This is a genomic window from Rhizobium sp. 57MFTsu3.2 (assembly GCF_012932765.1).
Lineage (GTDB): Bacteria > Pseudomonadota > Alphaproteobacteria > Rhizobiales > Rhizobiaceae > Rhizobium > Rhizobium altiplani.
In genome coordinates, this window is the sequence record NZ_JDWI01000022.1 from 56,294 (window position 1) to 104,309 (window position 48,016).

Sequence of the window (48,016 nt, forward strand, 5' to 3'; positions counted from 1 at the left end):
GGGGTGTAGATGTCCTTGCGGTCGGACTGACGGTACGGGCCGTAGGGGCCACCGATGTCAGGACCTTCCTTCCATTCGAGGCCGCACCATTTCAGCGCGTCCAACACCTTGGTCTCGAATTCCGGGGTCGAGCGCGTCGCATCGGTGTCTTCGATGCGCAGAATGAACTCGCCGCCGTTCTTCTTGGCGAAAAGGTAGTTGAAGAGAGCGATGTAAGCAGTGCCGACATGCGGCTCGCCGGTCGGCGAGGGAGCAATGCGGACGCGGACGCCGGAAGCTGTCATTTTATGTGCCCGTCAAATGAATGCCGGACGGCTTGCCTGAGAAAGCGACGTTCGGCCGGAAAGAATGCAGGTAACTGGATCAGGAAACCGGCCGGAAAAGGGCACTGCCCCCGTTCATCCGCCGATTGCCCATTTGGCTGGCCTTAAGGCCATATTCGACCGCGCGCGTCAAGGAAAATGGGCGATCGCATCAATGGACAGGCCAGACGTAGAGCAGGACAGGTACGCTGACGAGGACGATGACGAATGACAGCGGCAGGCCGAGGCGGGGGTAATCGCTGAAACGATAGCCGCCGGGACCGAAGACCAGCGTGTTGCATTGGTGGCCGATCGGCGTCAGGAAATCGCAGCCAGCGCCGATGGCGACCCCCATCAAAAAGGCCTCCGGTCTATAGCCGAGCGTGTGGGCAAAGCTCGCCGCAATTGGCGCCATGACCAGAACCGTTGCCGCATTGTTGAGGAACGGCGTTACCGCCATGGCGGTGATGACGATCAGAGTCAGCGCGCCGAAGGGCGGCATCTGGGCGGCGAAGTGCCCCAGCCACCCGGCAATCAGATCGCTTCCGCCGGTCGTTCGCAATGTGTCGGAGACGGGGATCAGCGCGGCAAGCATGATGAGGATCGGGCCGTCCACCGCCTTGTAGACCTCGGCAAGGGGGATGGCCCGAAAAACGACCATCGCCAGCGCGGCGCAGAAGAAGGCGACCGAAACCGGAACCATTCCGGCCGCCGTCATCCCCATCGCTGTCGCAAGGATCAGCAGCGGTACGTAAGCTCTGCGCGGCGTGCCGAGCATGATTTCGCGCTGCGCCAATGGGAGACAGGAGAATTCCTGCAGGAAGCCCGGCAGGTTTCGACGGCTGCCTTGCAGCACAAGAACATCGCCGGCGCGCAGGGTGACTTCGCTCAACCGTTCGGTCAGCCTGTGCCCGTGCCGGCTGACCGCAAGCAGGTTGATGCGCCGGCGGTTCCAGAGCGAGAGCTGGCGCGCGGACCACCCGATCAGCATGGACTCGGAGGAGACCACTGCTTCGATCGAAGTCACGTCGCCCTCCGTCTTTGCTTCGGGGATCGGTTTGCCTGAAAGTTTGAGTTTGGCGTTGGAAACGACGCGATCCAGGGCTTCAGGACGCCCTTCCAGCAGAATCGTGTCGCCCGGCTTCAGGAGAACGTCGGGGAACGGCGCGAGGCGCGAATGCCCGCGCAGGATCGCGGTTGCGACCACTTCTCCATCGCCGAGCTGCAGGAGCTCGTTGAGCTTTTTGCCTTCGAAGCCGGAGCCTTCGACCACCGTTGCTTCGGAGAAATAGTTCTTCAAATCCAACGCTTCCTCAAGCGATGGGTTCTCGTTCTGCCGTTCGGGAACGAGCCAGTGGAAAAGGATCAAGAAGACGATGCCAACCAGAGCAAGCGTCGCGCCGACGGGTGTGAAGTCGAACATCGTGAAAGGCGTCCCGGTGATTTCGCCGCGAAGCCGCGAGACCACGATGTTTGGTGAGGTGCCGATCTGCGTCATCAACCCGCCGAGTAGCGCGGCAAAGCTCATCGGCATCAGGTAAAGCGACGGAGACCTCCCGCTTTTTCGGGCAAATTGGAAGGCGACTGGAATCATGATCGCAAGCGCGCCGATGTTCTTGATGAAGGCCGACAGAAGCGCGACGACAATGAGCAGCAGCGCGAGCTGCGCATGCAGCTTGGTCAGGTTCGGAAAGAAGCGCTTGATCGTTGTATCGACGATCCCCGAGCGCGCCACGCCGGCGCTGACGATGAGGGCGCTGCCGACGATGATCACGATGTCGTCGCTGAAGCCCGAAAATGCCCGGTTGAAAGGCACGATACCGACGCAGATGGCCAGCACGAGAGTGCAACAGGCAACCAGGTCATAGCGAAACCGATCCCAGATGAAGACTGCCATCATCAGGCCGATGAGCCCGAAGGCGAGGATCTGCTGCGTTGTCATGCGATTCCAGCAACTTGAGGTCGGCACCGGCGAGTGCCCGCCGTACCGATAACTGTAAGCTCCGCTGGACTAATCAATGCCGCGCCGCGGGCAAAGTTCCTAACGCCGCCCGTCGAGGATACGGATCGTTTCAGTGAGGATTTCGTCCGAGAGGGCAGGGTCATCGACGGCGCGCGCCATGACGAGGGCTCCGACGAGGCTTGAGAGATCTGCTATGGCCTTGCCGCGATCGACCGTTTGCCCCTGCTGCGCCTGGATCTGTTCGACCTGCTCGATGCGTGCGCGAACGTAGTCGGTGATCCCGCCGCGCTGCCCCTTGGGGAGGCGGGCGATTTCCGGGCCAAGAGCCGCAACCGTGCAGCCGCTGTCCGCCGCATCTCGATGTGCCCTCGATAGATAATTCTTCGCCAACGCACCGAGCGTGGCGTAGGCGGGTTCGGAACGTAGGCTTTCCAAAAGGGCGTGGCTGACGGCTTCCGCGGCAAGGTCGCCCTTCGATTTGAAGTGGCCGTAGAAACCACCATGCGTCAATCCGGCGCCCTTCATTACTTCGTCGACGCCGACAGCATGAATTCCTTTCTCTCGAAAGAGCCGACCGGCCGTGTCGATGATCCGTTGGCGGTTCTGGTTCGCCTGTTCCTTTGTTGGGCGCATTTGAGGCTCTCATCATTTGTTCTTGACAAATTATATGACGTCCGTCATTTAAATGCAAATGAATGACGATCGTCATTTAAAATTGACCAAGGAAGCAAGGAAGGCAATGACAATGCGCTATAGGATTTTCGGCCGAACCGGACTTCGTGTCTCCAGCCTGGCACTTGGCACAGGCAATTTCGGGACGGGCTGGGGTTACGGTTCCAGTCGCGAGGAGGCCAAGGTGGTCTTCGATGGCTACCGCAACGCCGGCGGCAACTTCATCGACACGGCCGACCAGTATCAATTCGGCCAGTCGGAAACGATGGTCGGCGAGTTCATCGCGAGCGACCGCGATGACATGGTCGTCGCGACGAAGTTCTCGCTCGGTGATCGTCACGCGGCCGGCCTCCAGCGTACAGGCAACAGCCGCAAGGCCATGGTTCAGTCGGTCGAGGCAAGCCTGAAGCGGCTCGGCACCGATCGGATCGATCTTCTTTGGGCGCACATGCCGGATGCCGTAACGCCGATCGACGAGATCATGCGAGGTTTCGATGATCTCGTCCGCTCGGGCAAGATCCTCTATGCCGGACTTTCCGACTTCCCGGCTTGGCGCGTGGCGACTGGTGCCACGCTTGCCGAGCTTCGTGGCTGGGCGCCACTGTCGGCTCTGCAGCTGGAGTACAGCCTCGTCGAGCGTACGTCCGAGCGCGAGCTGCTGCCGATGGCGGCGGCCTTTGGCCTTGGTACTGTCGGCTGGTCGCCGCTCGGCGGCGGGCTGCTGACCGGTAAGTACCGCAAGGGCGAAACTGGCCGCCAGCAGGGGCTCGGCGTCGTCATTCACTCCGAAAGCGATGCGCGCAAGACGGCAACGGTCGATACAGTTCTGGCAATCGCCGAGGAAACCGGCGTGCCGGCCGGCCAGATCGCCATCGCCTGGGTGCTGCACAAGGGCACGCTGCCGATCATCGGGCCGCGAACGGCTGAGCAGCTTGCCGACAACCTTGCCGCGCTGGACGTGAAGCTTAGTGAGGAGCAGGTTCGGCGCCTCGATGACGCGAGCGCGATATCGCTCGGCTTTCCCCACGATGTGGTCTCCCAGAGCCGCAACACGCTGGCCGGTGCAAAGGCCGACCTCATCGACTGGCCGACGATTGCGGTTCGCTAACTGTGATGCCGTGGCCACACTGGGTCGCTCCTTCCAGGACGGCGCGGTGCTTCGCAGTTGCTATTGTTGAAGCTCGGCAAGCGCCCTGCGAAGAGGTGTGTCGGAGATCTGGATCCAGCCCGAGAATGGAATATCCATATCCAGCACGATGAAGATCGATAGCGATATCAGGAGCGCGGAGATGGTGAACATCAGCACGACAATGATGTTTCTTGGCGCGCGATAGCCGAAGCTCGCAAAGATCAACGTCAGCCACGCCGTCAGCATGCTTATGAGCGGCCTTGGGATGACGCCTTCCGACTGTTCCACGATGACCCAGCGCTGCTCGACGATCCGTTGATATTGCTGGCGAGCGTCGTTCCACAACACCACATGGCCCGGGTCGGAAGGCACGATCAGTGCCAGACTGTCTCCGACGGCGTTGAGGGCAATCTCGCTTGTGCGGTCGCTTTTGACCAGCGGATCCGGCGCGGCGCGTGCCGGATTGGTGAGAGCCTTTTCGACGTAGTTCTCCAGACGCTTGCGAGTTTCCGTGGCCTCGAGGCCATAGGTCCGCAAGGTCCGGTCGAGAAGGATGATCTGGGTTGCGAACGCGTGAACGTTCTTGTCGATCTCGCCGAAAGTGTTCTTCGAGGAATTGATCATCAGGCCGAAGACCAGCGATGTCATGACGACGAAGATGTTGGCGACGAGCCGAACGACGGTGTTGGTCTCGTCCTGCCGGTGATGCACAGGCAGCTTTGAATAGGTCAGCATCGTTCCGATCGAGGCTGTCATGAGCAAAGCAAAGACAACGGCCGCCACCAGCGATTCCAGTGCCATCTTTCGTTGCGCCCTCCCGTGCTCTCGACGGCAAACTAGCTGTTTTAATTGATTTTGTCAGTGGACCGGATCTGCCCGCTGGACAAACGCTCCGTTGGGTATAGCTTCCGCGGCGGAATTCATGGTGGAGATAGCGATGACGGACCTTTTGAATATACCGGTGAAGCTGGCCGATGGTCGCGAGACAACGCTGAACGATCACCGCGGCCAGGTGATTTTGGTCGTCAATGTCGCCTCCAAATGCGGCCTCACCGTTCAATATGAAGGGCTTGAGAAGCTCTATGAGGACAAGCGAGAGCGCGGCTTCGTGATTGCCGCCTTTCCGGCAAACAATTTCAAGGGGCAGGAGCCGGGTACGGATGCCGAGATCGTCGAGTTCTGCACGCTGACCTATGACGTGAAGTTTCCGATCTTCTCGAAGATCTCCGTCAAGGGCGGGGACAAGCATCCGCTCTACCAGAACCTGACGGCGGCTGCCGGGACTGCCGTCGGCGAAGGTCCGATGCGGGAGCGGCTGCGCAGCAATGGCCTGGCGACCGACGATAAGAGTGAAATTCTCTGGAACTTCGAAAAGTTCCTGATCGGTCGCGATGGCAAGATCGTGGCGCGGTTTGCGCCTGACGTGACGGCAGATGACCAGCGACTGGTTTCGGCCATCGACAAGGAACTTTCAAAGACCGCCTAAGACCGGCTATTAAGCCGGAGCGACTGCTGCGCCGTTCAGAAACAGGTCGGCGCACATTTTCGCCCGGGCCGCGATCTCCTCAATCCCCGGCGCCGGCTGCTGGCGCAGCATGGCGGCGCGCTGGGGCTCCATGGCCATCATGCCGCGCAGCATGCCGCAGGCCGCATGCGGGTCTTCGAGAGCGATGACGCCGCGATCAACCTGCTTGCGCAGCCACCCCTCCATCAGCGCATTCGTTCGGACGATGGCTTTTTCGTAGAAGGAAGCGGAGATCTCGGGGAAGCGGTCGGACTCGCCGATCACAAGCCGCATCATCGTGATTGTGTCGTCCGAAAGCGTCAGCATGCCGTAAGCCATCAGCATCCGCTCCAGTCCCTGGCGAAGATCGGCCGCGGCAAGCGTAGTCGGGTCGAGAGCCAGCAAAAAGCGTCCAATGCGATCGGTGATCAGGTCGGAAAAGAGGTCGGCTTTCGTCGGAAACAGCCTGTAGAGCGTCTTCGTCGAGACGCCCGCTTCCTGCGCAATATCCGCGATGCACGCCGTTGCATATCCGTTCGCGTGAAACTGCTTGTTGGCAGCCTCGATGATGACGCTCCTGGTGTCCTCGTCGCACCGCGCCTGCGGTCTGCCGCGCGGCCTTCTCTCGATCTTGTGATTTTGGACCATCGGTATTTTCCAAATTCAAGTTGACATCCATTTTATAGAGCATATTTTGGAAAACGTCAATTTTCCATTTTGTGCATCAGAGGCTGCATCGCTTGCGACGGCGGCCATGATCCGGAGAAAACAATGACCGCCCAGAAGCTGCATGCTCTGAACAACAACGCCGATCCAACCGCCGTAGCGGTCGCAGAGGTGATCCCGGAAACGCTTGAAGCGAGCAAGCCGCCGCACGCGGAGGCGCCACGCGCTGCCGCTGACGTGCCGCAAGCCCGCAAACGAGCCGGCCGGTTGCTCCTGCTTGGCGCAGCCGCCCTCGCGATCGTGGCCGGGGGTGCCTACTACGGACACGATTACTGGACGGTCGGTCGCTTCCACGTGTCGACCGACGACGCCTATGTGAAGGCGGACAACAGTGCGATCGCGCCGAAGGTTTCCGGCTACATCGCCCGGGTACTCGTCAACGACAACGAGACCGTCAAGGCGGGTCAGCCGCTTGCGCGTATCGATGATCGCGACTTCCGAGCCGCGCTCGACCAGGCGAAGGCCGACGTTGCCGCCGCGGCGGCGACGCTGAATGCGAAGGAGGCGGCCCTCCAAATCCAGCAATCGACGATCGCCGCCGCCCGCGCCACGGTCGAGGTCGACAAGGCCAACGAGACGTTCGCCGAGCAGAACAACAAGCGCTATTCGAGCCTGGCCACCAACGGTTACGCCCCGGTCCAGACCGCGCAGCAGGCCGCCTCGCAGATCGCGGCAGCACAGGCGACCATCGTGCGCGACAGCGCCGCCCTCGATGCAGCCGTAAAGCAGGTCGATCTTCTGAATGCCGAGCTTGCCCAGGCAAAGGCTGCGCTCACCCGCAGCCAGGCGCTTGAGCGCCAGGCCGAACTCAATCTCTCCTATGCCACGATTGTGGCGCCGGTCGATGGCTCCGTTGGCAACCGTACACTGCGCGTTGGCCAGTACGTCCAGGCAGGCACGCAGCTGATGTCGGTCGTTCCCACCAGCGCGGCCTATATCGTTGCGAACTACAAGGAAACGCAGCTGACCGACGTGCATGCCGGCCAGCCTGTCGAGATCGAAGTCGATACGTTCCCGGGCCGCACTTATCACGGTCACGTCGACAGCATCGCACCGGCCAGCGGCCAGGAATTCGCGCTGCTGCCGCCGGACAACGCCACCGGAAACTTCACGAAGGTCGTCCAGCGTATCCCGGTCAAGATCGTGCTCGACGGCAATGGAGCGGCAGCCGGCGATCTTCGCCCCGGCATGTCGGTGCAGCCAAGCATCAACACCAAGGCCGCCGATGCGGCCGATGGGGCCTGACCGGAGAGGATGAGGGTGGTGCCATGTCTACCACAACTGCAACCGTTGCCCCCGTCTCCCAGCCGGGCGCCAGCGTAAAGGATTGGATTGCCGTACTTGCCGGGATGATCGGCGCGTTCATGGCAATCCTCAACATCCAGATCACCAACGCCTCGCTCCTCGATATCGAGGGCGGCATCGGCACCGGCGTTGACAACGGCGCCTGGATCTCGACGTCGTATCTGATCGGTGAGATCGTCGTCATTCCGCTGACGGCGTATTTCAGCAGCGTCTTTTCCTTCCGCCGCTACATTCTCGTCAATTCGGTTCTCTTCCCGATCTTTTCGATCGCCTGTGCCTTCGCCCACGATCTCGGCACGATGATCCTGCTGCGTGGCCTGCAGGGATTTGCCGGCGGTGTCCTCATCCCCATGGCGTTTACCATGGTGCTTACCAAGCTCCCCAAGTTTCAGCAGCCTCGCGGCCTCGCACTCTTTGCCCTGTCCGTCACCTTTGCCCCGGCCATTGGCCCGACGATCGGCGGTTATCTCACGGAGAACTACGGCTGGCAGACGATTTTCTTCATCAACGCGCTCCCGAGTGCCATCATGGCCGCTGCGCTTGCCCTGACGCTCGAGAAGCAGCCGATGCAGCTCCGCCTGCTGAAGGAAGGTGACTGGGCCGGCATTGTTACCATGGCGATCGGCCTTTCCGCCCTGCAGACGGTGCTCGAGGAGGGAAACAAGGAGGACTGGTTCTCCTCGCCTTTCATCGTCAAGCTCAGCATCGTGGCGTTCGTCTTCCTCGCTGCCTTCATCTGGATCGAGCTGACGGTTCAAAAGCCCCTGGTGAAGCTCAGTCTCCTGAAGCAGCGCAACTTCGGCATTGGCGTTGCCGTCAATGTGCTCGTCGGCGTCGCGCTGTTCGGGACCGTCTACATCCTGCCGCAGTATCTGGGACAGGTGCAGCGTTACAATGCCGAGCAGATCGGCAATGTCCTGGCCTGGACCGGCCTGCCGCAGCTGCTGCTCATTCCCCTCGTTCCGCTGCTGATGAAGCGCTTCGACGCCCGCTATATCGGTTTCCTCGGCATTTCGATCTTCGCGATCAGCTGCTTCATGAACATCACGCTGTCAGCGAACAACGCCGGTGATCAGTTCTGGATTCCGAACATCGTGCGGGCGATCGGCCAGGCCCTGGTCCTGACCCCGATCACCGCAATCACGACCGCTGGTATTGCTGCGTCGGATGCGGCGGCTGCCTCGGGCCTGACGAACATGCTGCGCAACCTCGGCGGCGCGGTCGGCACGGCGTCGCTTGGCACGATCCTGACCGAGCGCGAGCAGTTCCATTCGAATATCATCGGGCAGTCTGTAACGCTGGCTCGCGATGAGGTTCGTGATCGCCTCGCCCAAACCACCAACTACTTCCTGGCACACGGCGTCTCCGATCCGGCAGTCGCCAGCCAGAAAGCCATCGTCGCCTTGGGTCAGATCGTCAGACGTCAGGCTCTGATCCTTGGCTTTAGCGACACCTTCGCTGTGATCGGCGTCGTGCTGGCCATTGCCGCCTTCGCCCTGTTGCTCACGCGCAAGGCGCAGCCCGGTGGCGGCGCCGGCGCCCACTGAACAGCGCAATTGAACCGAATCAATGCATGACTGCGGCCGGACTCGATCCGGCCACAGTCATGTTCTGCGGTAGTGACGGCGGAATTCGCTTGGCGAACAGTGTTCGCGATCCTGAAACAGCCGCGAAAAGTAGAAGGCATCGTCAATACCGACGGCATACGCAATCGCCTCGATCGACCGATCCGATGTCGTCAGCAGCTGCTTGGCCCGATCGATACGAAGGCGCAGCTGGAAAGCCTTCGGCGACAGGCCGAGGGCAGCCTGGAAATGCCGCCGCAGCGTTGCCGGCGACATGCCGAATTCTTGTGCCAGCGAATGCATGTCCACCGGCTCGAAAGCCCGGCGCTGCAAGGTCTCGATGATCAACTCGATCTCGACGTTCGCCCCGTTGTCGCCGCCGGCGTTCGCATGGCGCGCGGATTGGACGGCGATGCGGTGAAGCGTCGCTGCCGCCGAAGCGAGGCTGAGCGGATCGCCTGCGGCAAAGTCCGAATGAAGCGCGCCGAAGAGGTGCTGCATCTCACGCAGGTTCTGTAGACGCACCACCGGTTCTGTCGGCGAGATCAGGCGCTGGCGGATCAGGTCTGCGATCAGCGTCCCCTCGAAGAGAGCCCATCTCTCCTCCCAGCTCGTTCCGTTCGTCGGGCCATAGGAATGTAATGTGCCGGCCGGCAACCAGAAGAGCGACGGCCCGTTGATCTCTTGAAGGCCCGCCTTCGCTGTCTGCAGCGTGCCATCCCCGGCCTCGACAAGGACGACCGCGTGCATTGGCAGGCGGCGGTTGGTGATACGCGCTCCGATGCGCTGCCGGCCAAACCCCGTGACGGCGAGCGCCATGCCTTCGGAAGAGGGCCAACGATAGAGAGCGATCGGCGCTTCAGTCATGAGCGAAAAGTCCAGTCGCTCTTTCCGTCCATGGCAAGTTTATCTCCAGTGTCTCACATATGCAGCGTCCATTTCGCTTTGGGAGTGATCGAAATGTCAAGTCTTGCCCTGGATCAGCGGCCAGCTCAACCACCGGCGATCGACTTGGTCGCCAACGGGAAAGTCCTTTCGACCGCAGCGAACCGGTTGGGCGAACTCAAGCCGACGGATCCGTCGATCGGCGTGGAGGCGATCCGCAGGCTTTATCACGAAAACGGCTATGTCTGGTTGAAGCGCTTTCTCGATCCCCAAGTGGCCAATGCGTTTCGCGGCTGGGTTTTTTCGCATCTGGCGCGCGGCGGGCTCGTCGCGCCAGGCACCGATCCGATGCTCGGGCTATCCGCCGGCACGGGTTTGGACAAAGGCCAGGTGGATCGCATTTTGATGTCGCTCGTCCGCTCGGTCGCCTTCGAGGGTTTTTGCGCGCAGCCGCGGCTTGCGCAGTTCATGGATGAGTTTCTTTCCGGCATCTCCTACCTGCACAAACGCAAGATCATGCGCTTTACCCAACCCGGTACGACGACAGCGACGCCGGCGCATTACGATCTGGTCTATCTACGTGGCGGCACCAACCGGCTGGTGACGGCCTGGATTCCGATCGGCGACACCCCAGTCGACATGGGTGGTCTCGTGTACCTCGAGGGCTCGCATGCCATTGGTGTGCGCATGGAGGAGGAGTTTTCCAGAAAGAGCCTCGACCTGTCTGCGGAAGAAAAGATCAGTGCCTTCAACCGCAACATGACCGAGGGCGGCTGGGTATCGAAGGACCTGCCCGACATGGCAGAGCGCTTCGATACGCGCTGGCTGGTCGCCGACTACGAGGCCGGCGATGTCGTGTTGCACAGCCCTTACATGATCCACGCCTCGACCACGAACCAAAGCGCCTCGAACAGGATCAGACTGTCGACGGATATCCGCTATCAAAACGTCGATGACGAGATCGATGCCCGATGGGGCAACCACTGGACCCTGGGGGACATGCTCTAGGGCACGGCCTCATTGCCGTGCCCATGGCGACTCAGTGGCCGCCCTGCTTTTTCCGCTGACGGGCATTGCGGGCGAACATGTTGAGCACCTCCACCAGCGCCGAGAAGGCCATCGCGGCGTAGATGTAGCCCTTCGGCACATGGTAGCCCATGCCCTCTGCGAACAGCGTCATGCCGATCATCATCAGGAAGGCCAGCGCCAGCATGACGATGCTCGGGTTCCTCTCGATGAAGTTCGCGAGCGGCTTTGCCGCGACCAGCATGACGGTTACGGCCACAACGACGGCGACGACCATGATGGGGACGTGTGGGGTCATGCCGACGGCGGTGATGATACTGTCGACCGAGAAGACGATATCCAGCAGCAGGATCTGGCCGATCGCTGCGGTAACGCCTCTTGTTGCTGATGAAACAATGAAATCCTCGTTGTGATCGGCCGGATCGACGTTGTGATGGATTTCCTTCGTCGCCTTCCACAACAGGAACAGACCGCCGACAAGCAGAATGATGTCCTTCCAGGAGAAGCCGTGACCGAACAGTTCGAAGACCGGCGTCGTCAGCGTAACGATCCAGGCAACCATGCCGAGGAGGGCAAGTCGCAGCACGAGGGCAAGGCCGATGCCGACCTTGCGTGCTCTCTCGCGATGCTCAGGTGGCAGCTTGTTGGTGAGAATCGAGATGAAGATGAGGTTGTCGATCCCGAGGACCACTTCCATCACCACCAGAGTGATGAGGGCCACCCAGGCGGCCGGGTCCTGAACGAGCATCATAATGTCTTGCATCGGCGTTTATCCCCTTGCGCCACACAAATTGACGCTCGCAATGTACGGACGCGGCCTGCCTTGGCAAGCGCGCAAGGGGATATACGAAAGCAAGGCGCGTTTTATTCCTTTATGGGAATCCAGATTTCCGTCAGGCCCATGCCGGTATAGGGGTCGAAGCGGTCGTCGTAACGCTCGAACATGTCGGGCATGTTGCCGAACTCCATGCCTGCGTTCGGCATCCAGCTCCCGAAAATCTGGTGCATCGTAGCGGGAATGCCGGAGACGTGGCCGCGATGAGCAAAGACCGCATACCGCTGACCGGGTATCTTCAACGTGGCAAAGCCGTCCGGCAGGTCGCTGCTGTCGTCGACAGCCACGGCCGCCATGTAGCGGAATTTCTCTGTCTCTCCCTCGATGTGCGTGCAGACGCCATAGGCGACATTGCCGACCTGGCCGGGAATGCTGCCGAAATGAACATTGAATTTTTGCCAGAGCGAGGGAATCGCGGCATTGCCGCCATAGGGATATGTCTCCTGCAAGCCGGCAAATAGCATCGGCGGCAAGGTTTCAAATCGTGGCGGCTCGAGTTCGGGAAGGCGGGCGGGATCCATTCTGATCGGCTCCAGTAGTGCGAGGTTGCGCGTGTGCCCCTGCTTGCGGACGGCCTCAGGTGTCAGGCCGAACTGGTCGCGAAAGGCGCGAGTGAATGCCTCGTGCGAGCCATAACCCGCGTCGAGGGCAACCTCGAGAATGCTCTCCGGCTGATCGACGAGCGTCCGTGCCGCGCCGCTCAGACGGCGGGCGCGGATATAGCCGCTGATCGAATGCCCGGTGACGAGTCCGAAGACGCGCGAGAGGTGGTAGCGCGAAAGGCCGGCAACGTCCGAAATCTCTTCCAGAGTAATGTCGTTGCCGAAATGACTTTCGATGAACCAGATCGCACGTCCGACGGCGCTCATTTCTTCTCCCTGGCTGCATTCCCTTCATAGCGAAGGGCAGCAGGCCGCGTTTGATCCCTGTTGCGGGATTCTGGCGCGGACGGAGAAAGAAATCAAAGGTGTGGGTTCAGGATCGCTTCTTGGTGCCGTACGCGGCGGTGAAGACGCGGATGGCGCCGTTGACCACGCGATCCATCTCCTCGCGCGGAGGAGGGGCGTCCATGTCGCCGAACAGCCGCAGCTTGAAGAAGCTTCCGCCGCAGAGCTCCAGGAACTGGCGGGCGGCAAGCTCTATGTCGTCGATCTCGAAACGGCCGGCCTCGACCTGGCTCGTCAGGAAGTCCTTCAGCACCGTCCGGATGTTCTCGGGGCCGGTGAAAAAGCGCTGACAGAGATGCGGCATGCGGTCGCGGACGCCGATGACCGTACGCATCGCATTGATGACCTTATCCTCGGTCAGATGGCTGACAAAGGTCATCCCGAAGTCGTGCAGCGCAACGTCGGGATCATTGGATTCCTTGAGAGTATTGCGCACGCTGGCGACGAACGCCGCGCGCTCGCTCTCCATCATCGCGGTGAAGAGCTCTTCCTTGTTGGCGAAGTAGACGTAGAGCGTTCCTTTTGAAACTCCCGCCTCGCGCGTTACATCGTTCATGCTCGCGGCATCGAAGCCAAGTTTCATGAAAACGCGGCGGGCGCCGTCGAGAATTTGTTTGCGCTTGGCAGGGTCTTCGCCCGCGGCCCATCGGCCGCCTGTCGAGGGAAACTCATCCACGCGCGTATCGGAAAGCTCTGTCATAGCTCCTTAACCATATCCGCATCAGCGAACTTTTCGTTAATAAAATCGAACCGGGTGGTTCGATACAGCTTGATATGAATGGAAAAAGGTTCTATGTCAACTGAACCGAACCGTTCAGTTCGATTAAATTCACTCAATTTGCCGGTAGTCGCCCATGTCGTCCAGTCCAAAAGCCAATGTTGCCCGCATCGTCAGCGAACCTGCTGAAACCGAGGGCAAGGCTCAGGAAGCAGCAGTCCCCACCGCGGAAGCACCGCGCGCGCCGCAGGCTCCTGCCGACACGCAGGCCGTTCCCGCTGAGAAGAAGAAAAAGCGCAGTCTTGCCCTGCCAATCATCGGCCTTGCGCTGCTCGCAGGCGCCGCATGGTACGGCTACGATTGGTGGACGACGGGCCGTTTCCTGGTCTCGACCGACGACGCTTACATCGAAGGCGATATCGCGACGATCTCGCCGAAGGTTACCGGCTATGTCGCCAAGGTGAACGTCGTTGCCAACCAGAATGTCAAGGCCGGCGACGTTCTGGCCTCGCTGGACGACGGCGACTACAAGCTCGCCCTCGATCAGGCGGTGGCTTCTCTCGATACCGAAACGCTCTCGCTGCAGCGTATTGACGCGCAGATTGCCGGTGGTCAGGCAAGCCTCGACCAGGCCAAGGCCCAGAAGACGGCTTTGGAAGCCACCGTTCGCGGTGCGCAGATCACACAGACCCGCGCCGCGGAACTGCAATCCAAGTCTGTCGGTACGACCGCTAACCTCGACGCCGCGAACATTGCTCTCGACCAGGCAAAGGCAAACCTGATTGGCGGTGATGCGGCGATCGCATCCGCGGAAGCAAATGTAACGCTGCTGCAGGCGCAGCGCCGCGAGGCCGAAGGCACGATCCGCCAGCTCGAGCTTGCGCGCGACAAGGCTGCCCGCGATCTCTCCTTCACGGTCCTGAAAGCGCCCTATGATGGCGTCGTCGGCAATCGCTCGGTGCAGGAGGGCGATCTGGTGTCGCCCGGCCAGCGTCTGATGGCGCTCGTCCCGGTTCGTCAGCTCTTTATCGACGCGAACTTCAAGGAAACGCAGATCCAACATCTGGTGCCGGGCTCCAAGGTCAACGTGCATGTCGATGCTTATGGCGACCATCCGATCGTCGGCACGGTTGAATCGATTTCGCCGGCTTCCGGCTCCGTCTTCTCGCTGCTGCCCCCGGAAAACGCCACGGGCAACTTCACGAAGATCATTCAGCGCGTGCCGGTTCGTATCTCGCTGCCGCAGGATGCTCTCGACAGCGGTCGCCTGCGCGCAGGCCTGAGCGTGGTTGTTGATGTCGACACGCGCACGGCGCCGGATGCGACCAAGTAAATCCTGACGAGGTAGGCCGATGGCCGCGAGCGCAACAGTTGGAACCGTTCCGGCCACTCCAGCGGCCACGGATCATATGGATCCACGCAAGCTCATCGCGTTCTTCGCGATGGTGCTCGGCATGTTCATGTCGATCCTCGATATCCAGATCGTGTCGGCATCGCTTGCCGAAATCCAGGCTGGCCTCAGCGCTGGTTCGGACGAGATCGGCTGGGTGCAGACCTCCTATCTGATCGCCGAAGTCATCATGATTCCGCTGTCGGGCACGCTCGCGCGCATCGTCTCGACACGATACCTGTTTGCGGCTTCCGCTGCTGGCTTCACCATGGCGAGCGCGCTCTGTGCGACGGCGACGAACATCGACCAGATGATCGTCTACCGCGCCATCCAGGGCTTCATCGGCGGCGGCATGATTCCGTCGGTCTTTGCGGCAGCCTTCACGATCTTCCCGCCCTCCAAGCGCAGCATCGTCTCGCCGATCATCGGCCTGATCGCCACGCTTGCTCCGACCATCGGCCCGACGGTCGGCGGCTATCTCAGCCACGCCTTCTCGTGGCACTGGCTGTTCCTGGTCAACATTGTCCCGGGCATCATTGTGACGATCGTCACTTGGAATTTCATCGATTTCGATAAGCCGGAATTCGCGCTGATCAAGAAGTTCGATTGGTGGGGCCTGTTGTCGATGGGCGTCTTCCTCGGCGCGCTTGAGTATGTGCTGGAGGAAGGCAATTCCAACGACTGGTTCAACGACAGCTATATCTTCATGGGCGCGATCGCCTCTGCAATCGCTGCCGTTGTCTTCTTCTATCGGGCCTTCACCGTTGATTTCCCGGTCGTCGACCTGAGGGCCTTCACGAACCGAAACTTTGCCTTCGGCTCCGTGTTTTCCTTCGTCATGGGTATCGGCCTCTATGGCTTGACCTATATCTACCCCGTCTATCTCGGGCGCATTCGCGGCTATGACTCGCTGATGATCGGCGAAACGATGTTCGTATCGGGCCTCGCGATGTTCTTCACCGCGCCAATCGCCGGAAAGCTGTCGACGAAGATGGATCTGCGGCTGATGATGGTGATCGGTTTCGCCAGCTTCGCGGCCGGTACCTACATCATGACGCATCTGACCCAGGACTGGGACTTCTACGAGCTCCTCATTCCGCAGATCTTCCGCGGCTTCGGGCTGATGATGTGCATGGTGCCGATCAACAATATCGCGCTCGGCACGATGCCGCCGGCCCGTATGCGCGGCGCGTCGGGCCTCTTCAACCTGACTCGCAACCTCGGCGGCGCCGTGGGGCTGGCGATCATCAACACCGTGCTGACGAACCGGCAGGATGTTCATTACGAGCGGCTGCGCGAGAATATCGATTGGGGAAATCCCGCCGCGATCGACCAGATGAACAACATGGCGGCGAACTTCGACGCCTACGGCATGGATGGCGCGGTTGTTGCCATCAAGCAGATGGTCGGGCTCGTGACGAAGCAGGCAATCGTCCTGTCCTTCAGTGATGTTTTCCTGATGCTGACCGTGCTGTTCCTGGCGATGATCTTGGGCGTTGCGATGCTGGACAAGCCTGCACCCCAAGGCGGAGGTGGCGGCGGCGGAGGCCACTGACCACTCTTGAAATCAGGGTTTAGGGCCGGCTTGGGACACCACGCCGGCCCTCATTTTTTGCATAAAGATTTGACGTGAACGGAAACGTTTGCAGTTTTTGATTTACGTACATCAAATTTGGAGCTAAAGGTCTCGTCAGGAGGAGAGATGAGGCCAACAGTCCACGATATCGCTGCTGCGGCAGGCGTCAGCCTGGCAACCGTTGACCGGGTTTTGAACCAGCGGCCGGGCGTGCGTCACGTGACGCGCGAGAAGGTCGAGAACGCCATTCGCGAGATCGGCTATGTCAGGGACGTTGCCGCTGCCAATCTCGCCAAAGGCCGGACCTATCCGCTCGTGTTCATCCTTCCGACCAGCGACAATTCTTTCATGCATGGGCTGAATGACGAGGTGCAAGCCGCGATTGCGCGGTCGTCCGTGGAGCGAACGCAAATCCGCACCGTCGAGGTGCCGGCGTTCGATCCGGGCGCGCTCGTCGGGGTTCTGGACGAACTTGGAGAAGAGCGGCCTTCGGGGGTCGCGCTTGTCGCCACCGATGCGCCTGAGGTGCGCGACGCTGTCGATCGGCTGGTGAAGGACGGTATTCCCGTCGTGACGCTGGTTTCGGATCTCACCGGTTCGCAGCGGCATCACTATGCCGGTGTCGACAATATTGCCGCCGGACGCACAGCCGCACGGCTGCTGGGGCGTTTCTTGGGCGGCAGCAAGGGGGAGGTCGCGGTGCTCGCCGGCTCGATGCTGGTCCGCGACCATCGCGAACGCCTCGAGGGTTTTGCTGCCGTCATGGCCGCGGAGTTTCCATCGCTCTCCATCCTTCCCGTCATTGAGGGGCGCGACGATCCTGACATGGCGCATATGCTGGTGGCGGATGCGTTGTCGAAGAAAAGCGACATCATCGGCGTCTACAGCCTCGGCGCCGGTAATCGCGGCCTGATCAAGGCACTGAAGGAAAAGGCGGTCGACCGGTCGCTGACGGTCGTCGCGCACGAATTGACGGCCCATACTCGCGCCGCGCTCCTTGATGGAACGATTGATGCAATTCTGAACCAGAATGCAGGCCATGAGGTGCGCAGCGCTATCCGCGTCCTCAAGGCGAAGGCGGACGGACTTTCCGTCATCGAGGCGCAGGAGCGCATCCGCCTCGACATATTTCTGAAAGATAATCTGCCGTAACGGCAAAGGGAGAAACACATGTATCTGGGTCTCGATCTCGGAACCTCCGGCGTCAAAGCCATGCTGATCGATGGCGATCAGAAGATCATAGGCTCGGCCAATGGTTCGCTCGACGTCTCGCGCCCGCATTCCGGATGGTCGGAGCAGGAGCCCTCGCACTGGATCCGCGCGACGGAAGAGGCTGTAGCCGGGTTAAAGGCAAAGCATCCGAAGGAACTCGCTGCCGTGAAGGGCATTGGCCTTTCCGGCCAGATGCACGGCGCAACCCTGCTCGATGCCGAGGATAAGGTGCTGCGCCCCTGCATTCTGTGGAACGATACGCGCTCTTATGTCGAGGCAGCCGCGCTGGATTCCGATCCGCGTTTCCGCAGGCTGACCGGCAACATCGTTTTCCCCGGCTTTACCGCGCCAAAGCTTGCCTGGGTCGCCAAGCATGAGCCGGAAATCTTCGCCAAGGTCGCCAAGGTGCTGCTGCCGAAGGACTATCTGCGCCTCTGGCTGACCGGCGAGCACATTTCGGAAATGTCGGACTCTGCCGGCACCTCGTGGCTCGACACCGGCAAGCGCAAGTGGTCATCAGAGCTTCTTGCGGTCACCGGCCTCGATGAAAAGCAGATGCCTCATCTGATCGAAGGCACGGAGCAGGGCGGCAAGCTGCGCGGCGAGCTGGCCAGCAAGTGGGGAATCTCCGGAAGTGTCGTCGTTGCCGGCGGCGCCGGCGATAATGCCGCTTCCGCCTGCGGCATGGGCACGGTCAGCGATGGCGCGGCCTTCGTGTCGCTTGGCACCTCGGGCGTTCTCTTCGCGGCCAATGCGGCCTATTTGCCGAAGCCGGAAAGCGCCGTGCATGCGTTCTGCCATGCTCTGCCGAATACCTGGCATCAGATGGGCGTCATCCTCTCGGCGACGGACGCGCTGAACTGGCACTCCAGCGTCACGGGACAGTCGGCGGCTGACCTGACCACTGAACTCGGTGAAACGCTGAAAGCGCCGTCGGGCGTCACCTTCCTTCCCTATCTCTCGGGCGAGCGCACGCCGCACAACGATGCCGTCATCCGCGGTGCGTTCATCGGCCTCGAGCATGAGAGCAGCCGCGTGGTGCTGACCCAGGCTGTTCTCGAAGGCGTGTCCTTCGCGATCCGCGACAATCTCGAAGCGCTGCGTTCTGCGGGCACGGATATTTCCCGCGTCACCGCGATCGGCGGCGGCTCGCGCTCGCGCTATTGGCTGGCCTCGATTGCTACGGCGCTCGGTGTGCCGGTCGACCTGCCGGCTGACGGTGACTTCGGCGCAGCGTTTGGCGCGGCCCGCCTCGGCCTGATCGCCGCGACTGGCGCAGATCCGGTTGCGGTCTGCACACCACCGAAGACGGCGGGCACGATCGAGCCCGTCGCGGCGCTCTCCGGCGCTTACGAAGATTCCTACAAGCGCTATCGCGCTCTCTATCCGGCGATCAAATCGCTGCAGCACTGAACCCAGAGCAACAATCCCGAAACCCAAGGAGACATGGACATGAGCACCGGATTTTTCGGCGACATCCAGAAGATCAAATATGAAGGCCCGGACAGCAAGAACCCGCTGGCCTTCCGCCACTACAACAAGGACGAAGTCGTTCTCGGCAAGCGCCTGGAAGATCATCTGCGCTTCGCGGTCGCCTACTGGCACACCTTCGCCTGGCAGGGCGGCGATCCCTTCGGCGGCCAGACTTTCCTGCGCCCCTGGTTCGAAGATACGATGAAGGCCGCCAAGCTGAAGGCCGACGTTGCGTTCGAACTTTTCCAGTTGCTCGACGCGCCCTACTACTGCTTCCATGACGCCGACGTGCGCCCGGAAGGCAAGAACTTCGCCGAAAACACCAAGAACCTGAACGAGATCGTCGACTACTTCGCCGAAAAGCAGGCCGCATCAGGCGTCAAGCTGCTCTGGGGTACCGCGAACCTCTTCTCGAACCGCCGCTTCATGTCGGGTGCGGCCACCAACCCGGATCCGGAAGTCTTCGCCTACTCCGCCGCGACGGTTAAGACCTGCATGGACGCCACGGCCAAGCTCGGTGGCGAGAACTACGTTCTCTGGGGCGGCCGCGAAGGCTATGAGACCCTGCTCAACACCGACCTCAAAAAGGAACTCGACCATCTCGGCCGCTTCCTCAACCTCGTCGTCGAGTACAAGCACAAGATCGGCTACAAGGGCACGATCCTCATCGAGCCGAAGCCGCAGGAGCCGACCAAGCACCAGTACGACTACGACGTCGCGACGGTCTACGGCTTCCTCAAGAAGCACGGCCTCGAAAACGAAGTGAAGGTCAACATCGAACAGGGCCACGCGATCCTCGCCGGCCACTCCTTCGAGCACGAACTGGCACTCGCGAACGCGCTCGGCATCTTCGGCTCGATCGACATGAACCGCAACGACTACCAGTCGGGCTGGGATACCGACCAGTTCCCGAACAACGTTCCGGAAATGGCGCTCGCCTACTACTACGTCCTGCAGGGCGGCGGCTTCACCACCGGCGGCACCAACTTCGACGCCAAGCTTCGCCGCCAGTCGCTCGATCCGGAAGATCTGCTGATCGGCCATATCGGCGGCATGGATGCCTGCGCCCGCGGTCTCAAGGCTGCTGCCAAGATGATCGAGCACAAGGCTCTGTCCGGCCCGCTCGATGCCCGCTACGCCGGCTGGGATTCGGCCGAAGGCCAGAAGCTCGCCCGCGGCGAATACTCGCTCGAGCAGATCGCCGAGTGGGTCGAAGCCAAGGACATCAACCCGCAGCCGAAGTCCGGCAAGCAGGAACTGCTCGAAAACATCGTCAACCGTTACGTTTAATCGGCGGTTGATTGTGGAGGAGAGGGCCGGGAGCGAGAGCTTGCCGGCCCTTTTTCGTTGATGGGGACGGCGCGCGGTCGTCGCCTTGACGATTCAGGCGAGATAGGATGCCAAGGGTACACTGCGGGCGGCCGGATGGCGATCTGAAAAGAAGGGCATGGCTACGATGGCCTATCTCAGACAGGGCATGCTTGCCATAGCAGCGATGTTGGCAGCGGCGATATCTGCAGGGGCAGCTTCCCCCCAGCCCTGCGTGCAGGATACCTTCGGAGGGGAGGCCTATATCGTCTGCACCGTCGAGAAAGAAGAAGGCGATCTGCGCTTGTTCTGGAAGAACGCGGATGGAGAGCCTTATCGGGATTTCTCCAGCGTCGCCGAGGCCGTTCGCAACAAGGGACAGACCTTGGCGTTCGCGGTCAATGCCGGCATGTATCTGCCTGATTTTTCGCCGATCGGCCTCTATGTGGAAGACGGCCAGGAATTGCGGCCCGTCAACCGCACCGAGAGAGACGGCGCCGCCTCGGGTCCCGTGCCGAACTTCTATAAAAAGCCGAATGGCGTGTTCTTCATCGATGGCGCCGCCACCGGAATACTTCCGACGCAAGAATTTTTGAAACGCCGGTCGGAGGTCCGGTTCGCCACCCAGTCCGGTCCGATGCTGGTCATCGGCAACAAGCTGAACCCGATCTTTATCGTCGGATCGACGGACCGCACCCGTCGTGGCGGGGTCGGCATCTGCGCCGATGGCGCGGTGCGCTTCGCAGTCAGTGAAGACAGGGTGAATTTCCACGACTTCGCGCGCTTGTTCCGCGATCATTTGTCCTGCCCGAATGCGCTGTTTCTCGACGGTGGCCGCGGTGTCGGGCTCTACAGTCCGGCCCTTGGGCGCAACGACAAATCCTGGCATGGCGGGTTCGGCCCTATGTTCGGGCTGGTGGAGTGACGCAGGGGCTGCGTCGCGTTCGAAGCGGTCGGATCATCCCGATATGCGGTTGCCAAATCTCGGCGTCATCCTACTTGGCCTCGGGACCATAACACCCGGAGGCGATGCCGTGTCCAAAGCCGACCTTGCTGCCGTCTATCGAGACTACATCGCCTGTCTGAACCGCCAGAATTGGACGGCGCTCGACCAGTTCGTTCATCCCGATGTTCACTACAATGGAGCGCGAATCGGGCTGTCCGGCTATCGCCAGATGCTGGAGGGCGACTTTCTTGCGATTCCGGACCTACATTTCGACATCGATTTCCTGATTTCCGAGCCGCCCCGCGTGGGAAGCCGCCTGCGGTTTGATTGCACGCCGAAAGGGCTCCTGTTTGGCATGCCGGTGAACGGCAAGAGGGTCTCGTTCACTGAAAACGTGTTCTATGAGTTCCGGGACGGGCGGATCGAGGAGGTCTGGTCTGTCATCGACAAGGCGGCAATCGCATCGCAGCTGCAGCAATGACGCCGCCGCTTCAATCATTCGCGCTTGCGCAGCCAAGGCTCGAGAGCGTAGACCGCCTTGCTGCGAACGGGGGTTGATAAATGAGCGACAGTGAACGTGATTGGAGCGCCGCCCTCGTGCAGGCCGTCGCCGATAGTCCCAAGCGCGACAACAGCGCCTATCACGCGGCCATGGCCGAGGCACGCCAGGCGTTTGAAGCCGCCGAGGCTGCTCTGGGCGGGCCGGTGCAGGTCAAGACGAAAACCAAGATGAAGCGAAGCGGCGAATACGTCGTGAAATGGGTGTTCAAGCGGGTGAAATGACCTGCCGGCGGTCGGTCGGACGACCGAGGAACGCTTGCCTAGAGATGGTCTGCGGACGTATTCTTGGCTTTCGCGAGCCTGCCCCAGCGCTCAGCCGAGGTTGAAGGCCCGGCGAGAGGGAGGATATCATGAAGATCGCATCGATATTCGCAGTCGGCTTGATTGGATTCTGCGGGGCTGCATCGCTCGCTCTGGCGGAGGATGCGCACACTATATTCGCTCCCGGTGATATCAAGTGGGTCGAGGCCCCCAAGGTGCTTCCGGCCGGAGCACAAGCGGCGGTCTTGTTCGGCAATCCCACCAAGAAAGGCTTGTTTGCGCTTCGGCTAAAGGTGCCGTCGGGATATGCGATCCCGCCGCATACACATCCTGGCTATGAAGTTGTGACGATCCTATCCGGGACTGCCAAATTTGGCATGGGCAAAACCGCTGATCGGAGTGCCACGAAGGCACTGGCTGCGGGTAGTTTCTTTGCCCTGCCGCCGGGCACGGCGCATTTCGTCTACTTCGACGATGAGACCGTACTCCAAATCAACACGAACGGCCCTTGGGGCATCAAGTACGTCAACCCGGCGGATGATCCCCAGAAGTCGCAATAGCCAGTTGCCGGGTGAATGCCAATTGCTCCCGCCGCCAAGCGCGGCGGGACGTCCCGGCCGGTGTCGGATGGCGGCGTCACGTTGCCTCTTGGCGCGGACGGTGGGAGAACCGGCGCGCCTTCCAATGCAGTCGTTACGCCGTGGGCAAGGCCGCAATCACTTCGTCGGTCGTCAGGATCGCATGTGCGAAGGTCGGCGCGCTGAGCTCGTGTGCGGCGTGCATCAATTCATGCGAGAAGGCGGCCGTCGCATCGCGCACGAGAGTCACGTGATAGCCAAGCTCCATGGCGTAGCGGGCGGTCGTATCGATGCAGGTATTGGCCAGCAGTCCGACCACGATCACGTGGGTGATGCCCTTCTGCTTCAGTCGGAAATCCAGGTCGGTGTTGGCGAAGCCGCTTTGCCCCCAATGTTCCTTGGCGACGATGTCGCCAGGTTTCGGCGCAAAATCCGGGTGCCATTCGCCACCCCATTCGCCGCGCGCGAACTGGTGTTGGTGCATGATCCGTTGTTGGGTGGGGTTGGGATGATCCCAATCCTCATAATCACCCGGCTCCCACCGCCGGTGCGGGGCGATGGCCACCTGAATGCCCGCCGCGCGTATGGCGCCATCCAGCCGGCGGAGGTTATCGAGAAGCGCGACCTCATCGGCGATCGGCTTGAGGCGCGGATAAACCTTCCCGCCCTCGGACAGGAAGTCGTTGAAGGGATCGACGAGGAGCAAGGCGGTCGTTTGCTTGCTGTAATTCGGCTTTGACATGACTGTCTCCAATAAGCTGAGGTGTTTCGGGACTTAGTTGCGAAGTGCGGCACGCTCGATGCTGGCCGCAAAGAGTGGCGTTTCGCCCTTGTTGTGCGCAATCGACATCGGCTGACGCTGTGCGCGAAAGACGTCGAAAGGAATGCCCTGCCTATCGAGAAAGGCCTTGAATTCTTCCGTTGCTCTGGACCGAACGTGGTTCGTGAATTCGCAGGTCTGATCGTCGATTCGTTTGACGCTGAGTTCCCAAAGCACATGGATCGTCGTGCGGCCTGTCGGCGTGACTATATCCGAAACGGATTCCAGGATCAGGTGATCCTTTTCACCCAGGGTCTCGACATAGTGCTGAACCATCAGGCTGCCGCCGATCGTCTCGACATTGATCGACATGCGCCTACCGTCGGGGGCCGTCGTAAAGCCGGCGGCGATGTGTGCCGGAGAGCAGCGTTGGTACTCGTCTTCGGGGAGCGTGAAGCACCATTTCGGAATGTCGACCTTCTCGATCGGTGCGTTGATGACGGCGGTAAAGCTTGAATCGACGATTTCATGATCACTCATGACGGGTTCCTTTCGCTGCTGGATGAGCTTGATTTCGGCGCGACGTCGCCACGCAACTCCTTTGAGTGGGCAGTGCTATGCGCCTGCATTGCCGATGCTCCTGCTTGGGCCATGTCGCTCCTTTCAGCGCGGGCCAGATGGCCGGTTGCGCTTGCTTTAATGACTCCTTATATTAACTATGAAAATCATATCTACAAGTAACTATGAAAAAGAAAGTTACGCTATGGAGAAAGATTCTGCACCAGACACGCTGTGCCCGGTTGCTCGCTCGGAGGCGGTTGTCGGGGATCGTTGGACCGTGCTTGTTCTGCGCGAGCTGTTCATGCGCAGTCACCGGTTCGAAGAAATTCAGGCGCAAACTGGCGGGACCCCGCAGATGATCGCAACGCGCCTGAAGTCATTGGAAGCCGAAGGCATTGTGGAGCGCCGTCGCTACAGCGAGCGGCCGCCGCGCTACGAGTATCACCTGACGGAAAAGGGCGAAGCATTCTACCCGGTGATACTGGCGCTGCGCGCCTGGGGCGAGACCTGGCTGAAGTCGGGTGACGAAGGCCGCGCCGTGCAATACACGCACCTTTGCTGCGGCAAGCCGGCGGGGCTTGGGCCGACATGCGAATCGTGCGGCCAGCCGATAAGACGGGAAGATTTGAGTACTGAGCTCAATCCGGCCTATCAGCGCGAACGGGACGCGCGATGGGAGGCATTCAAGGGCAGTCGATGATCAATGTTTGATTGTATCGACGGTGCGGACGCTACGCCGTTCGCTTTAGCGTTTCGTCCAGCGACGCGATGGTGCGCCAACGGAGTTGCGTACCACTAGGTCCGGGCGCAGCAGGATTTCGGTTTCCGCCGGTTGGCCGTCGGACAGGAATTCCAGAAGAAGCGCCATGGCCTGCTTTCCGATCAAGGTTCGCGGCTGGCGGATGGTGGTCAGCGGCGGCGACATGAACACGGCCTGCGGCACGTCATCGAAGCCGGTCACGGAGAAGTCTTTCGGAATGTCGTAACCGCGGGCATTCAGTCCGATCATCACGCCGATCGCCGTCTGGTCGTTGACGCACATGAAGGCGGTCGGCAGCGTGTCGCGCATGAAGAGCTGCTCGACGGCATGGCGGCCGCTCTCTAGCGTTCCATCGCCTTCGAGCACGATGCGCATATCTGGCGCAACGCCCGCCGCATCGAGCCCCGCGTCGTAGCCCTGACGCCGGCGGCTATAGGCAAGGCGTGTGCGCGAATCGCCGATGAAGGCGATCTTGCGATGGCCCTCTGCCAGCAGCAGATCGACGGCCTTTCTGGCGCCTTCCACATCATCCACGCCGACATAAGGAATGCCGCCGTTGAAAACCGGCTCGAAGACCCCGACGCTGGGCGGCAGGCGGGCGGTCATCGTCTGGTGGCCGAAGGGCAGGATGCCGGTGAAGAGGATCAGCCCGGCGGCCTGGTTGGAATTCAGGAACTTCAGATATTCGAGGCCGCGCTGCGCATCGTTCTGCGTGTGACCGATCAGGATGCCGTAGCCGTGGGCGCGCGCCTCGTTCTCGAGGCCGACCAGAATGTTGGAGAAGTTTGGGTCGCCGATGTCAGGAGCAACCACGAGAATCATATTCGACCGACCGAGCCGCAGGCTGCGCGCCATGGCATTGGTCGTGTAACCGGTGATGGCGATTGCCTGGTTGACCTTCAGGCGCGTGGAGTTGGCGACCTTCTCCGGCGTGTGGATCGCCCGCGATACCGTCGCGATCGAAACCTCGGCGATCCGAGCGACGTCTTCTATGGTTGCGGGCGTGGAATTCGACACTGCGTCCTGCCTTGGGATGCCTTCGCCGCGACACTACACAGACTTGCCGGGAGGTCAAACGCGCCGACCTGCAGATCTGTGTGTAACAATGATGTAAACCTTTACATACGTCGTGTAAAGGTTTACATATGGCTTCAAGCGGATGGGAGCCGCAGGGAGGAAATCAGTCAATGAGTGTGGATTCTGCCGACACCGCGCCCGTGGTGTTGTCCGCGCGGCGCATCTGCAAGTCGTTCAGCGGCGTGCAAGTCCTCTTCAGTGTCAATTTCGATCTGCGTGCCGGTGAGATCCATGCTCTCATGGGTGAAAACGGCGCGGGCAAATCGACCTTGGTCAAGGTCATGTCCGGTTTCGAGCAGCCGAGTTCGGGCGAGATCCTGCTCGACGGCCAGCCGGTCGTCTTGCCGGCCAACGGCGCGGCCGAAGCGCTCGGCATCGTTCTCATCCACCAGGAATTCAATCTTGCCGAACATCTGACGGTGACCGAGAGCCTTTTCCTTGGCCGCGAAGTCACGCGGTTCGGCGTGCTTGACCGCAAACACATGCGCGCCGAGACCCGCAAGGCACTCGATCTGCTCGGTTCGCATGTCGACGAGAATGCCATCATCGGCACATTGTCGATCGCCGACAAGCAGATGGTGGAAATCGCCAAGGCAATCAGTCGCGATGCCCGCGTCGTCATCATGGATGAACCGACAGCCGTGCTTTCGCGCGAAGAGACGAACTTCCTGTTCCGGCAGGTGCGCAAGCTGCGTGACAAGGGAACAAGCTTTATCTTCGTATCGCATAAGCTCGACGAGGTGATGGAAATCACCGACCGGGTGACCGTGCTGCGCGATGGCCAGTGGGTCAAGACTGCGCCGACGGCGATGCTCGACGGCGAATCCATCGCGCAGCTGATGGTCGGGCGCGAGCTTTCAAGTCTCTATCCGACCAAGGTCGAGCCCAATGTCGACGAGGAAATCGTCCTTCGGGTCGAAAGTGTCTCGACGGGTTATGTTCAGGATGCCAGCTTCGAGGTCCGCAAGGGTGAGATCATCGGCTTCTCAGGCATGATTGGCTCCGGTCGCACGGAGCTGATGGAGGCGGTCGCCGGGCTTCGGAACCGTGCCGCGGGCGAGGTCCACATTGGCGGTGAATCGATTCCGTCAGGCGATGTACATGCCGCCAATCGCGCCGGCCTTGCCTACATGACGAAGGATCGGAAGTCGAAGGGCCTGCTTCTGCGCTCCGGCATGATGACCAATCTGACGCTGCAATCGCTCGGCCAGCATTCGCGACACGGCTATCTCAGCCCGAGCAGCGAGGCGCAGGCGCTCGCCAAGGCAAGGCGGCGCTTTGATATCCGGGTTCGCGACACCAACATCGTTGCCGGGCGTATGTCGGGCGGCAACCAGCAGAAGCTGCTGCTTGCTAAGGTCATGGAGACCGAGCCCGAGATCATCATCATCGACGAGCCGACGCGGGGCATCGACGTCGGCACCAAGCAGCAGATCTATCATTTCATCTCCGCGCTGGCGCGCGACGGTCGATCCATCATTGTCGTCTCCTCGGAGATGCCGGAGGTGATCGGCCTTTGCACGCGCGTCGCCGTGATGCGCGAGGGACGGATCGTCGGTGTGCTCGAGGGCGACGAGATCTCCGAGCAGGAGATCATGCGCTACGCCGCCGGATTGAAGAAGAAAGCCGCCTGACGGTGGCGGGGAGGCGCTGCGCTCGGCGCGCCGTAAAGGTATGATGCCCATCGAATTGAGGGCGGGAGGTTGGTTTGGAGATGAGTGTGAACGAGGAGACCAGGGAAATCAGCCGTCGCCCCTGGCGGGATATCGATCTCAGGGCGGTCGCGCCCTTTGCAGCCCTGATACTGCTCTTGATCGTCGGCGCGCTGGTCAATCCGAACTTTATCGGCATCACCAACCTCGCCAACGTCGCGACGCGCTGCGCCTTTATCGCAATTATCGCTGTCGGCGCCACATTCGTGATTTCCGCAGGCGATCTTGATCTGTCCGTCGGCTCGATGGTGGCCTTTGTCGCCAGCCTGATGATCCTTTTGATGAATTCCGGCGTGATTGCCGACCCGACACTGATGCTGGCGGCCGCGGTCGTGTTTACGCTCGTCGCCGGTGCGCTCTGCGGACTGGCCAATGGTCTGATCACCACGGTCGGCAGGATCGAGCCGTTCATCGCCACGCTCGGCACCATGGGCATCTATCGCGGCCTGACGACATGGCTTAGCCAAGGCGGCGCGATCACGCTGCGGTCGGCCGACATCCAGACGCTTTACCGTCCGGCTTATTTCGGCAGCATTTTCGGCGTGCCGGTTCCGATCGTCGTGATCCTGGCAGTTACTGCCGTTGCGGCCTTCATTCTCTACCGCACGCGCTATGGTCGCCATGTCGTTGCTGTCGGTTCCAATAGTGATGTCGCGCGTTACTCCGGCATTGCGGTCAATCGCGTGCGCACGATCGCCTTTGTCATCCAGGGGCTCTGCGTTGCCATCGCCGTGCTGCTTTATGTGCCGCGCCTCGGCTCGACCTCGGCAACAACCGGCATTCTCTGGGAACTGCAGGCGATCACCGCCGTAGTCGTCGGCGGCACGGCGCTCAAGGGCGGCGCTGGCCGCGTCTGGGGGACCATCTGCGGTGCCTTCATTCTCGAACTCGTCGGTAACATCATGCTGCTGTCGAACTTCATCAGCGAATATCTCATCGGTGCGATCCAGGGTGCGATCATCATCATCGCCATGCTGGTGCAGCGCTCGCTGGTCCGCAAATCGTAAGCGGACTGGTTCCAGGAATTGGCCGGGATCACAGGGCGTCCGGTTGACGGGTAGGAAAAGTCCCTGACGTTTATTGGGAGGAAATAGAATGCGCAAACTCATGTTGGGTCTTGCGGTTGCGGCCGTCACGCTGGCGGGTACCGCATACGCACAGGACAAGAAGTTCACCATCGGCGTCTCGATTCCGGCAGCCGACCATGGTTGGACCTCGGGCGTCGTGTTCCACGCCGAACGCATCGCCAAGAAACTGATGGAACAGCATCCGGGCCTGAACGTCATCGTCAAGACTTCGCCGGATGCCGCCAGCCAGGCGAACGCTGTGCAGGACCTTGATACACAGGGCATCGACGCCCTCGTCATCCTGCCGTCGGATCCGGATCCGCTCGTCAACGCCATCAAGGAAGTCAAAGGTAAGGGCAAGTACGTCGCGCTCGTCGACCGTGCGCCCTCGACCAACGATGACACCGTCCGTGACCTTTATGTCGCTGGCAACAACCCGGCGCTCGGTGAAGTCGCTGGCAAGTACATCGCTGCGCAGACGCCGGACGCCGAAGTCGTCGTCATTCGCGGCCTGCCTATCCCGATCGATCAGCAGCGCCAGGACGGCTTCGACAAGGGCATTGCCGGCTCCAAGGTCAAGGTTCTCGACCGCCAGTACGGTAACTGGAACCGCGACGATGCCTTCAAGGTCATGCAGGACTATCTGACGAAGTACCCGAAGATCGACGTGGTCTGGTGCCAGGACGACGACATGGCTGTCGGCGTGCTGCAGGCGATCGAGCAGGCCAAGCGTACCGACATCAAGTATGTTGTCGCCGGCGCCGGCTCCAAGGACATGGTCAAGAAGGTCATGGACGGCGACAAGCTGATCCCGGTCGACGTTCTTTATCCGCCGGCAATGGTTGGCACGGCCATGGAGCTGACGGCTGCTGGTCTCTACGGCCAGGTTCCGGTTCGCGGCACCTTCGTCCTCGACGCGACGCTTGTCACGAAGGACAATGCGAAGGACTTCTACTTCCCGGATTCTCCGTTCTGATCCGAAGAATCTAATGCGGCGCCCGTTCGACAGGACGGGCGCCTTTCTTTGACAGTGTCGCTTGCTAGTCCGGCAGGCCGGCCTTGGCGAGGTCCGTGATGCAGCGGTCGATGAAGGCTTCGGTCATGACGGGATTATCGCCGAAATAGAACTCTCGGCGGGCGTCAGTGCAGGTCATCCCCGGCCGGAAGCGATGAAGCCTCGCAACTGCTTCTCGCGCCTCGTCGGTTTCGCCACCCACCCTTCCGAGGGCGGCAGCCAGAAAGATCGCTGGCCAGAAGGTGGCGTTCGGCGAGCGGAGCGATGCGCGCGCTGCCTTGGCCGCTTCCGCCATGTTGCCCAATTGATAGTTTGCGATGGCGAGAACGTTATGGAAGGTCCACAGATGCGGGTCGCGAGGACTGAGCCGAAACGCTTCCTTGATCTCCTCTATGCCTTCCGCAGGGCGTTCGACGTAGCAGAGGACCTGACCGAGCGCGAAGTGAGCCTGCGCAAAGCTCTGGTCCAGCTGCAAGGCGTTGCGCAGATGCACAAGCCCGGCCTCCGTCGCGCCATCAAGCGCCAGCGCCCTTCCCAGGGCGAGGTGCGCCGCGGGTTCTCTCTGGTCGGATATGATCGCGCGTTCGGCAAGCTCGATCGCATCGCAGATCCGCTCCGCGCGTTCATTGAGGGGGCCATACCAGCCGAGCTGAATGTGAACATAAGCCAGTCGCGCCTGCGCCTGCGCGAACGTCGGGTCAATACTGATTGCCTGCTCGAAGAGCGCCTTGGCGGTCTTCAATTCATCAAGCGTGAACCGATAGAGATGCCAGAGGCCCTTCAGGTAGATTTCCCAGGCATCCATGTCGAACACCGTGCGGCCACGAAGGGCGGCGAATTCGATGGAGCCCAGTTCCGGCTCGATCGTGCCGGTGATTTCCGAGGCAAGCTGGTCCTGAACCTCGAAGATGTCGGCCAGCGTCCGGTCGTAGCGTTCCGCCCAGAGCAGCGTGCCATCCGTGCCGTTCAGCAATTGCGCGGTGACGCGAACGCGATCTGCCGCGCGGCGCACGCTGCCTTCCAGCACGTACTTGACGCCAAGGTCCTCCGCTACCTGTTGCGCATTGGCCTGCCGGCCCTTGTAGCTGAACGACGAGTTACGGGCTGCGACCAGCAGCCAGCGACAGCGCGCCAACGTGGCGATCAGCTCGTCCGTGAAGCCATCCGAGAAATGTTCCTGGCCCTCGATGCTCGACATGTTGCTGAAGGGCAGCACCGCGATGGAGGGCCGATTGCGGACGGGGCCTGTGACCGGATCCTTCGGCGCGGCAGGCGAGGGGGGCGGTTCGCTTTCCGCCGTCCACCGCCAGACACGGATCGGTCGCTCGATGTTCTTGAGCTTGCGGTTGCCGAAATCAATCGCCCTGAAGTCAAGCTTCGACCGGATCTGGTCATTGACCTGCTGGGAGACGCAGATGCCGCCTGGAGGCGCCAGCGCCTGCAGGCTTGCGGCGACATTCACGCCGTCGCCGAAGATGTCCTCGTCTTCGACCAGCACATCATCAACGTGGATGCCGATGCGCCACAACATGCGCCGATCCGGCTCGACGGCCTCATTCAGCGCAAGCAATGCTCTCTGGATGTCCATGGCACAGCCGACGGCATCGACGACGCTCGCAAATTCAGCCAACGTGCCGTCGCCGACGAATTTGACCACGCGCCCATGATGTCTGCCGATGCTGGGGACAATGACTTCGCTGTTGTGCGCTTTCAGCATTGCGAAAGTGCCGCTTTCGTCAAGGCCCATCAGCCGGGAAAAGCCGACTACATCAGCATCCAAGATTGCTGCCAGACGCCGCGTCATGCGCCACCCTCCTGGTTTCAAGACAGTAACACGGCACTGCGCGATGTCCACCGCAGTAAGAAGCGATGGGTTCGCCGGCCGGCGTCCCCATCGTGACGGTGTGGCGACGAGAAATGCGGTACGTACATCTTGCAGCCCGAGACCGACCGTGGTTAAGTCGGCCGCCTTCGATCTCCGCCCGGTGGGGAAGATTTGTAGTTTCGCCGAAATCGGCTTGCAGACTTCAAATCGCGTGCTAGAACACTATCAAAAACGTTTACGGTCATCTTTTAGGGAGGAATTGACATGAAAACGATCAAAGGTCCAGGCCTGTTCCTTGGCCAGTTCGCGGGCGATGCCGCGCCTTTCAATTCGTGGGATTCGATCACCAAATGGGCAGCCGACATCGGCTACAAGGGCGTGCAGGTTCCGACCTGGGCGGGCCAGCTGATCGATCTCAAGAAAGCAGCGTCCTCGAAGGATTATTGTGACGAATTCGCCGGCGTCGCACGCAAGAACGGCGTCGAAGTCACCGAGCTTTCCACCCATCTTCAGGGTCAGCTCGTCGCCGTGCATCCGGCCTATGACGAAGCCTTCGACGGCTTTGCAGCACCTGAGGTGCGCGGCAATCCGAAGGCGCGTCAGGAATGGGCTGTCGAACAGGTCAAGATGGCGCTGACGGCGTCCAAGCACCTCGGCATCAAGGCACATGCGACCTTCTCCGGCGCGCTCGCCTGGCCCTTCATCTATCCGTGGCCGCAGCGCCCGGCCGGTCTTGTCGAAACCGCCTTCGACGAGCTTGCCAAGCGCTGGACGCCGATCCTCGACCATGCCGACGAAAACGGCGTCGACGTCTGCTACGAAATCCATCCGGGCGAAGACCTGCACGACGGTATCACGTTCGAGATGTTCCTCGAGCGCGTGAAGAACCATCCGCGCGCCAACATGCTCTATGATCCGTCGCACTATGTGCTGCAGTGCCTGGATTACCTCGACAACATCGACATCTACAAGGACCGGATCAAGATGTTCCACGTCAAGGATGCCGAGTTCAACCCGACCGGTCGCCAGGGCGTCTATGGCGGTTACCAGGGCTGGGTCGAGCGTGCCGGCCGCTTCCGTTCGCTCGGCGACGGCCAGGTCGATTTCGGCGCGGTCTTCTCGAAGATGACGGCCAACAACTTCGACGGCTGGGCCGTGGTCGAATGGGAATGCGCGCTGAAGCATCCGGAGGATGGCGCCCGCGAAGGTGCCGAGTTCGTCAAGGCGCACATCATTCGCGTCACCGAGAAGGCGTTTGACGACTTCGCAGCGGGAGGTACGGACCAGGCGGCCAACCGCCGCATGCTCGGTCTCTGAGGCCGCGGCCCTCTCGACAGGAGGGCTGATTGGAACGCAGCGGGAAGGGCTCTCCCTTCCCCAGCCGACCGAGGGAAGGGCTGTTTCTGCCCTACGCAAATTCAGGAGGAACCAATGGCAATTGAAGCATCTACAGAACAAGCGCGCGAACCGCGCATCCGTCTCGGCATGGTCGGCGGCGGTGCCGGCGCGTTCATCGGCGCCGTTCACCGCATCGCGGCCCGCATCGACGACCAGTACGATCTGATATCAGGCGCGCTGTCGTCAACGCCGGAAAAGGCGATTGCATCGGGCCGCGACCTCGGCCTCGATCCGTCGCGCACCTATTCCAGCTATCGCGAGATGGCGATCCGCGAAGCCAAGCTGAAGAACGGCATCGAGGCGGTTTCGATCGTCACGCCGAACCATGTGCACTATGACGCCGCGAAGGAATTCCTGCGTCGCGGCATTCACGTCATCTGCGACAAGCCGCTGACCTCGAACCTTGCCGACGCCAAGAAGCTGAAGAAGGTCGCCGACGAGAGCGGCGCTCTCTTCATCCTCACGCACAACTACACCGGCTATCCGATGGTTCGCCAGGCACGCGAGATGATCGCCAATGGCGAACTCGGCGACATCCGGATCGTCCAGGCCGAATATCCGCAGGATTGGCTGACCGAGGCCGTCGAGCAGACAGGCGCCAAGCAGGCCGTGTGGCGCACCGACCCGGCGCAGTCGGGTGCGGGCGGCTCGACCGGCGATATCGGCACGCATGCCTATAACCTCGCGTCCTTCGTATCAGGCCTCGAACTCGACAGCCTGGCTGCTGATCTCGACAGCTTTGTGCCCGGCCGGCGGCTGGACGACAACGCTCACGTTATGCTTCGCTTCAAGGCGAAGGGGTCGGAGAAGGCGGCCAAGGGCATGCTCTGGTGCAGCCAGGTGGCCCCCGGCCATGAGAACGGTCTGAAGGTCCGCGTCTATGGCACCAAGGGCGGTCTCGAATGGGTTCAGGCCGATCCGAACTATCTGTGGTTTACGCCGTTCGGCGAGCCGAAGCGCCTGATCACCCGCAACGGCGCCGGTTCCGGCCCGGCGGCGGCCCGCGTTTCGCGCATCCCGTCCGGTCACCCGGAGGGCTATCTCGAAGCCTTCGCGACGATCTACACGGAAGCTGCGCACGCCATCAACGCGCACAAGAAGGGCAAGGCGGTCGACAAGGCCGTCGTTTACCCGACCGTTGATGACGGCGTGAAGGGCGTTGCCTTCGTCGAAGCCTGTGTGGCTTCTTCGAAGAAGAACGGTGCCTGGGTCAAGGTCTGATCCTCACTCGACTACTCTGACGGATAAAACTAATGAGCGCGTTTCCTAGAATATTAGGATGCGCGCTCATTGTCGTTTAACAATGCTATGGCAGAAAATGCGCGCAACCACATGGAGAGATGGTCGATGAAAGTTTCTGCCAAAGTTCTGACATGCGCGTTTGCGCTCGCTGCGTTTCCGGCATTGTCGCAGGAAGTCCCCAACCGCGCACCGAACTTCTACGCCGGCGAGCGTGCTCTCGGCACGGTCAAGGTGCAGACGACGATGTCCCTCTCGGTGCCTGTTGAGGTCGGGCAGGAAATCGGTGAACAGATCAAGGCAGCCCAGAAAGGGCTCTACACGATGGCTAGCGAGCAATGTGATCTCATCCTGCAGGCACTGGCCGAAAGCTGCCAGATCACCAACCTCACCAGCAGCGTGGATCTCAATCGCGGTGGGCGCAACGAAATCCTCGTGAATGCCGCAGTGACAATGGCCGTGAAGGTCAAGGACGCAGCGAAGGGGCCCTAACCAGCACGGCGTCATTGAGACGCCGAAGTGCAAGCCCGCTTCGATTTATCCGGCAAAGGGTGGCCAGGTCAGGCACGGACCGTCGCCGGTTTGCGGTTCCACCCGATATCGCCTTGATTTCAGCCCTCTGCCCGCCTAGATTGCGGCCATCGCCAATACCAACAGGATGTGTGCAGCAATGGATTCCACGCCGATCGCAACGCCAGCTCGCCTTGCCATTCGGGAGTCCTTTATCCATGCCTGCATCCATTACCCTATCCAATCTGTTGTGGTCCACGCCTGACGGGCGACCCCTTCTTTCCCATCTCGATCTGAGCTTCGGCGCCGAGCGAACCGGTCTTGTCGGCCGCAATGGTGTCGGCAAGACGACGCTGCTCAAGCTCGTCTCTGGCGAACTGCAGCCGCAATCCGGCAGCATTGCCTTTGGCGGACGGCTCGGCATCCTGCGCCAGTCGGTCCAGGTGGAGGAGGGGGCAACGGTCGCCGATCTCTTCGATGCCAGTGATGCGCTCGCAATCCTTCGCCGCGCCGAAGCTGGCGACGCCACTGCCGACGAACTCGCCATTGCTGATTGGACGATCGAGGCGCGTATCGCCGCGGCGATCGAACGCGTCGGGCTGGACGCAGAACCGGAGACGTTGCTTATCTCGCTTTCCGGCGGCCAGCGGACGCGTGTGGGTCTTGCGGCCCTCGTCTTCTCCGATCCCGATTTCCTGATCCTCGACGAGCCGACCAACAATCTCGACCGGGATGGGCGGGAGGCTATCATCACGTTGCTTTCCGGCTGGCGCGCCGGCGCCATCGTCGTCAGCCATGATCGGGAGTTGCTCGATACCATGGATGCGATCGTCGAGATCACCAGCCTCGGTGCCCGGCGATATGGTGGAAACTGGAGCGCCTTTCAGGTGCGCAAGGCGCTTGAGCTCGCCGCCGCCGAGCACGACCTCGCGGACGCGGAGCGGCGTGTTGCCGATGTGGTCCGCAGCGCCCAGGTCGCGGCGGAACGACAGGCCCGCAGCGATCGCAACGGCCGCAAGAAGGCGGCAAGAAGCGATATGCCGCGTATCGTCGCCGGTGGCCTCAAGCGGGCGGCGGAAAACACCAGCGGCAACAAGGTTCGCCTTGGCGAAAAACGCCGCGAGGAGGCGATGGAGGAGGCGGCCGCGGCGCGGCAGCGGATCGAGATCCTGCAGCCCTTTTCAGCGCAACTCGCGTCAACCGGGTTGCCGCCCGGCAGGCATGTCTTGCGGTTGGAGCGCGTCACCGCGGGCTATCGGCCCGAGGCGCCGATCATCCGAAACCTCTCTTTTGCCATGACCGGCCCCGATCGCGTCGCGATCGCCGGGCCGAACGGCTCCGGCAAGACGACAGTGCTGGCGCTGATCACAGGCGTGCTGCAGCCGTGGTCCGGGACCGTTTCCGTCATGACCGGCTTTTCACTGTTCGATCAGAGTGTCAGTCTGCTCGATCGATCGTTGTCGATCCGCGAGAATTTTAGCAATCTCAATCCCCAGGCCAATGAGAATGCCTGCCGTGCGGCGCTGGCGCGTTTCATGTTCCGGGCGGATGCCGCCCTGCAGCAGGTGTCGACGCTCTCGGGCGGGCAGTTGCTGCGCGCCGGTCTTGCCTGTGTTCTCGGTGGCGCAAAGCCGCCGCCGCTGCTCATCCTCGACGAACCGACCAACCATCTGGATATCGATTCCATTGCAGCCGTAGAAGCGGGGCTGCAGGCCTATGACGGAGCGCTGCTTGTCGTCAGCCACGACGAGGTGTTTCTGGAGAATATCGGCATATCGCGTCTGCTTCAGCTTCCGCTTGGCGAAGAGCTTCTTCTCTAGGCGGGCCGGGTGCGGGGTCAGATGTAAAGGCCGGCCATCTTGCGCCAGGCGCCTGCCCGGTGAGCGCGGCCTTCCCAGACATGCAGCTGGTGGCCGACCTGCTTCTCCGCCAGCAGCCGGCTGAGGTGATAGTTGTTGTCGAGGAAGGGGTCGGCGTCACCGATGGTCAGGACGATCTCGACCTCGCGCAGCTTATCCAGCTGCCAGCCGCCGTTTAGCCCCGGCAGGAAGTGCGTCGGCGTGTGGAAATAGACCGTGTCGTCGTAATAGCCGTCGAACAGATCGCCGAAGGAGTCGACCCTGATCGTCAGGTCGTAGCGGCCGGAGAAGGCAACCAGCTTGCGGAACAGATGCGGATGCCGGAAGACCAGGCTGGCGGCCTGGAAGGCGCCGAGGCTGCAGCCATGCACGATGGTGCACTCATGTCCGTTCTTCGATGCCATCAGCGGCAGGACTTCGTTCAGGATATAGTCTTCGAAGGCCGTGTGGCGGCGGATTCGGTCAGCCGGATGCCGGTCGAAGCCGTAGAAGGTCTCTGTGGCCAGCCCCTCGATGCAATAGAGCTGCAGCTGGCCGGCTTGCAGCTTGTCGGAAAGGCTTTCGACCACGCCGAGCCTTTCGTATTCCCAGAAACGTCCCTCGCGGGTCGGAAACATCAGGACCTTGGCGCCGGCATGGCCGAACACCAGCAGTTCCATCTCGCGATGCAGGCGTGGACTATGCCAGCGCAGATATTCCCGGTTCATAACACCTTGAAGAAATCTCGGACTTTCTCGCGCAGTACCGCGTTCTGCTCAGTGCTGCCGGGATAATCGAAGTGCCCCGCATCCAATATGAAGGTTTCATTATATTTTGATGTCGGAAGGGCGTTGGCCACCGCGAACTGGCAGGGCGGCGCGACGGCGGGGTCGAAGAGGGCGACGGCTGCGAGCATCGGCACCTCGATCCGGCTTGCGGCACTGGCTGCGTCGAACATCCGCAGGGTCTCGAGAACGCTTCCATGTGTCGTCTGGTATGTCTGCACGGAATCTGCGCTGCCGACGGTCGGTAGCGTCAGCCATAGCTCCCGGTCGCCCAAGGTCGGGACGACGAGGTGGCCGCGATCGATGCGCGGATCGAACGGGATCGCCAGCGCGCCGATGCCGCCGCCGAAGCTGACGCCGCTGTAGCCGATGTGGCCTGAGAGCCATGGATAAAGTGTGAGAAGCGACGAGACGGCAAGCCAGAGATCATCGACGCAGCCGCCGATGATGTAGGTGTTCGGGTTGTCGATACCCTGCAGGACATGCCCCGACGCATCGGCCGGAATGGGCGGGCGGGCGCTGAGCGACAGGCCACGGGCGCAGGGGAAGAAAATGGCAGCTTCCTCGACAGGCAGGTCGAAATCGGGCGCATCGCGGCCGCCATAGCCGTGGCCCACCACCAATCCGCGGCGCACCGGCAGCCGCCGTGGCAGGAGCAGCCAGCCGCCGATCTCGAATCCACCGGTCGAGGTGTAGGTGATGTCGAGGACCTGCCAGTCGGGATGCGTCAGGCTGCTCTTTCGAAGCACCGGCTGCGGGTCGGTGGCGATCGCTCTTTCGTATCGGGCCTGCCAGAACGCATCGAACCCCGGCGGCGCTTCGGGCGGAACGATCGCTCGGAGGTCGGCAAGGGTCATGCCGTAGGTGGGGTTAAAGGCGAAGGGGTGTGTGGTGGGAATGCTCATGGGAGGGTTGTTTCGCGAAAGGGCGCGCAATGCAAGGCGGGAGCGCCTGATGCGCAAGGCGCCCCCGGAACGGCTAACCTGAAACGTTACAGCATTGTCATTTCCACGCTGTACAACATCGGTCCGCTTGGCTAAACCGCCTCTTGAAACCATGAAGAACGGGATTTTCATGATCGATCCGAAGACCCTTGCTGCCCGCTTCCCGGGCGATTTCACGTTCGGCGTTGCGACGGCGGCGTTTCAGATTGAAGGCGCTTCCAAGGCAGACGGCCGCAAGCCCTCCATCTGGGATGCCTTCTGCAACATGCCGGGTCGCGTATTCAACCGCGACAATGGCGATGTCGCCTGCGATCACTATAACAGGCTCGATCAGGACCTCGATCTCATCAAGTCCATGGGCGTCGACGCCTACCGCTTCTCGATCGCCTGGCCGCGCATCATTCCTGATGGTACCGGCCCGGTAAACGAGGCGGGCCTCGATTTCTACGATCGTCTCGTCGATGGCTGCAAGGCGCGTGGCATCAAGACCTTCGCAACGCTTTACCATTGGGATCTGCCGCTGCTTCTCGCCGGCGACGGCGGCTGGACGGCGCGCTCGACGACCTATGCATTCCAGCGCTACGCCAAGACAGTGATGGCCCGCCTCGGCGACCGCCTCGATAGCGTCGCGACCTTCAACGAGCCATGGTGCATCGTCTGGCTCAGCCATCTCTATGGCATTCATGCGCCGGGCGAACGCAATATGCAGGCAGCGCTTCACGCCATGCACCACATGAATCTCGCGCATGGCCTCGGCGTCGAAGCGATCCGCGCGGAAGCGCCCAACGTGCCTGTAGGCCTCGTGCTCAACGCCATGTCCGTCATGCCGGGCTCCGACAGCGCTGCCGACATTGCGGCTGGCGAACGCGCGCACCAGTTCCACAACGGCGCCTTCTTCGATCCGGTCTTCAAGGGCGAGTACCCGAAGGAGTTCCTGGAAGCACTCGGCGAGCGCATGCCCGTTGTGGAAGAGGGTGATCTCAAGATCATCAATCAGAAGCTCGACTGGTGGGGCCTCAACTATTACACGCCGTTGCGAGTTGCTGATGATCCGGCAAAGAACGGCGACTTCCCCTGGACTGTCGAGGCGCCACGCGTCAGCGACTTTAAGACCGATATCGGCTGGGAAGTATATGCGCCTGGCCTGAAGAACGTCGTCGAGGATCTCTATCGCCGCTACGAGCTGCCGGAGTGCTACATCACCGAGAACGGCGCCTGCTACAACATGGACGTCGTCAACGGCGAGGTCGACGACCAGCCGCGCCTCGACTATTACAGCGAGCACCTCGATACCGTCGCCGACCTGATCAAGGACGGGTATCCGATGCGCGGCTACTTCGCCTGGAGCCTGATGGACAATTTCGAATGGGCCGAGGGCTACCGGATGCGGTTCGGCCTCGTGCATGTTGATTACGAGACCCAGGTCCGCACGGTAAAGAAGAGCGGCAAGTGGTACAGCGAACTTGCGGCACAGTTCCCGAAGGGCAACCACAAGAGCAGCTGACGAGCGCATGGCGCGAATCGGCGCCGTGGCTTAAACCGTGCGCATGGAAAAGCCGCTCTTCCTCTATGCGCTCTGCGGCAGCCAGCGAAAGGCTTCGACCAATCGCCGGCTGCTCGAAGCCCTGCGGGATAATGCGCCCGCAGGCGTCGTAGTCGAGATCTGCGAGCTGATCGGCGAGCTGCCGATCTTCAACCCGGACCGCGAGGGCGAGAACACGCCAGCGATCGTCGAAGAGTTTGCAGCCAAGATCCGTGCGGCCAACGGCATTATCGTCGCATGTCCGGAATATGCCCATGGCCTGCCCGGGGGATTGAAGAACGCGCTTGATTGGCTCGTTTCCCGCGACGAAGTGCCGTTCAAGCCCGCAATGATTGCGCATGCCTCGCATCGCGGCGATTTCGCCCTCGAGCAGTTGACCGAAGTACTGAAGACGATGTCGCTGCGGCTTGTCGACGAGGCTTTTCTAAAGATCTCGTTGCTTGGCAAGACGGATGGCGGACAATCTGACGTCCTTGCCGAAGCCGTGAAAAGCGGGCTTCTCGTATCTGTGCTTGTAAAACTCTGCGCTGCAATCAATCGCGTTGGCGTCTGACTCATTCCGTCAAGTTGCGGAAAACATTGCGTAATCAATGTATTTTCCTGACGTTTTGGGGGCTAGCGGTTATGGCGAAAAAATCGCCGATGATTAATCGTTACATCGATCCCTTAACCGTTTTTTGAGCCCTAGCTGGCAGACTTCCGTGATCGGGGAGCAATGAATGCGGGCAATTTTCGGGGGCAACAAGAAAGTATCGGGCATCGGTCGTCATGCGACGGTCGCCGGCGTGCTTTTCTCCTTTGCCATTGTTGTCGCAATTGTCACGACGCTCGTGTTGAGCGCGCTCGAGCGCGTTGCGGATCGATCCAACGTGCTGGATGACGAGCGCTCCCGTGAAACTGTCTCCGGCGCCCTGAAGACCTTCGAGATGCAGTTGGGCGCGACGCTCAACGATTATGCAGCCTGGGACGATGCCGCGGTGAACGTCTATGCCGCCGATGGCATGGCCTGGACGATCAGCAACTACGGCGAAATGTCGGTCAACAGCGCCCTCTTCGATATGGCAATCGTGATCGATGACGAGAAGAAGTCGATCATGGCCTATCAGGAAGGCAAGCCGATGGAAGGCGCGCTGGACGATTTCTTCTCGCCCGCGCTCTGGTCACTCTTCGACAAGGTGAAAGCGGCGGGCCTGCAGGACAACCCGGAGGCGACAGGTTTCGTCGATACCAAATCCGGTATTGCGGCGGTCGGCGTCGCGCTGGTGCGCGAGAAATCCGGCGCGCTCGATATGCCGGCAGAAAAACATCGCTATCTCATCTTTGCCCGCCACCTAGGTTCCGAGAGGGTGGCCGAACTTGGCGCGACCTATGTGGTCGACGGTTTGAAGCTGGTCGCCCCTGATTTCGAAGCCCCGTATTCGGTGGCGATCGCCGACGCCAAAGCGGCCATGCTCGGCAAGCTCATCTGGCTGTCGCGGGGGCCCGGCGATATCGGCTATGGCGAAGTTCGTCCGATGGTCGTCAAGGCACTCGGACTTGTCGGCTTGTTCTTCATCGTTCTGCTCATCATCGGTTGGCTGGCGCTACGCCGCCTCAAGGCCGAGGAAATCATTGCCCGAGAGGAAGCCAATCGTGACCGGTTGAGCGGCCTGTTGAACCGAGATGGGCTTGGAACCGCGATCGACGCCTTCGTTGCCGAGGCAGCGCAAACGCATCGCAATGTGCTCATCCTCTATCTCGATCTCGACGGCTTCAAGGAAGTCAACGACGCTTATGGTCATGGCACCGGCGATCAGCTGATCCGCGCGGTCGCAGCTGGCCTCAACGTGCTCATTCCTGTGGGCGCCGTGCTCGCCCGCATCGGCGGCGACGAGTTCGCCATCGCTTTTGTCTCCGAGAGTGAGCACGCCGTTGCCCTGCAGCTTTCCGAGCAGATCCTGGACTTCCTCGCAGAACCGCTGGAGATCGGCCGGCGCGTCGTCGTCATCGGTGCAAGCATCGGCATCGCCATGTCGGAGGGTGGTGCGATCGACCGCGAGGAACTGGTGCGCCGGGCTGACCTTGCCATGTACAAGGCCAAGGAAGCCGGCCGTGCACGCATGACGCTTTACGATCCAGCCATGGACGCCGACCGGGCCGAGCGCAATGCGCTGGAACTCGATTTGCGCATGGCGATCGAAGGCGGTGATTTGCAGATTGCCTATCAGCCGCTGATCGATGCTGCGACCCATGAAATGACGGGCGTCGAGGCGTTGGTGCGATGGAACCGCCCGGGTCACGGGCCGGTCTCGCCTGAAGTGTTTATCCCCATTGCGGAAACCAGCGGGCTTATCGAAGCGCTGGGGCTCTTTGTTTTGCGCAAGGCCTGCGAGACAGCCAAGCAATGGCCGGAACTGCGCATCTCGGTCAATGTTTCTCCGGGGCAGTTCCGTAACCCGGCCTTTGTCGACTATGTCCGATACGTGCTGAAGCAGACGGAGATCGAGGCCAAGCGGGTGACCCTTGAAGTCACCGAAGGTTACATGATCCAGAACCCTCAGCGTACCCGGCAGGCGATCGAGCGACTGAAGACACTCGGCGTCAAGGTTGCGCTCGACGACTTCGGCTCGGGCTTTTCTTCCATCGGCTACCTGCGCCAGTTCGGCTTCGACCGCATCAAGATCGACCGCTCGCTGGTCATGGACATCCTGGAAAGCGACAGCCAACGCGAAATGCTGCAGGCGACGGTGGCACTTGCCCGCTCGCTCGACATTCCGGTCACGGCCGAGGGTATCGAGACCGAAGAGCAGGGCATAGCGGTGCGGCTCTTCGGCTGTGATACGTTACAGGGCTACTTCTTTGGCCGGCCGATGCCGGCCGATCAGATCACCGAACGGCTGATGCGGTCGCGCGCGGCAAAGGTCACCACCCGCCGCACCAACGCCGCCTAATCAGGTTCCGATGTGCTTTTGGCCACGCTTCTTGGCGAGCGCGATCTGATGCTGCCGCTGGCGGTAGCGCAGGCGGTCGTCTTCGCTGCGCGTGCTGTAGCAGTTGCTGCAGGAAACGCCTTCCTCGTAGTGAGGTGAGGTGATCTCCTCAGCTGTTATCGGATTGCGGCAGGCGTGGCAAAGCTTGTGTTCGCCTTCCTTTAGGCCATGCTCGACCGAGACGCGCTCGTCGAAGACGAAGCAGGCGCCATCCCAGAGGCTTTCTTCCTGCGGGACTTCCTCGAGATACTTCAGGATGCCGCCCTTGAGGTGATAGACCTCCTCGAAGCCCTGCTCCTTCATGAAGGCGGTTGCCTTCTCGCAGCGGATGCCGCCGGTGCAATACATGGCGATCTTCGGCTTGTTGTGCAGGCCGGTATTGTTGCGCACCCAGTCCGGAAACTCGCGGAAGGTCTTCGTATTCGGGTCAACAGCACCGCGGAAGATGCCGATTGCCGTCTCATAGTCGTTGCGCGTGTCGATGACGATCGTGTCGGGATCGGAGATCAGCGCATTCCAGTCCTGCGGCGCGACATAGGTGCCGACCACCTTGTTCGGATCGATGTTCTCGACGCCCATGGTGACGATCTCTTTCTTGAGCTTCACCTTCATGCGCAGGAATGGCATCTTCGATGCGTGGCTTTCCTTGTGCTCGAGCGCGGCAAATTCCGGCTGCGCGCACAGGTAGGCGAGCACTGTCTTGATGCCCGCGTCCGGTCCGGCGATCGTGCCGTTGATCCCCTCGTGCGCCAGAAGCAGCGTACCCTTCACGCCATTGTCTTCGCAAAGTGCCTGCAGCGGCTCGCGCAGGCTTTCGAAGCGCGGCACGGAAACAAAATGGTAAAGCGCCGCGACGAGAAAAGGGCTCGCCGCTGCCGTCGGTTGGGTCAGCGTGTCTGTCATGCGGCTGGAAATACAGGTTTCGGCCCGCGAACGCAATCGGCGGGATCGTCGCGGTTAGCAACGGCCCTCCAGAGCAGCGCGATCCGGTCCGCTTCCTTGTCATAATCTTTCGGGAACACATCCTCGGCACGGTCCAGCGCTGCATTCCGATCTTCCTGCTGGCGGAAGATGATGGCGTCGAGCAGACGGGCGAGATCGTCCGCACCCGGAAAAAGGTGCGGCTCTGCCTCGACGAGTTCGCAGAGCACATCGAGATCGTGGACGTGACCGAGCAGATCAACGAGTTGGCTGGCCGCTTCGTACTTCGCCTTCATTGCCGTCGGCCACAGGGGGCGGAGAAGAGTGTGATAGGCGCGGTAGTCCTGCGTCCGTTTGCGCAATGTATGGAAGGTTTCCGCCGAGGCTTCGTCGTGACAGGAGGCAATTGCTTTCTGCGCTCCGCGGACGGTTTTTCGCCAGCCTTTGGCGATCAGTCGCGCATTCTTGCTCTGACGGCCGTTGAACTCGATTGTGTCGAGCGCGGCGATGGCCTCCCCAAGCATGCCGGGTATTTCCGATAGCCGCTGCTCCAGGCCGCTCTCGGCGGCCCCAAGCATACGATCGCGGCGCATCTCGAGTGCAGAGACGATGCGGCCGAGTGTCTCACCCTCCTCGGCATCGCGCGCGTTCTCCTTCAGGTAGACGGCAGTGTCGATCAGCGCCGCGGCATCACGGATTGTGGAGACGGATTTGGCGACGTCGCGGAGCCTGGCGTTCTCCCGCTCGCGAAAGGCCGGGATGTCCCTGGCGACGAGGCGATAGAGCGAGCGAACGCGTTTCAGGTTCTTGCGGAAGTCATGGATGGCCTCGTGCGTGCCATTCGGCCTCTCTTCAATAATGTCTATCGCCTCTCGCAGGTGGCCAGCGGCCGCTCTACGAAATTCGTCTGTGAGATGGTGGTCAGGCCGTATGCGAAAAGGCATGCCTATCGTGCTCGAATTCGGTGGCAAGGGCCTGATTTGAGTAGCGGAAATCACCTGTAACTTCACGGCCGATCCAGGCGGGCAGCGTTGGATTGTCGTCTTCCGAATCCATTTCGACTTCTGCGATTACCAGTCCGTGGTGCTCGCCGGCGAAGACATCGACCTCCCAGACAAAACCATCATGGGGGACGCGGTGGCGCGTCTTCTCGATGACAATGCCGACTGCCTCCTTCAAGAGCTCTTCAGCGTCGCCAACAGGGATATCGTACTCGAATTCGTCGCGCGTCATCGTGCTGCGGCCTATCTTGACCGTCAGCCGTGCTTTCTTGTCATCCAGCACACGAATGCGGACCGATCGGTCGTCCATGGAGGCAATGTAGCCCTGCCGTAGCTTCGATTTCGTCTCGGCTTCGGAACGCCATGCATCGCTGCGTACTAGAAACTTCCGCTCGATTTCTTTCGCCATTTCCGATGACCTTTTGTGACGATTTTATTACGCTAGCCTAATTTTCCCGCTATGGGTACCCATTCTGTTACGAGGATAGGTTTTGTCTCGACAAAGCGCACCCTTGGAGGTATTTCGAGACCCGAATTCAATCGTTTCAAAAGGATCACGCGGCCATGGGCGAAAAGACAGAAAAGCTCCTTTCCATCCTGAAACTTCAGCCTGTTGTACCGGTTCTGATCGTCGATGACGTCAAGTCCGCGGTTTCGCTGGCGCGTGCTCTTGTCGCAGGCGGCCTGAAGGCGATCGAAATCACCATGCGCACGCCAGCCGCCCTCGATGCCGTTCGCGCCGTTGCCGACGAGGTCGAAGGCGCTGAGGTGGGTGCCGGCACCATTCTCAACGCCGCCCATTGGGATGCCGCGGTCGCTGCCGGCTCGAAATTCGTCGTCAGCCCGGGCGCGACGCAGGAGCTGCTGGATGCGGCCCGCAATTCCTCCGTTCCGCTGCTGCCGGGTGCTGCGACCGCAAGCGAGGTCATGGCGCTGCGCGAGGAAGGCTACAAGGTGCTGAAGTTCTTCCCGGCAGAACAGGCTGGCGGCGCTGCCTATCTCAAGGCGCTGTCTTCGCCGCTCGCAGGTACAGTCTTCTGCCCGACCGGCGGCATCTCGCTGAAGAATGCGATGGATTACCTGTCGCTGCCGAACGTTATCTGCGTCGGCGGCTCCTGGGTGGCTCCGAAGGAATTGGTTGCTGCGGGCGATTGGGCCGGCATCACCAAGCTCGCGTCGGAAGCCGCTGCACTGAAGGCTTGATTCCAGGATAAACGGCATTTGATGCAGGCGGCATTTCCGCCTGCATTTGTATTTTGGGCGTCAGCACCTATCTCCCATTTGGCCTCTAGACAGGGAGATGATGAGGAATGATCGACGCGAAGAAGCTTCTTGAGCAGTTTCTGGGTTCGCAGGTGCCGGGTGTCGGCGGTACCGTCAAGGACCGGGCGGGCGACGCGATCCAGATGGCCAAGGACAATCCGTGGAAAGCCGGTGCGCTGGCAACCGTTCTGCTCGGGACCAAGGCTGGACGCAGCATTGCCGGCAATGCGCTTACTATCGGCGGTCTCGCTGCGATCGCGGGTCTCGGCTATCAGGCCTATAAGAATTATCAGGCAGGGCAGGCGCCGGCTACTCCGTCCGATGCGCCCCCACCAAGGACGGCCGTGCTGCCGCCCCCCGCTGACTCCGGCTTCAGCACCGGTTCCCCCGCCCAAAGCAACGAATTCGTACTCGTTCTCATCCGCGCCATGATCGCCGCGGCCAAGGCCGATGGCCATGTCAACGATGACGAACGCGCCCTCATCCTCGAGAAGATCAGGGCCGCGGATGTCGCCGCCGAAGCCGCCTTCTTCATCGAACGGGAGTTGTCGCTGCCGACGGATCTCGACGCACTGGTTGCCGCCGCCGAGACTGAGGAGCAGCGGGTGGAGCTCTACACCGCGTCACGCCTGACCATTGAGCCGGATTCGCGCGCCGAGCGCGGCTATCTCGACCTGCTGGCTGGTCGCCTTGGCCTTCCCGATGCTTTGGTCGACCACATCGAGGCGACGGTGTCCTCCGCCAAGGTCAGCCTCTAAAAGCATCATTCGGCCAGTTGCCTTTCCCAGGCGGCTGGCCTAAGCCATGTCTCCTTACCCGGAGGAGCGTATGCGCGATCTATCGAATTTCAAGGGCTGTCCGGCACCCCAGCCGGTGACCCTCAGGGGGCGTTTTGTCACCGTCGAACCCTATGTCCGCGAGCAGCATCTGCAGGCTTTGTGGGACGGACTTGGCGGCATGGCCATCAATCCCTTGCTGCGCTACTTCTCGCAGCCCGATTTTACAGGTACCGAGGACTTCGCCGCCTGGCTTCAGTCGGTCGCCAAATCGGGTTGGCTGACGCATGTCTTCCGAGACAACAGCTCCGGCAAGATCGTCGGCATGGCGAACTACATGCGGGCCGATCCGGCCAATGGCGTGGTCGAGGTCGGCGGCGTCGCGCACGGTTCCGACATGAAGCGCTCGCCGCTCTCCACCGAAGTTCACTATCTGATGGCCAAGCATGTCTTCGAGGATCTCGGTTACCGGCGCTACGAGTGGAAATGCGACAATCTGAACGAGGCGAGCAAGACGACGGCGGCCCGCTACGGTTTCACCTACGAAGGCGTGTTCCGCCAGCACATGATTTCCAAGGGCCGCAATCGCGATACGGCCTGGTTTTCGATGCTCGATTCCGAATGGCCTGTCCTGAACGCAGCGTTCGAGGCCTGGCTGTCTCCCAGCAATTTTGATGCAGACGGCAAGCAGAAGCGGCGGCTGGAGGAAATCCGCGCCGAGCTGACCAAGGAATCGACAGAGTGACGGATCCGAGATCGGAAGGCCGTTCGCAGGCAATTGCGGCGGCCATCATCCTTATGGCCGCCGGCCTCGTGCTCTATTTCATGCCGGCCATCATTCTCGCACTTGGCAGCTACTCGCCGTATCTGGCGGCTGGTGTCGGCGCGTGCCTGGTTCTGGCTTTTTTCGTCGTCTTCTGGCTGAGGGCGCGATATCAGCGCCAGCGCGGTAAATAGCGCCGTAGGCTCTAGGTGTGTAGTCCCTGAGTGTGATGGTGCATCATTGAACCTGAGTCGTCAGGAAGAGGATGCATTATGGGAAGTATTCTTCACGGCAGCGCCCGCACGACGCCGCGTCTTCGAGCCGAACTCCAAGCGTCGCAAGAAAGTACCCGGTCCCTTGCCGCCCGCTACGGCCTGAACTCGAAGACGGTGGCCAAATGGCGCGAG

General features: G+C 61.1%; 47 protein-coding genes and 1 pseudogene (1 of these 48 only partly in view). 30 read left to right on the forward strand and 18 right to left on the reverse strand.

Annotated elements, in window-relative coordinates; translation table 11 throughout:
• From gltX to AF71_RS21350, 3 genes are all read right to left on the reverse strand, one after another.
• Positions 1–284 carry the beginning of a glutamate--tRNA ligase gene (gene gltX, locus AF71_RS21340; RefSeq protein ID WP_025658866.1) on the reverse strand. Its footprint begins 1,174 nt before the window's first position, so the window shows 284 of its 1,458 coding nt (coding positions 1–284); the start codon lies at positions 282–284; its stop codon lies beyond the left edge, outside the window.
• A gap of 190 nt (positions 285–474) precedes the next feature.
• Positions 475–2,244 (reverse strand): SLC13 family permease, encoded by a 1,770-nt coding sequence (locus AF71_RS21345; protein ID WP_018856509.1) that lies wholly within the window; start codon positions 2,242–2,244, stop codon positions 475–477.
• Between the two features lie 99 nt (positions 2,245–2,343).
• The gene (locus tag AF71_RS21350; RefSeq protein ID WP_018856510.1) at positions 2,344–2,898 is read right to left on the reverse strand and encodes a TetR family transcriptional regulator; all 555 of its coding nucleotides are present in this window, start codon (positions 2,896–2,898) and stop codon (positions 2,344–2,346) included.
• Between the two features lie 112 nt (positions 2,899–3,010).
• Between AF71_RS21350 and AF71_RS21355 the strand changes: the two genes are divergently transcribed.
• Positions 3,011–4,045 carry an aldo/keto reductase gene (locus AF71_RS21355; protein WP_026371710.1) on the forward strand — a complete coding sequence of 345 codons (1,035 nt, stop codon included), beginning with the start codon at positions 3,011–3,013 and terminating at the stop codon, positions 4,043–4,045.
• Positions 4,046–4,105: 60 nt separating this feature from the next.
• Here AF71_RS21355 and AF71_RS21360 read toward each other — a convergent pair whose 3' ends face one another.
• Positions 4,106–4,867 (reverse strand): DUF4239 domain-containing protein, encoded by a 762-nt coding sequence (locus AF71_RS21360; protein ID WP_018856512.1) that lies wholly within the window; start codon positions 4,865–4,867, stop codon positions 4,106–4,108.
• A 136-nt stretch (positions 4,868–5,003) separates the two neighbouring features.
• Between AF71_RS21360 and AF71_RS21365 the strand changes: the two genes are divergently transcribed.
• A complete protein-coding gene (locus tag AF71_RS21365) occupies positions 5,004–5,552 on the forward strand; it encodes a glutathione peroxidase (protein WP_018856513.1) in 549 nt (182 codons plus the stop codon).
• A gap of 9 nt (positions 5,553–5,561) precedes the next feature.
• Here the strand turns inward: AF71_RS21365 and AF71_RS21370 are convergent, their stop codons facing one another.
• On the reverse strand, positions 5,562–6,218 hold the full coding sequence (locus AF71_RS21370; protein WP_018856514.1) for a TetR/AcrR family transcriptional regulator C-terminal domain-containing protein: 657 nt from the start codon (positions 6,216–6,218) through the stop codon (positions 5,562–5,564).
• 123 nt (positions 6,219–6,341) lie between these two features.
• Here AF71_RS21370 and AF71_RS21375 point away from each other — a divergent pair, with 123 nt between their 5' ends.
• Entirely contained in the window at positions 6,342–7,541 is a 1,200-nt protein-coding gene (locus AF71_RS21375) for an HlyD family secretion protein (protein ID WP_018856515.1), read from the forward strand.
• A 23-nt stretch (positions 7,542–7,564) separates the two neighbouring features.
• Positions 7,565–9,148, forward strand: a complete 1,584-nt coding sequence (locus AF71_RS21380; protein ID WP_169682958.1) for a DHA2 family efflux MFS transporter permease subunit — start codon at positions 7,565–7,567, stop codon at positions 9,146–9,148.
• 57 nt (positions 9,149–9,205) lie between these two features.
• Here the strand turns inward: AF71_RS21380 and AF71_RS21385 are convergent, their stop codons facing one another.
• Positions 9,206–10,033, reverse strand: coding sequence for an AraC family transcriptional regulator (locus AF71_RS21385; RefSeq protein WP_018856517.1), 828 nt, complete (start codon positions 10,031–10,033; stop codon positions 9,206–9,208).
• A gap of 93 nt (positions 10,034–10,126) precedes the next feature.
• Between AF71_RS21385 and AF71_RS21390 the strand changes: the two genes are divergently transcribed.
• A complete protein-coding gene (locus AF71_RS21390; protein ID WP_169682960.1) occupies positions 10,127–11,059 on the forward strand; it encodes a phytanoyl-CoA dioxygenase family protein in 933 nt (310 codons plus the stop codon).
• Between the two features lie 31 nt (positions 11,060–11,090).
• Here the strand turns inward: AF71_RS21390 and AF71_RS21395 are convergent, their stop codons facing one another.
• The 3 genes from AF71_RS21395 to AF71_RS21405 form a co-directional block, all read right to left on the reverse strand.
• On the reverse strand, positions 11,091–11,840 hold the full coding sequence (locus AF71_RS21395; protein WP_113471958.1) for a TerC family protein: 750 nt from the start codon (positions 11,838–11,840) through the stop codon (positions 11,091–11,093).
• Between the two features lie 101 nt (positions 11,841–11,941).
• A complete protein-coding gene (locus AF71_RS21400; protein ID WP_018856520.1) occupies positions 11,942–12,781 on the reverse strand; it encodes an AraC family transcriptional regulator in 840 nt (279 codons plus the stop codon).
• A 106-nt stretch (positions 12,782–12,887) separates the two neighbouring features.
• On the reverse strand, positions 12,888–13,559 hold the full coding sequence (locus tag AF71_RS21405) for a TetR/AcrR family transcriptional regulator (RefSeq protein ID WP_018856521.1): 672 nt from the start codon (positions 13,557–13,559) through the stop codon (positions 12,888–12,890).
• A gap of 154 nt (positions 13,560–13,713) precedes the next feature.
• Here AF71_RS21405 and AF71_RS21410 point away from each other — a divergent pair, with 154 nt between their 5' ends.
• The 9 genes from AF71_RS21410 (at position 13,714) to AF71_RS21450 (ending at position 22,864) form a co-directional block, all read left to right on the forward strand.
• Positions 13,714–14,910 (forward strand): HlyD family secretion protein, encoded by a 1,197-nt coding sequence (locus AF71_RS21410; protein WP_113471957.1) that lies wholly within the window; start codon positions 13,714–13,716, stop codon positions 14,908–14,910.
• Between the two features lie 19 nt (positions 14,911–14,929).
• Positions 14,930–16,522: a DHA2 family efflux MFS transporter permease subunit gene (locus AF71_RS21415; protein ID WP_018856523.1), complete on the forward strand. Its 1,593-nt coding sequence runs from the start codon at positions 14,930–14,932 to the stop codon at positions 16,520–16,522.
• 147 nt (positions 16,523–16,669) lie between these two features.
• Positions 16,670–17,695, forward strand: a complete 1,026-nt coding sequence (locus AF71_RS21420) for a LacI family DNA-binding transcriptional regulator (protein ID WP_113471956.1) — start codon at positions 16,670–16,672, stop codon at positions 17,693–17,695.
• Between the two features lie 18 nt (positions 17,696–17,713).
• Positions 17,714–19,168 (forward strand): xylulokinase, encoded by a 1,455-nt coding sequence (gene xylB / locus AF71_RS21425; protein ID WP_018856525.1) that lies wholly within the window; start codon positions 17,714–17,716, stop codon positions 19,166–19,168.
• Positions 19,169–19,207: 39 nt separating this feature from the next.
• The gene (gene xylA / locus AF71_RS21430; RefSeq protein WP_018856526.1) at positions 19,208–20,518 is read left to right on the forward strand and encodes a xylose isomerase; all 1,311 of its coding nucleotides are present in this window, start codon (positions 19,208–19,210) and stop codon (positions 20,516–20,518) included.
• 166 nt (positions 20,519–20,684) lie between these two features.
• On the forward strand, positions 20,685–21,461 hold the full coding sequence (locus AF71_RS21435) for a phosphodiester glycosidase family protein (protein ID WP_026371711.1): 777 nt from the start codon (positions 20,685–20,687) through the stop codon (positions 21,459–21,461).
• A gap of 109 nt (positions 21,462–21,570) precedes the next feature.
• The gene (locus AF71_RS21440) at positions 21,571–21,963 is read left to right on the forward strand and encodes an ester cyclase (RefSeq protein ID WP_026371712.1); all 393 of its coding nucleotides are present in this window, start codon (positions 21,571–21,573) and stop codon (positions 21,961–21,963) included.
• An 80-nt stretch (positions 21,964–22,043) separates the two neighbouring features.
• On the forward strand, positions 22,044–22,265 hold the full coding sequence (locus AF71_RS21445) for a hypothetical protein (RefSeq protein ID WP_018856529.1): 222 nt from the start codon (positions 22,044–22,046) through the stop codon (positions 22,263–22,265).
• Positions 22,266–22,393: 128 nt separating this feature from the next.
• On the forward strand, positions 22,394–22,864 hold the full coding sequence (locus AF71_RS21450) for a cupin domain-containing protein (protein ID WP_018856530.1): 471 nt from the start codon (positions 22,394–22,396) through the stop codon (positions 22,862–22,864).
• 133 nt (positions 22,865–22,997) lie between these two features.
• On the opposite strand, the gene AF71_RS21455 is transcribed toward AF71_RS21450, so the two are convergent.
• Entirely contained in the window at positions 22,998–23,624 is a 627-nt protein-coding gene (locus tag AF71_RS21455; RefSeq protein WP_113471954.1) for an isochorismatase family cysteine hydrolase, read from the reverse strand.
• A 33-nt stretch (positions 23,625–23,657) separates the two neighbouring features.
• Positions 23,658–24,182 carry a hypothetical protein gene (locus AF71_RS21460; RefSeq protein WP_018856532.1) on the reverse strand — a complete coding sequence of 175 codons (525 nt, stop codon included), beginning with the start codon at positions 24,180–24,182 and terminating at the stop codon, positions 23,658–23,660.
• A 223-nt stretch (positions 24,183–24,405) separates the two neighbouring features.
• Between AF71_RS21460 and AF71_RS21465 the strand changes: the two genes are divergently transcribed.
• A complete protein-coding gene (locus AF71_RS21465) occupies positions 24,406–24,903 on the forward strand; it encodes a helix-turn-helix domain-containing protein (RefSeq protein ID WP_018856533.1) in 498 nt (165 codons plus the stop codon).
• Positions 24,904–24,948: 45 nt separating this feature from the next.
• Here AF71_RS21465 and AF71_RS21470 read toward each other — a convergent pair whose 3' ends face one another.
• Positions 24,949–25,980 (reverse strand): LacI family DNA-binding transcriptional regulator, encoded by a 1,032-nt coding sequence (locus tag AF71_RS21470; RefSeq protein ID WP_018856534.1) that lies wholly within the window; start codon positions 25,978–25,980, stop codon positions 24,949–24,951.
• 170 nt (positions 25,981–26,150) lie between these two features.
• Here AF71_RS21470 and AF71_RS21475 point away from each other — a divergent pair, with 170 nt between their 5' ends.
• The 3 genes from AF71_RS21475 (at position 26,151) to AF71_RS21485 (ending at position 29,795) form a co-directional block, all read left to right on the forward strand.
• Complete coding sequence (locus tag AF71_RS21475; protein ID WP_018856535.1) at positions 26,151–27,674, forward strand: sugar ABC transporter ATP-binding protein; 1,524 nt, start codon at positions 26,151–26,153, stop codon at positions 27,672–27,674.
• Between the two features lie 80 nt (positions 27,675–27,754).
• The gene (locus tag AF71_RS21480; protein ID WP_113471952.1) at positions 27,755–28,759 is read left to right on the forward strand and encodes an ABC transporter permease; all 1,005 of its coding nucleotides are present in this window, start codon (positions 27,755–27,757) and stop codon (positions 28,757–28,759) included.
• An 88-nt stretch (positions 28,760–28,847) separates the two neighbouring features.
• The gene (locus AF71_RS21485; protein WP_016556996.1) at positions 28,848–29,795 is read left to right on the forward strand and encodes a substrate-binding domain-containing protein; all 948 of its coding nucleotides are present in this window, start codon (positions 28,848–28,850) and stop codon (positions 29,793–29,795) included.
• 64 nt (positions 29,796–29,859) lie between these two features.
• Here the strand turns inward: AF71_RS21485 and AF71_RS21490 are convergent, their stop codons facing one another.
• On the reverse strand, positions 29,860–31,638 hold the full coding sequence (locus AF71_RS21490; RefSeq protein ID WP_169682962.1) for a tetratricopeptide repeat protein: 1,779 nt from the start codon (positions 31,636–31,638) through the stop codon (positions 29,860–29,862).
• Between the two features lie 285 nt (positions 31,639–31,923).
• On the opposite strand from AF71_RS21490, the gene AF71_RS21495 reads away from it, so the two are divergent.
• The 4 genes from AF71_RS21495 (at position 31,924) to AF71_RS21510 (ending at position 36,626) form a co-directional block, all read left to right on the forward strand.
• Positions 31,924–32,976, forward strand: coding sequence for a sugar phosphate isomerase/epimerase (locus AF71_RS21495; protein WP_018856538.1), 1,053 nt, complete (start codon positions 31,924–31,926; stop codon positions 32,974–32,976).
• A gap of 114 nt (positions 32,977–33,090) precedes the next feature.
• Positions 33,091–34,278 (forward strand): Gfo/Idh/MocA family oxidoreductase, encoded by a 1,188-nt coding sequence (locus AF71_RS21500; protein ID WP_018856539.1) that lies wholly within the window; start codon positions 33,091–33,093, stop codon positions 34,276–34,278.
• 126 nt (positions 34,279–34,404) lie between these two features.
• Entirely contained in the window at positions 34,405–34,788 is a 384-nt protein-coding gene (locus AF71_RS21505; RefSeq protein ID WP_018856540.1) for a hypothetical protein, read from the forward strand.
• A 236-nt stretch (positions 34,789–35,024) separates the two neighbouring features.
• Positions 35,025–36,626 (forward strand): ABC-F family ATP-binding cassette domain-containing protein, encoded by a 1,602-nt coding sequence (locus tag AF71_RS21510; protein WP_018856541.1) that lies wholly within the window; start codon positions 35,025–35,027, stop codon positions 36,624–36,626.
• A gap of 17 nt (positions 36,627–36,643) precedes the next feature.
• Here AF71_RS21510 and AF71_RS21515 read toward each other — a convergent pair whose 3' ends face one another.
• Positions 36,644–37,372 carry an alpha/beta hydrolase-fold protein gene (locus AF71_RS21515; RefSeq protein ID WP_018856542.1) on the reverse strand — a complete coding sequence of 243 codons (729 nt, stop codon included), beginning with the start codon at positions 37,370–37,372 and terminating at the stop codon, positions 36,644–36,646.
• Entirely contained in the window at positions 37,369–38,334 is a 966-nt protein-coding gene (locus AF71_RS21520; RefSeq protein ID WP_169682964.1) for an acetylxylan esterase, read from the reverse strand. The genes AF71_RS21515 and AF71_RS21520 overlap by 4 nt, the downstream gene beginning before the upstream one ends.
• Positions 38,335–38,503: 169 nt before the next feature.
• On the opposite strand from AF71_RS21520, the gene AF71_RS21525 reads away from it, so the two are divergent.
• The 3 genes from AF71_RS21525 to AF71_RS21535 all read left to right on the forward strand — a co-directional run bounded on the left by AF71_RS21525 (position 38,504) and on the right by AF71_RS21535 (position 42,846).
• Positions 38,504–39,877: a GH1 family beta-glucosidase gene (locus AF71_RS21525; RefSeq protein WP_026371714.1), complete on the forward strand. Its 1,374-nt coding sequence runs from the start codon at positions 38,504–38,506 to the stop codon at positions 39,875–39,877.
• A gap of 43 nt (positions 39,878–39,920) precedes the next feature.
• Positions 39,921–40,469 carry an NADPH-dependent FMN reductase gene (locus AF71_RS21530; protein WP_169682969.1) on the forward strand — a complete coding sequence of 183 codons (549 nt, stop codon included), beginning with the start codon at positions 39,921–39,923 and terminating at the stop codon, positions 40,467–40,469.
• Between the two features lie 166 nt (positions 40,470–40,635).
• Positions 40,636–42,846, forward strand: a complete 2,211-nt coding sequence (locus tag AF71_RS21535; protein ID WP_113470623.1) for an EAL domain-containing protein — start codon at positions 40,636–40,638, stop codon at positions 42,844–42,846.
• Here the strand turns inward: AF71_RS21535 and AF71_RS21540 are convergent, their stop codons facing one another.
• The 3 genes from AF71_RS21540 to AF71_RS21550 are packed head-to-tail and all read right to left on the reverse strand — an operon-like array spanning position 42,847 to position 45,216.
• Complete coding sequence (locus tag AF71_RS21540; protein WP_018856547.1) at positions 42,847–43,788, reverse strand: rhodanese-related sulfurtransferase; 942 nt, start codon at positions 43,786–43,788, stop codon at positions 42,847–42,849.
• Complete coding sequence (locus tag AF71_RS21545; protein ID WP_113470625.1) at positions 43,785–44,750, reverse strand: CHAD domain-containing protein; 966 nt, start codon at positions 44,748–44,750, stop codon at positions 43,785–43,787. Before AF71_RS21545 ends, AF71_RS21540 begins: the two co-directional genes overlap by 4 nt.
• The gene (locus AF71_RS21550) at positions 44,728–45,216 is read right to left on the reverse strand and encodes a CYTH domain-containing protein (protein WP_018856550.1); all 489 of its coding nucleotides are present in this window, start codon (positions 45,214–45,216) and stop codon (positions 44,728–44,730) included. Before AF71_RS21550 ends, AF71_RS21545 begins: the two co-directional genes overlap by 23 nt.
• A 155-nt stretch (positions 45,217–45,371) precedes the next feature.
• Between AF71_RS21550 and AF71_RS21555 the strand changes: the two genes are divergently transcribed.
• From AF71_RS21555 to AF71_RS21575, 5 genes and pseudogenes are all read left to right on the forward strand, one after another.
• Positions 45,372–46,010 carry a 2-dehydro-3-deoxy-phosphogluconate aldolase gene (locus AF71_RS21555; protein ID WP_018856551.1) on the forward strand — a complete coding sequence of 213 codons (639 nt, stop codon included), beginning with the start codon at positions 45,372–45,374 and terminating at the stop codon, positions 46,008–46,010.
• A 107-nt stretch (positions 46,011–46,117) separates the two neighbouring features.
• Positions 46,118–46,828 (forward strand): tellurite resistance TerB family protein, encoded by a 711-nt coding sequence (locus AF71_RS21560; RefSeq protein WP_113470626.1) that lies wholly within the window; start codon positions 46,118–46,120, stop codon positions 46,826–46,828.
• Between the two features lie 70 nt (positions 46,829–46,898).
• Complete coding sequence (locus AF71_RS21565; protein WP_113470627.1) at positions 46,899–47,591, forward strand: GNAT family protein; 693 nt, start codon at positions 46,899–46,901, stop codon at positions 47,589–47,591.
• Positions 47,588–47,803 carry a hypothetical protein gene (locus AF71_RS21570; protein WP_018856554.1) on the forward strand — a complete coding sequence of 72 codons (216 nt, stop codon included), beginning with the start codon at positions 47,588–47,590 and terminating at the stop codon, positions 47,801–47,803. The genes AF71_RS21565 and AF71_RS21570 overlap by 4 nt, the downstream gene beginning before the upstream one ends.
• A gap of 78 nt (positions 47,804–47,881) precedes the next feature.
• Positions 47,882–48,016, forward strand: a pseudogene (locus AF71_RS21575) (IS481 family transposase); the annotation flags it as partial.

Coding starts and splice junctions, on each gene's coding strand:
- AF71_RS21345 (WP_018856509.1), bottom strand. CDS start 2,244: ATGACAACGCAGCAGATCCTCGCCTTCGGGCTCATCGGCCTGATGATG.
- AF71_RS21350 (WP_018856510.1), bottom strand. CDS start 2,898: ATGCGCCCAACAAAGGAACAGGCGAACCAGAACCGCCAACGGATCATC.
- AF71_RS21355 (WP_026371710.1), top strand. CDS start 3,011: ATGCGCTATAGGATTTTCGGCCGAACCGGACTTCGTGTCTCCAGCCTG.
- AF71_RS21360 (WP_018856512.1), bottom strand. CDS start 4,867: ATGGCACTGGAATCGCTGGTGGCGGCCGTTGTCTTTGCTTTGCTCATG.
- AF71_RS21365 (WP_018856513.1), top strand. CDS start 5,004: ATGACGGACCTTTTGAATATACCGGTGAAGCTGGCCGATGGTCGCGAG.
- AF71_RS21370 (WP_018856514.1), bottom strand. CDS start 6,218: ATGGTCCAAAATCACAAGATCGAGAGAAGGCCGCGCGGCAGACCGCAG.
- AF71_RS21375 (WP_018856515.1), top strand. CDS start 6,342: ATGACCGCCCAGAAGCTGCATGCTCTGAACAACAACGCCGATCCAACC.
- AF71_RS21380 (WP_169682958.1), top strand. CDS start 7,565: ATGTCTACCACAACTGCAACCGTTGCCCCCGTCTCCCAGCCGGGCGCC.
- AF71_RS21385 (WP_018856517.1), bottom strand. CDS start 10,033: ATGACTGAAGCGCCGATCGCTCTCTATCGTTGGCCCTCTTCCGAAGGC.
- AF71_RS21390 (WP_169682960.1), top strand. CDS start 10,127: ATGTCAAGTCTTGCCCTGGATCAGCGGCCAGCTCAACCACCGGCGATC.
- AF71_RS21395 (WP_113471958.1), bottom strand. CDS start 11,840: ATGCAAGACATTATGATGCTCGTTCAGGACCCGGCCGCCTGGGTGGCC.
- AF71_RS21400 (WP_018856520.1), bottom strand. CDS start 12,781: ATGAGCGCCGTCGGACGTGCGATCTGGTTCATCGAAAGTCATTTCGGC.
- AF71_RS21405 (WP_018856521.1), bottom strand. CDS start 13,559: ATGACAGAGCTTTCCGATACGCGCGTGGATGAGTTTCCCTCGACAGGC.
- AF71_RS21410 (WP_113471957.1), top strand. CDS start 13,714: ATGTCGTCCAGTCCAAAAGCCAATGTTGCCCGCATCGTCAGCGAACCT.
- AF71_RS21415 (WP_018856523.1), top strand. CDS start 14,930: ATGGCCGCGAGCGCAACAGTTGGAACCGTTCCGGCCACTCCAGCGGCC.
- AF71_RS21420 (WP_113471956.1), top strand. CDS start 16,670: ATGAGGCCAACAGTCCACGATATCGCTGCTGCGGCAGGCGTCAGCCTG.
- xylB (WP_018856525.1), top strand. CDS start 17,714: ATGTATCTGGGTCTCGATCTCGGAACCTCCGGCGTCAAAGCCATGCTG.
- xylA (WP_018856526.1), top strand. CDS start 19,208: ATGAGCACCGGATTTTTCGGCGACATCCAGAAGATCAAATATGAAGGC.
- AF71_RS21435 (WP_026371711.1), top strand. CDS start 20,685: ATGGCCTATCTCAGACAGGGCATGCTTGCCATAGCAGCGATGTTGGCA.
- AF71_RS21445 (WP_018856529.1), top strand. CDS start 22,044: ATGAGCGACAGTGAACGTGATTGGAGCGCCGCCCTCGTGCAGGCCGTC.
- AF71_RS21450 (WP_018856530.1), top strand. CDS start 22,394: ATGAAGATCGCATCGATATTCGCAGTCGGCTTGATTGGATTCTGCGGG.
- AF71_RS21455 (WP_113471954.1), bottom strand. CDS start 23,624: ATGTCAAAGCCGAATTACAGCAAGCAAACGACCGCCTTGCTCCTCGTC.
- AF71_RS21460 (WP_018856532.1), bottom strand. CDS start 24,182: ATGAGTGATCATGAAATCGTCGATTCAAGCTTTACCGCCGTCATCAAC.
- AF71_RS21465 (WP_018856533.1), top strand. CDS start 24,406: ATGGAGAAAGATTCTGCACCAGACACGCTGTGCCCGGTTGCTCGCTCG.
- AF71_RS21475 (WP_018856535.1), top strand. CDS start 26,151: ATGAGTGTGGATTCTGCCGACACCGCGCCCGTGGTGTTGTCCGCGCGG.
- AF71_RS21480 (WP_113471952.1), top strand. CDS start 27,755: ATGAGTGTGAACGAGGAGACCAGGGAAATCAGCCGTCGCCCCTGGCGG.
- AF71_RS21485 (WP_016556996.1), top strand. CDS start 28,848: ATGCGCAAACTCATGTTGGGTCTTGCGGTTGCGGCCGTCACGCTGGCG.
- AF71_RS21490 (WP_169682962.1), bottom strand. CDS start 31,638: ATGACGCGGCGTCTGGCAGCAATCTTGGATGCTGATGTAGTCGGCTTT.
- AF71_RS21495 (WP_018856538.1), top strand. CDS start 31,924: ATGAAAACGATCAAAGGTCCAGGCCTGTTCCTTGGCCAGTTCGCGGGC.
- AF71_RS21500 (WP_018856539.1), top strand. CDS start 33,091: ATGGCAATTGAAGCATCTACAGAACAAGCGCGCGAACCGCGCATCCGT.
- AF71_RS21505 (WP_018856540.1), top strand. CDS start 34,405: ATGAAAGTTTCTGCCAAAGTTCTGACATGCGCGTTTGCGCTCGCTGCG.
- AF71_RS21510 (WP_018856541.1), top strand. CDS start 35,025: ATGCCTGCATCCATTACCCTATCCAATCTGTTGTGGTCCACGCCTGAC.
- AF71_RS21515 (WP_018856542.1), bottom strand. CDS start 37,372: ATGAACCGGGAATATCTGCGCTGGCATAGTCCACGCCTGCATCGCGAG.
- AF71_RS21520 (WP_169682964.1), bottom strand. CDS start 38,334: ATGAGCATTCCCACCACACACCCCTTCGCCTTTAACCCCACCTACGGC.
- AF71_RS21525 (WP_026371714.1), top strand. CDS start 38,504: ATGATCGATCCGAAGACCCTTGCTGCCCGCTTCCCGGGCGATTTCACG.
- AF71_RS21530 (WP_169682969.1), top strand. CDS start 39,921: ATGGAAAAGCCGCTCTTCCTCTATGCGCTCTGCGGCAGCCAGCGAAAG.
- AF71_RS21535 (WP_113470623.1), top strand. CDS start 40,636: ATGCGGGCAATTTTCGGGGGCAACAAGAAAGTATCGGGCATCGGTCGT.
- AF71_RS21540 (WP_018856547.1), bottom strand. CDS start 43,788: ATGACAGACACGCTGACCCAACCGACGGCAGCGGCGAGCCCTTTTCTC.
- AF71_RS21545 (WP_113470625.1), bottom strand. CDS start 44,750: ATGCCTTTTCGCATACGGCCTGACCACCATCTCACAGACGAATTTCGT.
- AF71_RS21550 (WP_018856550.1), bottom strand. CDS start 45,216: ATGGCGAAAGAAATCGAGCGGAAGTTTCTAGTACGCAGCGATGCATGG.
- AF71_RS21555 (WP_018856551.1), top strand. CDS start 45,372: ATGGGCGAAAAGACAGAAAAGCTCCTTTCCATCCTGAAACTTCAGCCT.
- AF71_RS21560 (WP_113470626.1), top strand. CDS start 46,118: ATGATCGACGCGAAGAAGCTTCTTGAGCAGTTTCTGGGTTCGCAGGTG.
- AF71_RS21565 (WP_113470627.1), top strand. CDS start 46,899: ATGCGCGATCTATCGAATTTCAAGGGCTGTCCGGCACCCCAGCCGGTG.